This is a genomic window from Pantoea sp. Seng, assembly GCF_009829935.1.
Classification (GTDB): domain Bacteria; phylum Pseudomonadota; class Gammaproteobacteria; order Enterobacterales; family Enterobacteriaceae; genus Pantoea; species Pantoea communis.
Map to the genome: position 1 here is coordinate 1 of NZ_SZZV01000009.1, position 57671 is coordinate 57671.

The following is a 57671-nucleotide window of genomic DNA, read 5'->3' on the forward strand; positions in this document are numbered from 1 at the left end:
GATCAAACTCTTCAATTTAAAGTTTGATTTGCTGCAACAAGTGCAGCGATGCTCATCTGTAAAACGTCATAATGAATTTCATTATGTGTTCACTCGTGAGACTTGATATTTTTTACGTCCGGAGACGCTGATATCAATCCTGCGAGTGCCCACACAGATTGTCTGATAAATTGTTAAAGAGCGGTGCAATCAGCGCCTTAAGCTGCTGTTGCGAGGTGGCGTATATTACGCTTTCCTCCTTCAGAGTCAAACACTTTTTTCAGCGTTTTTCTCCGGCGGGATGAATTTCTTCACTCCCTGCTGAGCCGCCTGCGTTGCCGCTTTGCCGTCTCAGTGGTGGCGCATTATAGGCAGGTTCTGAGGAAGCGCAAGGGCAATTTTCAAGTTTTTATTCGTTCGCTTGAAAATTGCACAAAACCGCCTAAATCAGCCCTTTTTAATGCGTCCAGGCAGCTCTGACAGGCTGTTAAGCACCCAATCTGCTGCATTTTCGCCTTCAGCGGTGACCGGCTTACCAGTACGCACCAGCACTTTCGTGCCCACACCTGCTGCTGCAGCTGCCTGCATATCTTCTATTTTGTCACCTACCATATAAGAAGCAGTCATATCGATGTTCAGATGCTTCTGCGCAGAGAGCAGCATACCCGGCTGCGGCTTACGGCAATCACATACCTGGCGATACTCTTCTACAGTTGCATCTGGCAGATGAGGACAGAAATAGATGCCATCAAGATCGACATCACGATCCGCCAGCGACCAATCCATCCATTCGGTGAGCTGCATAAACTGGTCTTCGGTAAACATGCCGCGCGCAATACCGGACTGGTTGGTCACCAGTACCAGCGCGAAGCCCATCTTCTTTAGCACCTGTAACGCTTCAATGGTGCCATCGATGAATTCAAAATTATCGATTTCGTGAACATAACCATGATCGACATTCAGGGTGCCATCACGATCCAGGAAAATAGCGGGGACTTTATTCGACACGTAGAAACTCCTGCTGCAAATAATGCCGCACAGTATCGCATGATTGCATATATAGAGAGAATGGCAGATTGAATGACTTCGATTGATTTAGCCGTCTGGATGCCTTAACATCCATCCAAATTTCACGCAGCGCAATCGCGTGAAACCCGATACACCACGGACAACGCAACACGATAACTATTAAACTAATGATTAAACTCGAAAACATTACCAAAGTGTTCCAGCAAGGTTCACGCACCATTCAGGCGCTTTCCAACGTCAGCCTGCATGTGCCTGCTGGACAGATTTATGGCGTCATCGGTTCTTCCGGTGCCGGTAAAAGTACGCTGATCCGCTGCGTTAACTTGCTTGAGCGTCCAACATCAGGACGCGTTCTGGTTGATGGTCAGGATTTGACTGCCCTCTCCTCCTCAAAACTGACGCTGACACGCCGTCAGATTGGCATGATTTTCCAGCACTTCAATCTAATGAACTCACGTACCGTAGCCGGTAACGTTGCGCTGCCGCTTGAATTGGGCGACCTGTCACGTGAGCAGATTAAAAACCGCGTAACTGAACTGCTGGAGTTAGTTGGACTGGCGGACAAGCACGACAGCTGGCCTGCGAATCTTTCGGGTGGACAAAAACAGCGTGTGGCGATTGCGCGTGCGCTGGCCACGAATCCAAAAGTTTTGCTGTGCGACGAAGCCACCAGCGCCCTCGACCCAGCAACCACGCGTTCCATCTTAGAGTTACTGAAAGACATCAACCGCCGTCTGGGGATCACTATTCTGCTGATCACTCATGAGATGGATGTGGTGAAACGCATCTGCGATCAGGTTGCTGTTATCAGTAATGGCGAACTGATTGAGAAAGACAGCGTCAGTGAAGTGTTCTCACATCCTAAAACGCCACTGGCTCAGCAATTCATTCAATCGACGCTGCATCTGGATATCCCAGACGATTACCAGCAACGTATGACACCGCAAGCCACAGCTGAAAGCGTCCCGCTGTTGCGTCTGGAGTTCACCGGCAAATCAGTAGATGCGCCGCTGCTGTCAGAAGCTGCTCGTCGCTTCAATGTGAATAACAACATCATCAGTGCCCAGATGGATTATGCCGGCGGCGTGAAGTTCGGCATCATGCTGGCCGAGATGGATGGCAGTGAAACAGACACACAGGCAGCGATTGCCTGGCTGAAAGAAAATCATGTGAAAGTAGAGGTACTGGGTTATGTCTGAAGCGATGCTGTGGTTACTGACGCGTGGCGTCTGGGAAACGCTGATGATGACCTTCGTCTCTGGTTTCTTTGGTTTTGTACTCGGCCTGCCCGTCGGCGTGCTGCTGTATGTCACTCGCCCAGGGCAAATTCTGGCCAATGGCACACTCTATCGCGTGCTCTCAGCGGTGGTGAATATCTTCCGTTCAATCCCCTTCATTATATTACTGGTGTGGATGATTCCTTTCACGCGCATGATTGTCGGCACCTCCATTGGTTTGCAGGCTGCAATCGTGCCACTGACAGTCGGCGCCGCACCTTTCATTGCGCGCATGGTCGAGAATGCGCTGTTAGAGTTGCCAACCGGTTTAATCGAAGCCTCACGCGCGATGGGCGCGACTCCCCTGCAGATCGTACGTAAAGTGCTGCTGCCAGAAGCCCTGCCTGGTCTGGTGAATGCCGCTACAATTACTCTGATTACGCTGGTCGGCTATTCCGCCATGGGTGGCGCGGTCGGCGCAGGTGGCTTGGGTCAGATTGGCTATCAGTATGGTTACATTGGTTATAACGCCACTGTGATGAATACTGTGCTGATTTTGCTGGTTGTTCTGGTGTATCTCATTCAATTCTGTGGCGACCGCATTGTCCGTGCTGTGTCACATAAATAAGTAAACAACATCAATAGTCCTCTATTAAGGAAGGGATATGTCTTTCACATTTAAAAAGATTGCCGCTGTGGGTGCTCTGATTGGCGTAATTGCGCTGGCAGGATGCGATCAGAAAGCTAAAGACCCAAACCACATCAAAGTGGGTGTGATTGTCGGTGCTGAGCAGCAGGTTGCTGAAACCGCAGTGAAGGTCGCTAAAGAGAAATACGGTCTGGATGTTGAGCTGGTGACCTTTAACGATTACGTGCTGCCGAACGAAGCATTAAGCAAAGGCGATATCGATGTTAACGCCTTCCAGCATAAGCCTTATCTGGATCAGCAGATCAAAGACCGTGGCTATAAGCTTGTGCCAGTGGGTAACACCTTCGTTTATCCGATTGCTGGCTATTCAAAGAAAATCAAATCACTGGATGAACTGCAAAACGGTGCACAGGTTGCGATTCCTAACGATCCAACCAACCTCGGTCGTTCACTGCTGCTGCTGCAGAAAGTCGGCCTGATCAAACTGAAAGATGGCGTGGGCCTGCTGCCAACCTCTCTGGATATTGTTGAGAACCCTAAAAACCTGAAGATTGTTGAGCTGGAAGCGCCACAGCTTCCACGTTCACTGGACGATCAGCAGATTGCGCTGGCGGTGATTAACACCACTTACGCCAGCCAGATTGGCCTGACACCTGCGAAAGATGGCATCTTTGTCGAAGATAAAGATTCTCCTTACGTGAACCTGATCGTTAGCCGTGAAGATAATAAAGATGCGGAAAACGTGAAGAAATTTGTTCAGGCATATCAGTCTGATGAAGTTTCTGAAGCCGCGAACAAAATCTTCAACGGTGGTGCAGTTAAAGGCTGGTAATTTTCGCCTTTGATGCCATCCAGGGCGGCTTCGGCCGCCCTTTCTTTTTGCTGACTTGTTATTTAATCCCGTCCTTGTTTCAATAACGCCACTTTTTACTACTGAGGATGTTGCCATGCGTTTTTTACCGCTCTGCTTGTTAGCATTGATGCTAACCGGGTGTGTCCGTGAATATCACCCAATAAGCAGTGCTCCCGCCCGCCCGCAACCATCATCCAGCGAACCAGAACGTAAGCCTGCTCCACGTCCTGCACCGGTAAAAATTTATACCGATGCCACCGATCTGGTCAGTAATCCGTTCCGCGATCTGGGCGAAGTCTCTGCCGATGATTGCCAAAGCAGCAGCCAGGATTCGCCACCGAATATCAATACCGCGCGTAAGCGCCTGCAGATTAAAGCAGCCGGGATGAAAGCGAACGCGATATTGCTGCATAAATGCGAAATCGTCACCAGCACGCCGGGCTGTTATCGTCAGGCGATTTGCCAGGGCTCAGCACTGAAAGTTTCCAATCAATGAGTGATTTTGCCTTTGCGCAAATCGGCGTCATTCGTTCGCCGTGGAAAGAAAAATTTGCCGTACCGCGCCAGCCTGGGCTAGTTCAGGATGGCGGCGGCGAGTTGCATCTCCTGCCGCCTTATAATCAGCCAGAAGCGGTGCGCGGGCTTGAAGCCTTCAGCCATCTTTGGGTGCTGTTTGTTTTCCATCAGACCATGGAAGGCGGTTGGCGCCCAACCGTGCGCCCTCCTCGCTTAGGCGGCAACGCACGCATGGGAGTCTTCGCCACCCGATCCACCTTTCGCCCTAACCCCATCGGCATGTCGCTGGTCGAATTGAAAGGCATTCGATGTGAAAAGCAGCAGGTGATTCTGCAACTCGGTAGTCTGGATTTAGTCGATGGCACACCGGTAGTCGATATCAAACCCTACCTGCCGTTTGCTGAAGCCCTGCCCGATGCCCGCGCCGGCTTCGCGCAGAGCGCACCGGATGCCACCATGCCCGTGCGTTTCTCCGCTCTGGCGCAAAACCAAATCCAGCAGCAGAACAACTATCCCCATCTGGCACGTTTTATCGCTGACGTTTTAGCGCAGGATCCTCGCCCCGCTTACCGTAAAGGTGAAGCGGAAGATCGTGAGTATGCTGCCTGGCTACTCGACTTTAACGTGCGCTGGCGTATCGATGAGATCGGCACAGAAGTGATCGCTCTCGATCCACGCTAAAACAAGCTTTTGAGTGAATGATCTCGCTGGTACACTAGCCGCCAGAAAATTTTTTGTCCGTGTCCTTCCGTACAACTGGAATCGTAATCAATGCGTACTACTCAATATCTGCTCTCTACTCTGAAAGAGACGCCATCCGATGCGGAAGTGATCAGCCACCAGCTGATGCTGCGCGCCGGTATGATCCGTAAACTGGCTTCTGGTCTTTATACCTGGCTGCCGACCGGTGTTCGCGTGCTGCGAAAAGTTGAAAACATCGTACGCGAAGAGATGAACAACGCGGGTGCGATTGAGATCTCCATGCCGGTGGTTCAGCCTGCCGATTTATGGGAAGAGAGCGGCCGTTGGGAGCAGTACGGCCCAGAACTGCTGCGCATTAAAGATCGCCACGAGCGTCCGTTCGTGTTGGGTCCAACTCACGAAGAAGTGGTCACCGATTTGATCCGCAACGAGCTGAGCTCGTACAAGCAACTGCCGCTGAATCTGTATCAAATCCAGACCAAATTCCGTGACGAAGTGCGCCCTCGTTTTGGTGTGATGCGCTCACGTGAGTTCATCATGAAAGATGCATACTCCTTCCACACCTCACAGGAATCCTTACAGGAAACCTATGATGCGATGTATCGCGCTTACAGCCAGAGCTTCAGCCGTATGGGGCTGGATTTCCGTGCGGTGCAAGCGGATACCGGTTCGATTGGCGGTAGCGGCTCTCACGAATTCCAGGTGCTGGCGCAGAGCGGTGAAGATGATGTGATCTTCTCCAGCGAATCCGATTACGCCGCTAACATCGAAAAAGCCGAAGCACTGGCGCCAGCGGGCGAACGTCCGGCTGCGACTCAGGCGATGACGCAGTTCGCGACGCCAAATGCCAAAACGATTGCCGAATTGGTTGAGCAACATCAGATCCCGGTAGAAAAAACCGTGAAAACGCTGATTGTGAAAGGTGCGGAAGAGAGCGGCCATGCGCTGGTTGCCTTGTTGGTTCGCGGCGATCATGAACTCAACGAAATCAAAGCCGAGCATCTGGATATCGTTGCCTCTCCGCTGGAGATGGGCAGTGAAGAAGCGATTCGCGCCGCCGTTGGCGCAGGTTTTGGTTCTATCGGCCCGGTTGGTCTAAGCATGCCTGTGATTGCTGACCGCACCGTTGCCAAGATGAGCGATTTCTCTGCAGGCGCCAACATTGATGGTCAGCACTTTGCCGGCATCAACTGGCTGCGCGATCTGCCAGAAGCGCGCGTAGAAGATATCCGTAACGTGGTTGAAGGCGATCCAAGCCCGGATGGCAAAGGCACGCTGCAAATCAAACGTGGTATCGAAGTCGGTCACATCTTCCAGCTGGGTACCAAGTACTCTGACGCAATGAAAGCGGCAGTACAGGGTGAAGAGGGCCGCAACCAGATCATGACCATGGGTTGCTACGGCATTGGTATCACCCGTGTTGTCGCCGCGGCCATTGAGCAGAACCATGACGAACGCGGCATCATCTGGCCAGCCGCGCTGGCACCGTTCGAAGTGGCGATTTTGCCAATGAACATGCAGAAATCGTTCCGTGTGAAAGAGTTGGCTGAAGAGCTTTACAGCCAGCTGCGTGCCAAAGGCATTGATGTGATTCTGGATGACCGCAAAGAGCGCCCAGGCGTGATGTTCGCTGATATGGAACTGATTGGCGTGCCACATACTATCGTCATCGGTGACCGTAACCTCGATAACGAAGAGATCGAGTACAAGTCGCGTTCATCCAGCGAGAAGCAAATGATCAAACAACACGATATTGTCGAGTTCCTGGCAAAAGCGCTGAACAAGTAAGACTAAAACGCCTCCAGCTGGAGGCGTTTTTCATTGCACTTTTCCCCGCATCGCTTTCACATTACTGCGCCGTGATTTCCCCTCGAGCCGCCGCTCTTTAGATGCACGCGTGGGTCGTGTCGCCCGCCGGGTTTTTTCCACCGTGGTTAACTCACGAATCAGATTGATCAGCCGCTGCAGGGCCGCCTCGCGATTCATTTCCTGGCTGCGATACTCCTGAGATTTGATGATAACCACGCCTTCTGCCGTAATCAAATGGTGGCTCGCAGCCAATAGGCGTTCCTTGTAGAACGGTGGCAGCGAAGAGGCATGGATATCAAAACGCAGATGGATAGCAGTAGACGTTTTATTCACATGCTGCCCGCCCGCACCTTGTGCACGAATGGCACTGAGCTCGACCTCGTTGTCTGCAAGTGAAACTGAACGCGACAGCACGATCATCTGTCACCTGCCTTTAAGAACGATGTTGTGTCGCGGAATAACCTGTTCATCAACTTAACCTTTTGTGCGCCACCTTCCTGCTTAAGGCCAGCGCTGTGTGTCACTTTTACACTTTTCTTTGTACAGATCGCGGCTTCCCCTGGCTGATTTCCATGAAAATCCTGTGATATAGTCGCTTATCAACCAGAGTATTTAAGCTCTGCTGAGGAGGTGTATGTGCAAAAGTATTGTGAGTTAGTTCGCCAGAAGTATGCCGAAATCGGCAGTGGCGACCTGGGGTATGTGCCAGACGCGATAGGTTGCGCGCTAAACGCACTCAACGATATTGCCGCTAATTCTGCGCTAAACTCTTCTGTCAGGGAACAAGCAGCTTATGCTGCTGCTAACTTATTGGTGAGCGACTATGTTGACGAATGAAGCCTACAAACCCATCAACTGCGATGACTACGATAGCCTCGAGCTCGCCTGCACCAAACACTGGACGCTGTCTTTGGAGTTAAAAAACGGCGATCAGCTTAAGGCGAAAGCCGTTGACATGGTCTCACGTAAAAACGTGGAGTACCTGACGGTCGATCTCTCCGGTGAAACCCGCGAACTGCGTCTTGACCATATCGCCAGCTTCAGTCATCCCGAGCTGGGCACCGTCATCGTTAGCGAAGACGAATAACTACCACATTCGGGCGGGAATGCTATCCCGCCCCCCTCGCTTACGGCTTCAGCGAACTGTAATACGCCGATAAATCTTCCATATCCTGATCGCTCAATCCTGCCACAAACGCTTTCATCACTTCTGCCTGACCACCGCTACGCTCCCCTTTTTTATATGCCTGCAAGGAGTGCAGCAGGTAAGGCGCATGTTGCCCGGCAAGATTGGGATAAAGCGGCACAGCACTTTTCCCTTCCGCACCATGACACGCCAGGCAGGTTGCTGCTTTTTGCGCGCCTGCATTCACATCGCCGTCGGCAAAAGCCGGCAACGCTGCGGCCAGCAATGCTGCCGCCATCCAGTGTTTCATCATTGCTCTCCATCTTATTGTTGTTGTAACCAGATCGCTTGCCAGCCTTGCTCATGACTGACCGCACCTTCGTGGGTGACAAAGATTCCCGGTGCACAGATCAGCGTCTGGTTGTAGTAAATCAAGGGGATACGCTCCCGCTGCCAGGGTGGCACACCTAATTCCTGCCACAATTTTTTTATCTCGCGGCCTCCGGCGCGGCCCAGCAGATGATAATAGCCGCTGGCCTGAAAACGAACGTTGATCGATTCGTCCTCGGTGGGATGACGCAAGGTGGCGATCGCCGGGTTTGCCTGTAATACGCCTAAATTCTCGGGCAGCCGCAGCAGCTGTTCACGATCATGCCAGGTTAGCGAGTGCTGACTCAGCGATGCATGCGCGTTAAGCCAATACAGCCGCTGTCGATACCGGCGGAGTGTAAAGGCAGCAAAACTCAGGCTGGGATTGGCATCTTCACGGCTACACATCACTTCATCGGTGATACGTTTTAAGGCATCACGTGAAGGCATCGCGCCGCCCTGCTGTGCAATCCAGCGACGCAAAAGCGCATGGCGCCGCGCTTCGCTCATCGTCAGTAATGGCGGAAAATGCAGTGCGCCCTGTTCATCAGTGAGCTGGGCCAACTGTTCTGCCAGCAGTTCATCCAGCAATTGTTCCTGCTCACCACACAACGCGGCACTGCGGGCGCTGGCGGCGCTAAAATGTGGCCAGCGCGTCTGCAGCAACGGCAGAATGTCCTGACGAAGAAAATTACGGTCATAGCGGCTGTCGGCGTTACTTTCATCCTCGATCCAGCGTAAGCGGTGCTCCGTCGCATAGGTTTCGAGTTGCTGACGACTGATATCCAGCAACGGGCGCAGGTGCGAATGTTTTCTTACCTGACGCTGGATGGGCATCGCCGCCAATCCTGCTGGACCACTGCCCCTTTTTAACGCCAACAACAGCGTTTCACACTGATCGTCAAGGTGCTGAGCCGTAAGTAAGTGCTCACCGGGTTGCAGCTGTTGAAACAGCGCCTGATAGCGTGCTTCACGGGCCGCCGCCTCAATGCCCTTTACACGACCATCCACCTGAACGCGCAACACTTCGCAGGGAATCTGCCACTGCTGACAGATTTGCAGGCAATGTGACGCCCAGCGCTCCGCATTTGGGCTTAATCCATGATGGACGTGCAACGCGCGCACCTGCAGCTGTGGCATCAGGCGTTGCCAGCTCACCAGCTGATGCAGCAGTACGGTGGAATCCAACCCGCCACTGAACGCCAGCACACAGCGGGCGTCGGGTTTCAGTAACGAAGCAAGATGGGAAAAGGACATAGCGTAATCCGTCAACGCGAACCGCCTGATTGCGGCCCGCAGCGGTGGCTAGTTTACGCTTGATACAGCTCCAGCGGCAAACCGTCTGGATCCGGAAAGAAAGTGCACGCTTTGCCAGTCAGGGCATCAATGCGGATGGGTTCGCACACCACGCCTTTCGCAGCCAACGCGGCAATCGACTGTTCAACATCATCAACACAAAACGCCAGATGACGCAGACCGCAGGCTTCCGGCCCACTGACGCGTGGCGGCGGCGAGGGGAACGAGAACAGTTCGATGGTATAAACCCCGTTCAGTCCCAGATCGCCTTTCCACGAATCACGCTCGGCGCGGTAATACTCACCCAGCAAATCAAAACCTAACACGTCACAGTAAAACGCCTTACTGCGCTGATAATCGGTGGCAATAATGGCAATGTGGTGGATCTGTTTTATCTGCAGCATAGCGGCTCCTAAAGAATCAGCCGCTAAGCCTACGTGCTCGGTAGCGCGCTGAAAAGAGGCAATTGTCCGAAGTTAACGGCTGTTTTCCTCACAGAGCACGCGCACCAGATAGCGCCCATCATCGGTGAGCATTGCACCATGGATATCGGTTTCAAATCCAGGATAGTGCCGTCCAATCGTGCAGAGCATCAGCAGAAAATCGAGCACCGCGCGACTCTCCTCCGTGATCATCTCGCCCGGCATCACCAACGGCACGCCCGGTGGATAAGGCAGAATCATGTTGGCAGAGACCCGGCCCACTAACTCACGGATATCGACGGTTTCGACTTGCCCCAGTACCTGGCGCTGGAAGGCCTGATGCGGCGTCATTTTTGATTCAGGTAAAACGTCGAAAGCCTTAAGCATCAGGCGTGGCAGATCGTGTTGTCGAATCAGATTATGAATGCCCTGCGCCAATGTCTGGATACGCATATTGCGATAGAAGTCGGGGTCTTCGGCATAGAGATCCGGCAGCATGTTTTTCACCCGCAAATTAAGATCGTAGGCGCGTTTGAATTCAGTCAGACCACGCAACACGCTCATGGCTTTGGTTTTATCGATGCCGATGCTGAACAGGAACAGCAAATTGTACGGCCCGGTCTTCTCTACCACCACGCCGCGCTGATCGAGGAACTTCGCCACCAGCGCCGCCGGAATGCCTTCATCCGCCATTTTCCCCAATTCACTCATTCCGGGTGTCAGGATGGTGACTTTGATCGGATCGAGGTACATGTGATCACGATCGGCATGGGTGAATCCATGCCAGTCCTCTTCGCCTGGCTGGATCGGCCAGCACTCAGCTTCATCGATCTGCTCAGGCTGCCAGATGTCGAAGAACCAGCCATCGCACTCTTCACGCAGTCGCTGAATCTCACGACGGAAGTGCAAAGCGCGCTCAACTGAGCGATTGATTAATCGCTTTCCCGGATTACCGCGCAGCATCGCCGCCGCCGTTTCAATCGATGAGACAATCGCGTAACTCGGCGATGTGGTGGTGTGCATCATGTAGGCTTCATTAAAGGTGTCGTGGTCGTAATCACCTTTGATGTGAATCAGCGAGGCCTGCGAAAACGCCGCCAGCAGTTTGTGCGTCGACTGCGTTTCATAAATCACTTTGCCGGGAATACGCTCCCCGCTCATACCACTTTTGCCGCTGTAGATGGGATGAAAGTTGGTATAAGGCACCCAAGCCGAATCGAAATGAATCGACGGCACATCCAGCGTCTCTTTGATGTACTGGGTGTTATACAACAGGCCATCGTAAGTGGAGTTGGTGATGACGGCATGCACCGGCCAACTGGCGCGTGGTGTCTGATTAACTTTCTGCTGAATGCTGTCGCGTGTGAATTCCCGCTGCGGGATCCCCCCTAAAATGCCCAGCGCATTACGCGTCGGCTTGAGCCAAATCGGGATGATGTCGCTCATCATCAGCAGATGGGTGAGTGATTTGTGGCAGTTACGATCGATCAATACCGTGCTACCTGCCGGCGCGGCATACATCCCAACAATTTTGTTCGAGGTTGAGGTGCCATTGGTCACCATATAGCTTTGTTCAGCGCCAAAAGTACGTGCCACATACTCTTCTGCTTCGAGGTGCGGGCCGGTGTGATCGAGCAGAGACCCCAGTTCGGTGACGGAGATGGAGACATCCGCCTTGAGCGTGTTTGCACCGAAGAAGTCATAGAACAGGCTGCCCACCGGGCTTTTCTGGAAGGCGGTGCCGCCCATGTGGCCTGGCGTACAGAAGGTGTATTTGCCCTCTTTCACATAGGTGAACAGCGCCTTGGTGAGCGGCGGCATGATTTTATCGATGTACTCATCGGTGTACTGCCGAATGTGCAATGCGATGTCGTCAGCGGCATTGAGCGCGTACTCAAAGAATTGCAGCGCCATGCGCATTTCGTTAATGCTGACATCCATCTGCGAATGGGTGTTAATAAAGGCATACAGCGGCAGATATTCGTTGAGCTGGTTGATGTCGCTACACAGCGCCAGACTGTAATCGTCCCAGTCAAAAACCACGCCGCAGATACGCGGGTTGTGTTCTATCAGTTTCAGCAGGTCGCTGGCATTGTTGGGATAGACGGTCTGGAACCCTTGCAGCTTGAGGGCTGCGTCCAGTTCACGAATCGGTTCATCTTTGTAGAACGCGCCGTGCGGTCCCATGATCGCGATAATATTCAATGCTCACCTCCTGTGGTGTTATGGCACTGAATAAGGATAGCGAAAAGTGAGAGGTGAATGTTCTGGAATGCGTTGTTAATGGGAGTCTTGTTGTTTAGGGGGGATTGCTGTCAATTGGGTGCCAGGGCCAGAAAAGGCCAGCCCGATCGCAAAGGAATAACGCATCCATGCAGATCGGCCGGGCCATTCGTGGCTCGGACCCTTTGCTCTTCGGGCTAGCCTTCTCTGGCCGGTTAGAGCTTCATGGCTGCCCAATTCATCGTCGTCTGTTTGATCCCACTCAATATTCAGGTGAGTTCATGATTGAATGGGCACCTTGATAATAAAAAGGTTTTTTTGGCTGATTAGATTCTCTTTACTGCCCAATGCATAGCCGTCTGAACGATCTCGCTCGGTAATCAGCGGGCATAAAAAAAGCGGACCGGAGTCCGCTTCTCTTCATGCACAGGCTGGCTTACGCGTAGCCATAGCTCATCAGGCGCTGATAACGACGGTTAAGCAGCTCTTCCGTGCTCAACACGTCGAGATCGGCCAGATCCGCCAGCAGTTGCTTTTTCAAGCTTGCCGCCATATCCACTGGTTGACGATGCGCGCCGCCCAATGGTTCAGGGATGATCGAGTCGATCAGCTTCAGCTCTTTCAGGCGATCGGCGGTGATGCCCATCGCTTCCGCAGCCAATGGCGCTTTATCAGCGCTTTTCCACAGAATAGAAGCACAGCCTTCCGGTGAAATCACCGAGTAGGTGCTGTACTGCAGCATGTTCACTTTGTCGCCCACGCCAATTGCCAGCGCACCACCGGAACCGCCTTCGCCAATCACGGTACAAATGACCGGAATTTTCAGACCTGACATTTCACGCAGGTTGCGTGCGATGGCTTCTGATTGTCCACGCTCTTCGGCGCCCACACCAGGGTATGCACCCGGGGTGTCGATGAAGGTGATCAGTGGCATTTTGAAGCGTTCAGCCATTTCCATCAGTCGCAGCGCTTTACGATAGCCTTCTGGTGCTGGCATACCGAAGTTACGACGGATTTTCTCTTTGGTTTCACGGCCTTTCTGATGGCCAATGACCATCACCGGACGACCATCAAGACGGGCAATACCGCCGACAATCGCTTTGTCATCGGCATAAGCGCGGTCGCCAGCCAACTCATCGAAATCATCAAACGCGTTGCGGACATAGTCCAGCGTGTAAGGGCGCAGCGGGTGACGCGCGAGCTGCGCAACCTGCCATGCACCTAAATCGGAGAAGATTTTACGGGTCAGCTCAACGCTTTTTTCGCGCAGACGCTGCACTTCTTCATCCAGATTAATATCGTGTTTCTCATCCGAACGGCCAATTGACTTCAGCGAGTCGATTTTCGCTTCCAGTTCTGCGATTGGCTGTTCAAAATCCAGGTAATTAAGACTCATAATGTTCCTGTTTTAGTCAAACTCCAGTTCCACCTGCTCCGATCCTACTAACGACCGCAAATCGTTGAGTAAACGATCGCTGGGCGAAATACGCCACGCTGCACCAAAGCGCAGCTTCGCCCGCGCATCTGCTCTCTGATAATAGAGATGCACCGGAATGGTCCCGGAGCGATGAGGCTCCAGAGACTGGCGGAGACGGTTTAAAAGCTGGTCATCAATTTGCCTGTCCGTCAGCGAGATAGCAAGTCCGCGCGCGTATTTTTCCCGCGCTTCGTCGATGTCCATCACTTCTCGAGCGGTCATTTTAAGGCCACCGCTAAAGTCATCAAAGCTGACCTGTCCACTGACGATCAGGATACGGTCTTTCTCCAGCAACTGCTGGTATTTATCTAACGCATCGGTAAATAACATCACTTCCAGACGACCAGAGCGATCGTCGAGAGTACAAATACCAATTCGGTTGCCGCGTTTCGTGACCATCACGCGAGCGGCAATCACCAGCCCCGCCGCGATGGTTACTTTACCACGATCCGTCGGATGCATGTCCTTCAGGCGCATACCGCCAACGTAGCGATCAATTTCTTTAAGATACTGATTAATTGGGTGGCCGGTGAGATACAAACCCAGCGTCTCACGCTCACCGTCCAGTTGAATCTGTTCCGGCCATGGCGTGATGTTGGTGTATGACTTCTCCACCTGTTCAGGCTCTTCGGCCAGCACGCCAAACATATCTGCTTGTCCGGTCGCTTCCGCTTTTGCGTGCTGATCCGCAGCTTTCAATGCATCGCTGAGCGCGCTCATCAAGGCTGCACGATGCGGACCGAGGCGATCAAAAGCTCCCGACATGATCAGTTTTTCCATCACACGACGGTTAATCTTTTTCGTGTCGGTGCGAGCGCAGAGATCAAACAGCTCTTTGAAGTAGCCGCCTTCGTTACGTGCTTCGATGATGGCTTCAATCGGCCCTTCACCCACGCCTTTAATGGCGCCGATACCATAGACGATTTCGCCTTCATCATTCACATGGAACGGATACAAGCCGGAGTTGATATCGGGCGGCAGCACTTTCAGGCCCATGCGCCAGCACTCATCCACCAGGCCAACGACCTTCTCGGTGTTGTCCATATCGGCGGTCATTACTGCTGCCATAAATTCTGCCGGGTAGTGCGCTTTCAGCCACAGCGTCTGGTAAGACACTAAAGCATAGGCTGCCGAGTGCGACTTGTTAAAGCCATAACCCGCAAACTTCTCTACCAGATCGAAGATCTTCATCGAGAGTTCACCGTCAACACCCATTCTTTCTGCACCGTCCTGGAACACCGAACGTTGTTTGGCCATCTCTTCGGGTTTCTTTTTACCCATTGCACGGCGCAGCATATCCGCGCCACCCAGGGTATAACCCGACAGCACCTGAGCGATCTGCATCACCTGTTCCTGATACAGGATGATGCCGTAGGTGGGTTCCAGTACCGGCTTCAGGGTTTCGTGCTGCCACTGAATATCCGGGTACGAAATTTCTTCACGGCCGTGCTTACGGTCAATGAAGTTATCAACCATGCCCGATTGCAGCGGTCCCGGGCGGAACAGTGCCACCAGTGCAATCATATCTTCAAAGCAGTCCGGCTTCAGACGCTTGATCAGATCTTTCATGCCGCGTGATTCAAGCTGGAAAACCGCTGTGGTTTCCGAGCGTTGCAGCATATCGAAGCTTTTCTTGTCATCCAGCGGGATGGCGGCGATATCAATCGGCTCCAACCCTTCTTTGGCGCGGCGCGGGTTAATCATCTTCAGCGCCCAGTCAATGATGGTCAGCGTGCGCAAGCCGAGGAAGTCAAACTTCACCAGGCCGGCGTATTCCACATCATTTTTATCAAACTGGGTTACCGGGAATTGGCCATTCTCATCACAGTAAAGCGGCGCAAAATCAGTGATTTTGGTCGGTGCGATAACCACCCCACCGGCGTGTTTACCGGCGTTACGTGTGACACCTTCCAGCTTGCGCGCCATATCGATTAGCGCTTTGACCTCTTCATCTGCCTCGTAGATTTCCGGCAGCTGCGGTTCGGCTTCAAAGGCTTTTTCCAGCGTCATGCCGGGATCCGGCGGGATCAATTTGGAGATGCGATCCACAAAGCCATACGGATGACCCAGCACACGTCCTACGTCGCGGATAACCGCTTTCGCCGCCATGGTACCGAAGGTGATGATTTGCGAAACCGCTTCGCGCCCATACATCTCGGCAACGTGATCGATCACCTGATCGCGCTTCTCCATGCAGAAATCGACGTCGAAGTCAGGCATTGAGACACGTTCCGGGTTGAGGAAGCGTTCGAACAGCAGATCAAATTCCAGCGGGTCGAGGTCAGTGATTTTCAGCGCATACGCGACCAGAGAGCCTGCACCCGAACCACGGCCCGGCCCAACCGGGATACCGTTATCCTTCGACCACTGGATAAACTCCATCACGATCAGGAAGTAGCCAGGGAAGCCCATCTGGTTGATAACGTTGAGTTCAATCTCAAGACGTTCATCATATTCTGGCCGCTTCTCTGCACGCACCTTGTCATCCGGGAACAGGAATTCCAGACGCTCTTCCAGCCCTTCACGAGACTTCATGACGAGGAAATCTTCAGTCGTCATTTCCCCGGTGGGGAATTGCGGCAGGAAGTATTCACCCAGGCGTACCGTGACGTTACAACGCTTAGCAATCTCTACGCTGTTTTCCAGCGCTTCCGGGATGTCCGAGAACAGCTCGCACATCTCCTCTTCGCTGCGCATATATTGCTGAGGACTGTAATGACGTGGGCGTTTTGGATCGTCCAGCGTGAAGCCATCATGAATCGCCACGCGAATTTCATGGGCGTCAAAATCTTCTTCGTTGAGGAAACAGACTTCGTTGGTGGCCACCACCGGCACACCTTCGGCAATCGCTAACTCAACGGCAGCATGCAGGTAAGCCTCTTCATCGGCGCGTCCGGTACGCGTCAGCTCGAGGTAATAACGATTGGGGAAATGTTCCTGATAGAAACTGAGGCACTGCGACACCAGCGCACTGTTGCCGCGCAGTAGACTGCGGCCAACATCGCCCTTGCGTCCACCGGAGAGCAGAATGATGCCTTCACCCAGTTCGACCAGCCAGTCACGGTCAATAATCGGTCCGGCAATGCCATATCCACGCTGATAAGCACGCGAAATTAACAACGTAAGGTTCTGATAACCGGTGTTGTTGGCGGCAAGGACCGTGAGTTGTGTCAGCTCATCGCCCATCAACTCGCTGGCGACGTGGAAATCCGCACCAATAATCGGTTTGATGCCTGCATCGTGCGCACTGCCGTAAAAACGCACCAACCCGCAAAGGTTGATGTAATCGGTAATCGCAATCGCCGGCATACCCAGCGCAGCCGCCTTCTTGACCAATGGCTTAGTTTTCGCCAGGCCATCGACCATCGAATAGTCGCTGTGTACGCGCAGATGTATAAAACGAGGTTCAGCCATATCAGTTTCCGATTAAAACAGCGTCAGGCTATTAAAGCGCAGTCGGCTGACGCGCGGCCAGCACATCAGCATCAATCAGGGCATTTCGCACCGGGGCAAAGCTGCGGCGATGATGTGGCGTGGCACCAAACTGCGTCAATTTTTCCATATGCAACGCAGTTGGGTAGCCTTTGTGCTGGGCAAATCCATATTCCGGGAACAACAGATCCAGCTCGGCCATTTCACGATCGCGCGTGACTTTCGCGATGATCGAGGCTGCACTGATCTCTTGTACCAGGCTATCGCCCTTCACCACCGCCTGCGATGGCATGGGCAATGCCGGACAACGGTTGCCATCGATCAACACAAAATCAGGCGTAACAGGCAGACCCGCTACCGCACGCTGCATCGCCAGCATAGTGGCGTGCAGAATGTTGAGTTGGTCAATCTCTTCAGGCTCCGCCCGGCCGAGGCTCCAGGCTAGCGCTTTCTCTTTGATCTCGTCATACAGCGCCAGCCGACGCTTTTCGGAAAGCTTCTTTGAGTCGGCCAGCCCTTTAATCGGATTCGCGGGGTCGAGGATGACTGCTGCGGTGACAACGGCGCCTACCAGCGGACCTCGCCCCACTTCATCCACGCCAGCAATGCGCTGTGCGTTTGGGTAGATAAACTCAGTCATTGGCAATCTCCAGTACGGCGTCCGCGGCTTGCTCATCAGCATTCCAGCGAATCTGTTGATGCAACTCGTTGAAGGTGTTCAGCAGGTCATCGCGCTCTGGTCCGGCATGCAACAGAGGTTCCAGCGCAGCCGCCAGTGCCTCTGGCTGGCACTCTTCCTGCAACAGCTCTTTGACCAACTCCCGACCCGCCAGCAGATTGGGCAGTGAAACGTAAGGCGTTTTCACCAAACGCTTCGCCAGCCAGAAGGTAAAGGGTTTCATGCGGTAACCGACCACCATCGGACACTTCGCCAGCATGCACTCCAGCGCAGCAGTGCCGGATGCGAGAATCGCCGCATCGCTGGCGATCATCGCCTGACGGCCTTTGCCATCCAGCAAATGCATCGGTAGCTCGGGCGCCACTTCAGCTTTAATCTGTTCAAACTGTTCGCGGCGTTTGGCATTGACCAGCGGCACCACGATTTCCAGCGCGGGATAACGCTGACGCAATAACTGCGCCGCACGCAAGAAATCCGCACTCAGCATTTCCACTTCTGCACCACGGCTACCCGGCAGCAAGCCCAGACAGATCGCATCCTCCGCGATGCCTAACTCACGTCGCGCCGCAGATTTGTCTGGCTGCAGCGGCATGGCATCTGCCATGGTGTGGCCGATAAAGCGGCAAGGTACGTTGAATCGATCGTAAAACGCTTTTTCAAACGGCAGAAACGCCAATACCAGGTTGGTGTTGCGGCCAATTTTGAACACGCGTTTTTGTCGCCACGCCCAGACGGAAGGACTGACGTAATGAATGGTGCGAATTCCTGCGCGCTTCAGGCTGCCTTCCAATGTGATATTGAAATCTGGCGCATCAATGCCGACGAAGACATCAGGCTTGAGTTCGGTGAAGCGCTGCGTTAAATCCTTGCGAATTTTCAGCAAGCGGCGCAAGCGGCCGAGCACTTCAACAATGCCCATCACCGCCAGCTCTTCCATCTCATACCAGACTTCACAGCCTTCGGCCTGCATCAGCGGACCGGCAACGCCGACAAAGCGGGCATCAGGATGACGCGCTTTGAGCGCACGGATAAGACCTGCACCAAGAATATCGCCGGAGGTTTCTCCGGCGACCAGGGCAATCGTTAAGGGACGCACTGACATGGATTAACGAATCAATCCACGCGTCGAACGGGCAAAGAAGTCATAGAAAGGCTGCACTTCGCTGTGTTGTTTTGCCAGCTCTTCAATCTCTGGTTTCACTTCATCCAGCGTTTTACCACTGCGATACAGCAGTTTGTACGCATTGCGAATCGCGTGCAGTGCTTCTTTGCTAAAGCCACGGCGTTTGAGGCCTTCGATGTTGATACCGAACGGGGTCGCGTGGTTACCCTGCGCAATAACGTACGGTGGGACATCCTGCGCGACGCCTGAACAACCGCCAACCATCACGTGTGCACCAATGGTGCACCACTGGTGGACTGCCGTCATCCCGCCGATAATCGCGAAATCATCCACGGTGACATGGCCACCCAGCGTGGCGTTGTTGGCAAAGATGCAACGGTTACCAATGACGCAATCATGCGCGATATGCGCATTGACCATCAGCAGGTTATCACTGCCGACTTTAGTGAGGTTGCCACCCTGCGTAGTACCACGGTGAATAGTCACACTCTCGCGGATGCGGTTGCGATCGCCGATTTCAACACGGGTCGGTTCACCGGCATATTTCAGGTCCTGGTTCACTTCACCAATCGAAGCAAACTGATAGATCTGATTGTCTTTGCCGATACGCGTGTGGCCGTTCACCACCACGTGCGATTTGAGCACCGTACCTTCACCAATTTCCACGTTAGCGCCGACAAAGCAGAACGGGCCGATGTGAACATTGGCGCCGATGACGGCACCTTCTTCAATAACGGAACTGGGATGAATATTGGCGGTTGAATCAATCACTAATTATGCCTCCCGGCTACGGGCACACATCATGGTCGCTTCACAGACAATCTTGCCGTCTACAGTTGCCACGCCTTTGAAGCGCGTCAGACCACGACGAGTTTTCTCGAAGGTCACTTCCATGATCATCTGATCGCCCGGTACCACTGGACGTTTGAAGCGGGCTTCGTCGATACCGGCGAAGTAGTACAGCTCGCCGGGTTCCAGTTTTCCAACGCTTTTGAACGCCAGAATACCGGTTGCCTGCGCCATTGCTTCCAGAATCAGAACGCCTGGGAAAATCGGCTTACCAGGGAAGTGTCCCTGGAAAAACGGTTCATTAACAGAAACGTTCTTCACCGCACGCAGATATTTATGCTCTTCAAATTCCAGCACGCGGTCAACCAGCAAGAACGGATAGCGGTGCGGCAGCAGTTCTAAAATCTCTTCGATTTTCAGAGTATGCGTTTCAGTTGTCAAAATACTCTTCCTGTCCTAAAAAATCTGATGGCAATAATAACACGGCCTGCACAGATCAAAATGATCCTCCGCAGGCCGCAAATCAGTTCGGTGGCGTAACGCTTTCCTGAGAGACCTCCTCACACGCATTCGGGGTAAGCCGAAGTCGCAAGAAGGCACGCTGCTTTATTATGAAAGCGGGTCGCGAGCGATGCGTTTAGTCGTCTTTGCCGACCTTACGTTCGATGGCTTTTAAGCGTTTGCTTATTTCATCGATATTCATCACCAGCGCTGCCGTTTTACGCCAGGTTTTATTGGGTTGCAGTGGGATACCCGATGAGTATACCCCAGGCTCTGTGATCGGGCGCATTACCATGCCCATGCCCGTTACGGTCACTTTGTCACAGATTTCCATATGGCCGTTAATGACGCTGGCGCCGCCAATCATACAATAACGTCCAATCTTCAGACTACCCGCCATGATCACACCGCCCGCAACGGCCGTGTTATCTCCAATCACAACGTTGTGCGCAATCTGACACTGGTTGTCTATGATAACACCATTGCCGATCAGAGTGTTATCCAGTGCACCGCGATCGATGGTGGTACAAGCACCAATTTCAACGCGATCACCAATTACCACGGTTCCCAGCTGTGGAATTTTCACCCAATTGCCACGGTCGTTAGCATACCCGAAACCATCGGCACCGATCACGGTACCCGACTGAATCAGACAATCCTGACCAATCTCGATCTCATGGTAAATCGTCACGTTAGCCCACAAACGTGAGCCGCGACCGATACGCGTCTGCTTACCGACAAAACATCCTGCGCCAATCACGACGTCGTCGCCCAGCTCAACGCCAGACTCGATCACCGCATTCGCGCCCACCGAAACGTTCTTACCCAGCGTCGCTGTCGGATCGATCACCGCACTGGGCGCGATATTCTGCGCGGGCTGCGGCGTTGTGTCCAGCAGTTGTGCCATGCGAGCGTACGTTAAGTAAGGATTTTTCACCACCAGGGCAGCGGTTTTACACCACTCCAGATCCGCTTCCGTCAGCACCACGGCTGAAGCCTGGATATGAGCGAGCTGCTCGCGGTAGCGGCTGTTTGCAAGAAAAGTGATTTGACCAGTGGTGGCGGATTGCATAGAAGCAATGCCGGAGATGGCGATATCGCCATCTCCGTGCAATTCTGCATCCAACTGCTGGGCTAAATCAGCCAGTCGAATTGATGACATCGATTATTTAACCTGTTTTACAACGTCAGCAGTAATGTCTTTAGCATCAGCAGAAGAGTATAGAACGGCCTGAGAATCCAGCACCAGATCGTAACCATCGCTTTTCGCTACAGACTGAACAGCGGTCTGGATTTTAGCCAGCAGCTTGTTACGCTCCTGCATCTGACGAGTCTGGTTGTCTTTGTCGAAAGCCTGCGCTTTCTGTTCAAAAGCAGCACGCTCAGAAGCAATCTGCTTCTCTTTCTTGGTACGGTCGCTGGCCTTCATGGTTGACGCATTGCGCTGCAGATCCTGGATTTCACCCTGGATTTTCTGCTGCTGCGCCTGGAGGTCAGAAGCACGGCTTGAGAACTCGCCCTCAAGCTGTTTAGCAACAGCGGCACGCTGCGGAGACTGCTGGAATACCTGGCTCAGGTTCACGACGGCGATTTTATCGGCCGCCTGGGCACCCGCAGAAGCAGCTAAAGCAACACCCAGAGCAGCAGCACAGAACAACTTTTTCACTATAAACTCCTTACCTCGACGTGTGTGTTTGCAGCGTGTCACGACAGAGCGCGACACGGATGCAAGACGGTATTTTCACTTCCTTGTTCAGAGCCTTACCAGGTTTTACCAATGTTAAACTGGAACTGCTCTGACTTGTCTCCCTCGACTTTCTTCATCGGCTGAGCATATGAGAATACCAGCGGACCTAATGGCGACATCCATTGCAGGGCGACACCCGCAGAGACACGAATGTTATTCGGATCGCTGTAGTCCGGAATGCCCGCCGCACGGGTTTCTGCAGTGTTCTGCCATTTGGTATCCCAGACGGTACCGGCATCCATAAACACCGAAGTACGGACTGAGTTAGCGTATTTCTCGCTCAGGAACGGCGTTGGCGTGATCAGCTCAAGGCTGGCAATAGCCATCGCGTTACCACCCACCGCATCATCTGACTTACAGACGCCATTGGCATCCGTCAGGTTACAGGTGGAGGAGTGATCGTTCAGATAAGCCGCTTTCGGACCAATGGTATTGGACTGGAAGCCACGAACCGTACTTGAACCACCGCCGTAGAAGTTCTCATAGAACGGCATCTCTTTTCCACCGAGCCCGTCACCATATCCGACACGGCCACGTCCCAGCACCACCCAGGTGCCATCACGGTTCAGTGGCACGTACTGCTGGCTATCCAACGTCGCTTTGTAGAAGGCGTTGTCGGAACCCGGAATGGTCACTTTGCCGTTCAGGTTGGTACGGTTACCCTTGGTTGGGAAGAATCCACGGTCCAGCGTGTTATACGTCCAACCGTAGTTGAAGGTGAAGTCATCTGCAGAGAAATCACCATCATCATTCAGACCCTGATGGCGTCCAACCGAGTCCAGATAACGCCACATCGCAACCTGCGGCTGCATGTTGGACAGATCGTTATGTACATAACCCAGGCCGACACGCAATGTGTTGTTTTCATTAACCGGGAAGCCCAAAGTGCCATCCACACCATAACTTCTGTTGGTGTAGTCAGACAGGTCAGCATCATCCGCTTTGAAGTCGTTATAGAAGACACGACCACCCAGGCTCACACCGTCGACCGTGAAATACGGATCGGTCAGTGAGAATTCAGCATAGGTCTGGTAATCGTTTTTGGTACCGCTGATGCCAACGGTATTACCGGTGCCGAGCCAGTTTTCCTGGGTCACACCTACCTGGAAGCTGACGCCACTTTCAGTACCGTAACCCACACCAAAGTTGAAGGTACCGGTGTTACGTTCTTTAACCTTATAAACTACATCCACCTGGTCCGGAGAACCTGGCACACGCTGCGTGTCCACATCGACGGTTTCAAAGTAACCGGTACGGTTCAGACGCTCTTTACCCTGGTCAACCAGGTCGCTGCCCAACCATGCGCCTTCCATCTGACGCATCTCACGGCGCAGTACGGAATCTTTTGACGTATCATTACCTTCGAAGCGCACTTTGCGCACGTAATAACGGTTACCGGCATCCACATTGATATGCAGTTTAACGGTTTTGTCTGCATCGTTAATTTCCGGCTGTGTCACCACACGCGGATAGGCATAGCCATAACGACCCAGCAGTTTTTTGATGTCGTCTTCCATCTGGGTAACTTTGGTGCCGTTGTACAGCTCACCCGATGGAATACGCGTCATCTTTTCGATTTCCGCAGAGTGGCCCGCCATGCTGCCGTTCACGATCACGCCGGCAATCTTATACTGATCGCCTTCGTTGATGTTCACAGTGATGTAGATGCCTTTTTTATCTGGCGTCAGGCTCACCTGAGTGGAATCGATGTTGAAGCGCGCATAACCGCGATCCAGATAGAAGCTACGCAGGGTCTCAAGATCCCCGGCCAGCTTTTGTTTCTGGTATTTACGATCGCCAACCACGTTCCACCATGGCACTTCATCACGCAGTGAGAAGCGCGAGATCAATTCGTCAGAGCTAAAGGCTTTGTTGCCAACGATGTTGATCTGCTGAATCTGAGCAGACACGCCTTCCTGGAAGACGAATTTCAGATCCACGCGGTTACGGGGCAGCGGTGTCGCAATCGCTTTCACGCTGGCGGTGTATTTACCGACGCTGTAGTAGAAGTCTTCCAGGCCCTTCTCAATCGAAGAAAGTGTGGTGCGGTCGAGTGCTTCACCGACGCGCACACCAGAAGCTTCAAGGTTCTGCTTCAGCTGATCTTCTTTCACCGCTTTGTTGCCGGAGAAAGTGATGCTGGCAATGGTCGGACGCTCTTTCACCTGAACAATCAGGGTTGTTCCATCACGCAGAACCTGAACATCTTCAAAGTTGCCGGTGGCGAACAGAGAGCGAATGGTGTTTCTGACGTCATCGTCAGAAATGGTATCACCGACACGTACGGGCATGCTGAGCAGAGCCGCGCCGACGGCGACTCGCTGGAGACCTTCGAAATGAATGTCCTTCACTACGAAATCGTCTGCACCGTAAACGGTGGCGCTGCTAAACAGCAGCGACGCTATGAGCAACTTTTTCATCGCCATCGTTGTTATGCGTTTTCCTAACACATCCCGCGCCTGTCCGCAGTCCAGCTATTACAGACGTGAGAAATCATTGAAAAGTGCAAGCCCCATTAATAACACCAGCAGAATTGAGCCAATGCGATAACTGAAGTCCTGAACTCGCTCGGACACCGGTCCACCTTTGATCTTTTCGATCGCCAGAAAGAGCAGATGTCCACCATCTAATACCGGCAGAGGGAACAGGTTGATGATCCCCAGATTGACGCTGATCAGCGCCAGGAACATCAGATAATAAATCACCCCGTATTCCGCTGATAACCCTGCACCTTGCGCAATCGAAATTGGCCCGCTCAGATTATTCAGCTTCACATCCCCGGTAATCAACTTGCCCAGCATTGAGACCGTTAACTTCATCAGTTGCCAGGTTTTGACACTGGCTTCACCGATAGCGGCAAAGGGCCCATACTGCCTAACCGTTTTATACTCATCCGGCAGCGGAATGACGCGCGGAATCACTCCCGCAAAGCCTTCCGCTTCATTGCCCGGTTTCGCTTCTGGCGTTAACGTCAACGCCACGAGTTCGCCGTTACGTTCCACATCCAGCGCCATGTTTTTGCGCGGATTATCGCGCACCTGCGCCGCAAAAGCCTGCCATTGTGTTAACGGCTGACCATCGACTTTAACGATCCTGTCGCCTGCTTGCAAACCGGCAGCGCTGGCCGGCGAATTTGCCTGCACTTCAGCTAAGGTCGTTTCGATTTGTGGCCCACGAGGACGAATCCCTAATGCCACAACCGGGTCCTGTTTATCCGGTTCGAACTGCCATTCGCGCAAATCGACCTGCTTCTGCTGCGTGGCATCTTCACCGAATTGCGAGACGGTAAGCGTGGTACTGCTGTCGCCGATTTTTCCGATCAGCGCCATGCGCACTGCATCCCAATCAGGCGTTTCGATACCATCTACCGCTTTAAGTTCCATACCGGAGGTAATTTGCGCTTCAGCCGCGACGGAACCGTTCAGAATTTCGCCAACAACCGGACGCACACCGGGAACGCCGTGGATAAAGACGACCCAATAAGCGAAGACGGCAAAGATGAAGTTAGCAATGGGGCCGGCCGCAATGATCGAAGCACGCTGCAGCACAGTTTTATTGTTGAAGGCCTGATGGCGGAGTTCAGCGGGAACGCTCTCTACGCGTTCGTCGAGCATTTTGACGTAGCCGCCGAGCGGGATCAGGGCAATGACGTATTCCGTGCCCTGACGATCGCTACGACGCCACAACGCTTTGCCAAAGCCAATCGAGAAACGTTCGACTTTAACACCGCAGCGGCGGGCGACCCAAAAGTGGCCGAATTCGTGCACGGTGATCAGTACGCCAAGTGCCACGATAAAGGCGACAAAACTCCAGAGTATGCTCAACATTGTCGCTAATCCTCAGAGGGTGCGGAACACCAGCAGCAGCAGGCAGGCAAAAACCGGCACCGCAGCGGTCAGGCTGTCGATACGATCGAGGATACCACCGTGACCCGGAATCAAGTTACCGCTGTCTTTGATGCCCGCTTCACGTTTGAACATGCTCTCGGTCAGATCCCCCAGAACCGAAGCCAGCGTAGCAATAACGGCACAGATAATCAGCGTACCCGGCGCCACAGAAAGCGGAGCCAGCAGCGCAAACAGCCAGGCGATAATCGCGGATGACAGCAGGCCGCCAAAGAAGCCTTCCCAGGTTTTACCCGGTGACACTTTTGGCGCCAGCTTATGTTTACCAAACAAACGGCCAAACATGTAAGCGCCAGAATCTGCGCCCCAGACCAGCAGCATCACAAACAGCAACCACCATGCTCCCGCAAAGTGATCGGTATCGTAATGATACTGGCGCAGCGCCATCATGCCCCAGAAGAAGGGAATCACGGTCAGGATGCCGAATAACACGCGGAGTGGGCGCGAAGTGCGCCACAACGCCGCAGAGGCAGGATAAAACAGCACGAGAAACAGGGCGACAATCCACCATCCCAGCGCGGCCCAAAGTGAGCCCTCCATCTGGAACTGGTGCAGATTGCGTTGATAGGGTTGCAGGGTGAACAGCATCACTGAGAGCAATAAACCGCATAACACGGCGAGCCAGATACGCTGCTGACGTGTCTTCATACCCGCCAGCTGCCCCCATTCCCAGGCGGCAAGCATACAGATGATGATAGTGGTAATCGCAAATCCGGACAGCGGTAACCAAAACAGAGCAGCGATCACCAGCGGAATCAGAATAAACGCGGTGATCAGACGAGACTTCAGCAAAGGTTACCCCCAGATTGCTCAGGCGCCGCCTGGTGCCGCGCCGCCAAAGCGTCGCTCCCGCGAAGAGAATGCATTCAGTGCACCTTCAAAAACGTGTTCATCAAAATCAGGCCAAAGAACATCGGTAAACCAAAACTCAGCATAGGCGATCTGCCACAGCAGGAAGTTGCTAATCCGATGCTCTCCCCCGGTCCTTATCACTAAATCCACCGGCGCCAGCTCCTGCATACACAGATAGGGAGCCAGACTTTCTTCGGTTATCTGGTCAGGACGTAATAAACCTTCCTGAACCTGTTCAGCCAGTTTTCTGGCACCCTGGATAATATCCCAACGGCCACCATAGTTGGCAGCAATGTTGAGGGTGAGTCCATTATTTTGCTGAGTCAGTTCCTCGGCGCGACGAATGCGTTCCTGAATACGATTATTGAAACGACTGATATCGCCAATCACGCGCAGACGCACGTTATGCTTGTGCAGGCTTTTGACTTCGCTGTCGAGCGCCCAGACAAACAATTCCATTAAGGCCGTCACTTCCTGTACCGGTCGGCTCCAGTTTTCACTGCTGAACGCATAGAGCGTGAGCGCTTCCAGTTTATGGCTGACCGCAAAGCTGACGGCCCGGCGTACTGATTTTACCCCGGCTTTGTGGCCTGAAATACGCAGTTTGCCCTGATTTTTTGCCCAGCGACCATTACCATCCATAATGATGGCCACGTGACGTGGCGTGCAGTACGACTCGTCATCGATTGTGTTGTGATTGTTGGACGACATAACGCGTAATAATTCCTTTCATCAGAAATGCTGTGGTTTCTGAATACATTGCGCCTGCGGCGAACCCCGGCATCGCTACCAGATGACATCGAAACAATGTCGGGCCGAAAAACGCGAGCGAGCGACTATACCATTTTCACCCTGAGCGAACAAATAGCGGGAAGTATCAACCTGCTAAACGAAAGCGTGGTAGCAATTCTGTGGCACAGATACGCGCTAACCGATCGATCTCCATCACATCCTCAATGCTGCCCGGCTCCTGGCATATCAGGGACGTCAGCACTTCGCTGTTGATGGCGGCGATGTCGGTAAAGCGAATCTGATGCTGCAGAAATGCCGCAACGGCCACTTCGTTTGCCGCATTCAGCGTGGTGGTGGCGGCCTGCCCTGTTGAGCAAGCATCGATTGCCAGCTTCAGGCAGGGATAGCGCTCATAGTCCGGCTCAGCAAACGTCAGTGACTTCATTCGCGTGAAATCGAGTGGCGTTACGCCGGCCGAAATACGTGCTGGCCATGCCATGCTGTGCGCGATAGGGGTTCGCATATCAGGCGACCCTAGCTGCGCCAGCACACTGCCATCGCAGTAACGCACCATGGAGTGAATCACCGACTGCGGATGCAGGATGACTTCCATCTGTGCGTCAGTGGCATTAAATAGCCAGCGGGCTTCAATGTATTCAAGACCTTTATTCATCATGGTGGCCGAATCAACGGAGATTTTACGCCCCATTGACCAGTTCGGATGTGCGCACGCTTGATCTGGCGACATAGCGGCCAAATCCGCTAATGGCGTGTCACGAAAAGGACCACCCGATCCCGTAAGGAGAATAGAATCAATGCCATTCTCTCGCAGATCAGCGTACCCCAACTGATGCTGTATGGAAGCGGGTAAACTCTGAAAAATGGCGTTGTGCTCGCTGTCGACCGGCAACAGCTGTGCCTTGTGATGACGCACAGCCTCCATAAACAGGCGGCCGCACGTGACAAGTGACTCTTTGTTCGCGAGTAAAACGGTTTTGCCAGCACGAATTGCGGCAAGTGTGGGTTGCAGCCCGGAGGCGCCAACAATAGCCGCCATCACCTGATCCACTTCATCGAGTGCCGCCAGCTCGCAAGCCGCCTGAACGCCGGAGAGCACTTCGGTAGGAAGATTCAATGCTCTCAGTCGCTCACGCAGCGCTTGTGCGGAGGCTTCATCAGACATCGCCGCATAGCGTGGGGTAAATTGCTGACACTGTTCAGCCATCAGCACTACGTTTTGACCCGCCACCAACGCGGTGACCTGGTACAAGTCTGGATTGGCTGCGATGACTGCCAGTGTGCTGGTACCAATCGAGCCGGTGGAACCCAGCAGAGTTAATCGCTTCATCATGCTATCCCTGTGACGTCGTGGATCGTGCCTGCAACAGCGCCAGGCACAATGTAAAACGCCGCCAGAGTCGCACAACGTCTCTGAACGGCGTTTTTAAAGGCAGTAGATGGAATTAGAAATCCATCAGTTCCTTTTCTTTTTCGGCCAATGCGACATCAACATTTTTGATATAGCCATCGGTCATTTTCTGGATCTCATCCTGCGAGCGACGTTCGTCGTCTTCGCTGATCTCTTTGTCTTTCAGCAGCGCTTTGATCTTGTCGTTAGCATCGCGGCGCACGTTACGAACAGAAACACGCCCCTGCTCCGCTTCACCACGCACGACCTTGATCAGATCTTTACGACGCTCTTCGGTCAGCGCTGGCAGTGGCACACGAATATCGGTACCTGCTGAGCTTGGGTTCAGACCCAGGTCAGATGCCATAATCGCTTTTTCAACGGCCGGGCTCAGTGAGCGGTCAAACACGTTGATTTTCAGCGTACGAGAATCTTCTACCGTGACGCTAGCCAGCTGACGCAATGGCGTAGGTGTACCGTAGTAAGGCACCATAATGCCGTCGAGCAGTGAAGGCGAAGCACGACCGGTGCGCACTTTGCTGATTTGGTTTTTGAATGCTTCCACGCATTTTTCCATGCGCGTGTCGGCATCTTTTTTAATGTCGTTAATCACGTTAAAACCCTTGGATTCGGTTTGACCTGGCCATCTCCGGGCAGCCCGGAAGTGGTATCGATAAACATCGATCATCCTGAAAGCTGCGCGATGCCACTGCATCGCGCCAACAGAATATACCTTATTTTATCTTGCGTCGGGTATTAATGCGTAATCAGAGTGCCTTCTTTTTCACCCATCACTACGCGACGCAGTGCGCCAGGCTTGTTCATGTTGAAGACGCGGATCGGCAGTTGATGGTCGCGAGCCAATGTAAAGGCCGCCAGATCCATCACTTTCAGCTCTTTATCCAGTACTTCGCCATAGGTCAGCTGTTCATACAGCGTCGCGTCCGGGTTTTTCACCGGATCATCTGAATAAACACCGTCAACTTTGGTGGCTTTCAATACCACATCGGCTTCGATTTCGATGCCACGCAGACAAGCGGCGGAGTCAGTGGTAAAGAACGGGTTGCCAGTACCGGCGGCGAAAATCACCACGCGGTTATTGCGCAGCAGGCTGATCGCTTCTGCCCAGCTGTAGTTATCACACACGCCATTCAGCGGAATCGCGGACATCAGACGCGCGTTAACATACGCACGGTGCAATGCGTCTCGCATTGCCAGACCGTTCATCACGGTTGCCAGCATACCCATGTGATCGCCGACCACACGGTTCATGCCTGCCTGTGCCAGGCCAGCGCCACGGAACAGGTTACCGCCACCAATAACCACACCCACCTGGATGCCCAGCTCAACCAGCTCTTTCACCTCTTGCGCCATACGGTCAAGCACGCTCGCGTCAATACCAAAACCTTCGGCACCTTGCAGTGCTTCGCCACTCAGTTTTAGCAGGATACGTTGATATACAGGTTTTGCGTTGGTCGCCATGGTCAATTCTTCCTGGAAGATATGATGAATGAGAAGTTAAATCTGATCGATCATCCGCTTAGCGAACGAAAAAAGCTATTGGGATGAGACTGAAAAGTGGTCCACGCAAAACGCAGACAAAAAAGAACCGCCTTCCGGCGGTTCTTTCGGAGCATTAAGACTGTTTGGACATTGCAGCAACTTCTGCTGCGAAGTCAGCTTCAACTTTCTCGATGCCTTCGCCCACTTCGAAGCGGATGAAGTTAATCACGTCTGCGCCTTTCTCTTTCAGAGCCTGGCCAACAGTTTTGCTTGGATCGATAACGAAAGCCTGACCGGTCAGAGAAACTTCGCCGGTGAATTTCTTCATGCGGCCTTCAACCATTTTCTCTGCGATTTCTTTAGGCTTGCCAGACTGCATGGCGATGTCCAGCTGAACCTGGTACTCTTTCTCAACCACATCAGCAGACACGTCTTCTGGCTTAACGAATTCTGGCTTGCTTGCCGCAACGTGCATCGCAACTTGCTTGCTCAGCTCTTCATCAGCACCGGTGGTAGAAACCACTACGCCGATACGTGCGCCGTGCTGGTAGCTGTTCAGCTGAGCACCTTCCAGGATAGCAACACGACGGATGTTGATGTTCTCACCGATTTTAGCAACCAGCGCTACGCGTTCTTCTTCGAACTGCGCTTTCAGAGCTTCAACATCAGTCACTTTACCAGCAACAGCTGCATCCAGCACTTTGTCAGCGAAAGCCTGGAATCCAGCATCTTTAGCAACGAAGTCAGTCTGGCAGTTAACTTCCAGAATCACTGCGAAACCATCAGCGATTTTGGTTTTGATCACGCCGTCAGCAGCAACGTTGCCTGCTTTCTTAGCGGCTTTGATCGCGCCAGATTTACGCATGTTCTCAATCGCCAGCTCGATGTCGCCGTTCGCTTCGGTCAGCGCTTTTTTGCAATCCATCATGCCTGCGCCAGTACGCTCACGCAGTTCTTTTACCAATGCAGCGGTAATTTCAGCCATTCCAGAATCCTCGATTCGTCTCTGTGTGCGTTAACACTGTCAGAAACTTGTTGCGGAAAATTTACTCTGCCCCGCTTACCCGAAAGAAGCGTGACAAACTTAGATAAATAAAAGGGGCCTGTGCGGCCCCCTTAACAGATAACATCTGATGTCTAAGGGCTCTTAGAAAGAGCGAACCTTATTAAGCTTCAGCTGCTTCTTCAGCCTGCTCAGCCAGATCCTGTGAACGGCCTTCGCGCACGGTGGTCGCAACAGCAGTCAGGTACAGGCTTACAGCACGGATCGCATCGTCGTTACCTGGGATAACGAAATCAACGCCATCTGGATCAGAGTTGGTATCAACGATAGCAAATACTGGGATACCCAGGTTGTTTGCTTCTTTGATTGCGATGTGTTCGTGGTCAGCGTCAACAACGAACAGTGCATCCGGCAGACCGCCCATATCTTTGATACCGCCCAGGCTGTTTTCCAGCTTGGCCAGTTCACGAGCACGCATCAGTGCTTCTTTTTTGGTCAGTTTGTCGAAAGTACCGTCCTGAGACTGAGTTTCCAGATCTTTCAGACGCTTGATTGACTGACGAACAGTTTTCCAGTTGGTCAGCATACCACCCAACCAGCGGTGGTTAACGAAGAACTGGTCGCAGCTCAGAGCTGACTCTTTTACCGCTTCGGCAGCAGCGCGCTTAGTACCAACGAAAAGGATTTTGCCTTTACGTGAAGAGATCTTCTGCAACTCAGCCAGAGCTTCGTTGAACATTGGTACAGTTTTCTCAAGGTTGATGATGTGAACCTTGTTACGAGCACCGAAGATGAATGGCTTCATTTTCGGGTTCCAGTAACGGGTCTGGTGACCAAAGTGAACACCAGCCTTGAGCATGTCGCGCATTGAAACAGTTGCCATGATTACCTCTAAAGTATGATTGGGGTTGGGCCTCCATGTATCCCATACAACCGACCTCTTTCAAGGCACCCCGGCGTATGTGTCGATACATGTGTGTTTTAGTACACATAATGAGTTTTATGCGTTTCCTGCCAGCCAACGAAACGAAGGTGACAGAGAATCGTCGGCGCGCTTTATACCATAACGCGCAGGAATACGCCAACAGTTGTTAGCAGCGTGAGCGAGGAGTCATCCCGATTTGGCAGCCTAATGACTGACTGCTAACATGACTGCCACAGAACTCATTATTGTCGAAAATGTCGGCAATTGCGGATTATTTAATGGCCATTTCAATCAAAACCCCTGAAGAAATCGAAAAAATGCGCGTGGCGGGCCGTCTGGCTGCTGAAGTGCTGGAAATGATCGCCCCGCACGTGGTGCCGGGTGTGACCACAGGTGAACTCGACCGCCTCTGCCACGATCACATCACGAATAAGCAGCAGGCTATCTCAGCCTGCCTTGGCTATCACGGCTTCCCGAAATCGGTGTGTATTTCGGTTAATGAAGTGGTGTGCCACGGCATCCCGAGCGATGACCGCGTTTTAAAAGATGGCGATGTGGTCAACGTTGACGTCACGGTGATCAAAGACGAGTATCACGGCGATACCTCGAAGATGTTCATCGTCGGCAAACCGACTATTCAAGGCGAGCGCTTGTGCCGTGTCACCCAGGAAAGCCTCTACATTGCACTGCGTCTGGTTAAACCGGGCATCCGCCTGCGCGAGCTGGGCCGTGCGATTCAGCAATATGTTGAAGCACAGGATTTCTCTGTGGTACGTGAATACTGCGGCCACGGCATCGGCAAAGGTTTCCACGAAGAACCACAAGTGTTGCACTATGATGCCGATGACGGCGGCGTGGTGTTGCAGGCGGGGATGACCTTTACCGTAGAGCCGATGGTCAATGCCGGTGATTATCGTATCCGCACCATGAAGGATGGCTGGACCGTAAAAACCAAAGATCGCAGCTTGTCCGCGCAGTATGAGCATACTATTGTGGTGACAGAAAACGGCTGTGAGATTCTTACGCTGCGTGAAGATGACACCATTGCTGCGGTGCTCGAAAACAACGCGTAACGTTCTTCAAGACAGTACCAGGCCGGCATAATGCCGGCCTTTTTTATGGCGCTTACGAGGCATGTCGATGAGTGGTAGCGTGACCGAAGCAGTACACAAAGGCCTGACTGATTCCCCCGCCAGCTGGCCCGATGAAGCCCTGACGCGTGACAAATTAAAACTCTATCTGGAGCAATTCCAGCAGCATCTCGGTATGGCCTTTGATGCCGGTACTGACGTTGAATCACTGATTGATGCCCGCACGCTATTTATCGATCGTCTGTTGCGCCGACTGTGGCGCTTCTACGGCTTCGATAAAATGAAAGAGATTGCGTTGGTTGCGGTGGGCGGCTATGGCCGTGGTGAACTGCATCCGCTCTCCGATATCGATGTCTTGATACTCAGCCGCCAGCCACTGGATGATGCGGCCGCGCAACGCACCAGCGAACTCCTGACGCTGATGTGGGATTTAAAACTCGAAGTTGGCCACAGTGTGCGCACGCTGGAAGAGTGCTTACTGGAGGGGTTGTCCGATCTTACCGTCGCGACCAACCTGATCGAATCCCGCATGCTGACAGGCGATGTCGCCCTGTTCCTTGAGTTGCAGAAGAACATTTTCAGCGATGGCTTCTGGCCGTCCTCTCGCTTTTTCGCGGCCAAGATTGAAGAGCAGCAGGAACGTCATCAGCGCTACCACGGCACCAGCTACAATCTCGAACCCGATATTAAAAGCAGCCCGGGCGGCCTGCGCGACATCCACACCTTACAGTGGGTGGCGCGCCGCCATTTCGGTGCCACCACCATGGATGAAATGGTCGGTTTTGGCTTTATCACGGAAGCCGAACGTAATGAGATCAATGAATGCCAGGAGTTCCTCTGGCGAATTCGCTTCGCGCTGCACTTAACGCTCACACGCTACGACAATCGATTGTTGTTTGATCGGCAGCTCACTGTGGCACAGCGGCTCAACTATCTCGGCGAAGGCAATGAGCCGGTTGAACGCATGATGAAAGATTTTTACCGGGTGACGCGCCGCATTGGTGAGCTCAATCAGATGCTGCTGCAGCTGTTTGATGAAGCGATCCTCGCGCTCTCCACCACCGAGAAACCGCGCAGCATTGATGATGATTTCCAACTGCGCGGCAATTTGATTGATCTGCGTGACCCCACGTTGTTCGAACGTGAACCGCAGGCCATTCTGCGCATGTTCTATGTGATGGTACGTAATGAGAACATCACCGGCATTTACTCCACCACGCTACGTCATTTACGCCATGCGCGTCGTCATCTGAAGCAGCCGCTGTGCCAGATTGCCGAAGCGCGTGACACCTTTATGGCGATTCTGCGCCATCCGGGCGCGGTGAAGCGGGCGCTGGTGCCGATGCATCGCCACAGTGTCCTTTGGGCGTATACGCCGCTGTGGGGCAATATTGTCGGCCAGATGCAGTTTGACCTGTTCCATGCTTACACGGTGGATGAGCACACCATTCGCGTCCTGCAAAAGCTGGAAAGTTTCGCCAACGAAGTCACGCGTCCGATGCACCCATTGTGTGTAGAACTCTGGCCGCGTTTGCCACAGATCGAACTGCTGCTGATGGCAGCCTTATTGCACGATATTGCCAAAGGGCGCGGCGGTGACCACTCGATTCTGGGGGCGCAGGACGCGCTTGATTTTGCCGAATTGCACGGGCTCAACTCGCGGGAAACGCAGTTGGTGGCCTGGCTGGTGCGCCATCATCTGTTGATGTCGGTCACCGCCCAGCGCCGTGATATTCAGGACCCGACGGTGATTCAGCAATTCGCTGAAGTCATGCAGAATGAAAACCGCCTGCGTTATCTGGTGTGTCTCACCGTGGCCGACATCTGCGCCACTAACGAAAGTCTGTGGAACAGCTGGAAGCAGAGCCTGCTGCGTGAATTGTTCTTCGCGACCGAAAAACAGCTGCGTCGCGGTATGGAAAACAGCCCGGACTTGCGCGAACGCGTGCGTCATCATCGCTTACAGGCTCTCGCGCTGTTACGGATGGAAAACCTTAACGAAGAGCGCCTGCACCATATCTGGAGCCGCTGCCGTGCTGACTATTTCCTGCGTCACACGCCGAATCAACTGGCATGGCACGCGCGTCATCTGATCGACCATGACCTTACAAAGCCGCTGGTGCTGGTCAGCCCGCAGGCCACTCGCGGCGGGACTGAAATCTTTATCTGGAGCCCGGACCGCCCTCACCTGTTTGCCGCAGTAGCCGGCGAACTCGACCGCAGAAACCTGAGTGTGCACGATGCTCAGATCTTTACCAGCCGCGACGGCATGGCGATGGATACCTTTATTGTGCTGGAACCGGATGGCAGTCCGCTGGCCGCCGATCGTCATCCGATGATTATGCAGGCACTGGAGCAAGCGATTACCCAAACCGAATGGGTGCCGCCGCGAACACGTCGCCAGTCTGCTCGCCTCAAGCACTTCAGTGTCGATACCGAAGTGAATTTCCTGCCGACGCACACCGATCGTCGTAGCTATCTGGAACTGGTCGCGCTGGATCAACCAGGCTTGCTGGCGCGTGTAGGGGAAGTGTTTGCCGACCTCGGCGTTTCTCTGCACGGCGCGCGCATCAGTACGATTGGCGAACGAGTTGAGGATCTTTTCATCCTGGCGGACAGCGAACGGCGCGCACTTGATGTCGAAATGCGCAATGTGCTGCAACAACGGTTGACAGAGGCCCTCAATCCAAACGATAAAGTGTGACCGCAATCGATTTATCGACTTAATTCTCTGTGTCAGCGCGACGCTGGCACCCGTATGACAGACTCAGGAAATTATTATGCAACAGTTACAGAGCGTTATTGAATCTGCCTTTGAGCGCCGCGCCGATATCACGCCAGCCAGCGTGGACAGCGTGACCCGTGAAGCCATCGAACAGGTTATTGGCCTGCTGGATAGCGGCGAACTGCGCGTGTCTGAAAAGATCAATGGAGAGTGGGTAACGCATCAGTGGCTGAAGAAAGCAGTGCTGCTGTCGTTCCGCATCAATGACAACCAGGTGATGGAAGGCGCAGAAACCCGTTTCTACGACAAAGTCCCAATGAAGTTCGCGAACTGGGATGAAGCACGCTTCAAAAATGCGGGCTTCCGCGTTGTCCCCCCTGCTGCCGTGCGTCAGGGCGCGTTCATTGCACGTAACACCGTGCTGATGCCTTCTTACGTCAACATCGGCGCTTACGTTGATGAAGGCACCATGGTTGACACCTGGGCCACCGTGGGTTCTTGTGCGCAGATCGGCAAAAACGTTCACCTGTCTGGCGGCGTCGGCATCGGCGGTGTTCTGGAGCCACTGCAGGCTAACCCAACCATCATCGAAGACAACTGCTTCATCGGCGCACGTTCTGAAATCGTTGAAGGCGTGATCGTGGAAGAAGGTTCAGTGATCTCCATGGGCGTTTACATCGGTCAGAGCACCAAAATCTACGATCGTGAAACTGGCGAAGTGCATTACGGCCGCGTGCCAGCGGGTTCAGTGGTGGTATCGGGCAACCTGCCGTCTAAAGATGGTAGCTACAGCCTGTACTGCGCCGTAATTGTGAAGAAAGTGGACGCTAAAACGCTGGCGAAAACCGGCATCAACGAACTGCTGCGTACCATCGACTAAGTCGGAAATTAGTCCGGTTACCCTGCCAACGGGCCTGTATTCGGGCCCGTAATTTTTTCTTTACACTCTCACCCAAACAACCTGCTTCGCGCCGCGAATTAACTGGTGCGTTTATTTTTCAAACAGTTCATAATCCGCGCCAGTTAACTCCGGTCGCGCACTGTTCATCCCGGTTTTTGTGTCTACAGTTGATTAAGTATGCCGTAAGCGTTCCGGTTGCTGCGTATCTGCCGCATCCCGAATGATGATGATAGTCCTGCGCGCTCACCCACTCTTAGATGGAATATAAACGCTATGTACGACAACCTGAAAAGCTTAGGTATCAGCTCTCCTGAAGACATCGACCGTTACAGCCTGCGTCAGGAAGCCAGCAACGACATTCTGAAAATCTACTTCCGTAAAGACAAAGGTGAATTCTTCGCCAAAAGCGTGAAATTCAAATACCCGCGTCAGCGCAAAACTGTCGTCGCCGATCACACCAGCCAGGGCTATAAAGAAGTACAGGAAATCAGCCCGAACCTGCGTTACGTGATCGACGAACTGGACCAGATTTGCCAGCGCGATCAGGTTGAAGTCGATCTGAAACGCAAAATCCTTGCTGATCTGCGTCATCTGGAAAACGTGGTATCCAATAAGATCGCTGAAATTGAATCCGATCTGGATCAACTGACCCGCAACGGTCGTTAATTTCCTCCCCCGCATTCCCAGGGCCAGCTTATGCTGGCCTTTTTTTTGCCTTAATTCCGTTTTATCTGGGCCTGTTTCACCTATCTGAATTCATAATCCCTGGCTAGTATCGGGTTATGTCTGACTTCAGGTATCACAAAAACCATGCAATTTGCAGCCATCACCTCAGGACAGCGCGGTCTGGATGTTCATATCGCCGGTGACCTCGCGCAAAAAATTCTCTCTGGAACGCTAAAGGCTGGTGATGTTCTGCCCAGCGAAGTCGAGCTATGTAGCCACTTTGGCGTCAGTAGAACTGCCGTGCGTGAAGCGCTCAAACTGTTATCTTCAAAGGGATTATTAGAATCGCGGCCTAAACTCGGCACGCACGTGCGCGACCGCACTTACTGGAATTTGCTTGATGTGCACTGCTGGAATGGATGCAGAGCATTGAATCAACGGCGGAGATGTACCAATAGTTTCTGGCCTTCCGTGAGGCCATAGAACCGCAGGCCGCCCGACTGGCTGCGCTACACGCTACGCAGGCACAACGCACCGAACTTTCTCTGTTATTTCGTGAAATGATCGCTGTTTGCGCTGCGAGTAAATTCGATCTTGCTCGCTGGCTGGAGGCAGACAGTGCCTTTCATCGCCTGATCTTTCACTCTACCGACAACTGTTTTTACATCCCGTTCGGTAATTTGCTGGAAACCATTTTTAAATGCTTTTTTACCTGGCCTTCCAGCGCGCAGGATATTTTTTTGGACGAACACCGCAAGATTTATGAAGCGATCATGATCGGCGATGCCGATGCGGCGCACAGGGCGTCGATGAATCTAATGCTTAACAGCACACAGCCTCGGCTATAACTTTCCCCTCACCGATACGTGGGTGGGCGCGATAACAACCACAGATCACGCAGCGCTTCTCTTTCCGAACCGCGCGCTGCTGGGCTGATAGGGGCCGTCGATTGCGTTTCGATCGCGCGATGAATCCAGGGCTGAAAACGGTCGCTGTTCAGGCTGCGATCCGTGAGCGAGAGCAGTGGAATCAAGCGCAGACTGACACGATCGCGATTTTTCCATGGCCAGGTTTTGCTGTCATCACTAAACGGTGCCATATAATTCAGCGCACTCAACAATGAACCGCTCTGCTGTTGATAGTGCCAAAGATCGCCCGCGCCGCTTCGCTGTGCCAGTTGCGCGAGGCTGGTCAGAGCCTGCAAATTGAAATAGCTATAGTGGAACGAGCGTGTGCGTGCCAGTTCCATTGGCTGCGTTCCGTCCGTACGAATTTGCCCGGCGATTTTATCCTGAGCTAAAACCACCATCTGCTTAATCACCTGAGGTTGATGCAAATACCACGCGATGCCCGCCACCTGTGCGGCATACCAACTGCCATGGTTATTAGGTGCATCACGCTCGCCTTGTGCCAACTGACTGTGCAATAGCCAGCCGAGATAATCGCTAAACCATGCATGTATCGCAGCCTGATCCTGCGGGTGCCAGCCGGGCGAATCGTGCAGTAGCTGCAGTGCATCCACTATGCGCGTGGCAAAGTAACGCCCATCCAGCACACCGGTGTGTCGGCCCTCAGCCTTACCCGGCACACCCTGAGCATAATTAAGATTGGGATTCATGCGGGTGGTGGGATCGATGAACCAGCTGCGAATCATCGATTGGGCTTTGGCTGCATAACGGGTTTCGCCGGAGAAATACCAGGCAAGCGCCAATACCTGCACGTCTGCGGTGAAACGAGCCAGACGCACACCATCGCTTTGGTCGTTTTTACTCGCCGGATTGACCGCACCATCACGGCGTTCCCATGGCAAGCCATTGGGCTTGTCGGGATTCGGCCACCAGTAGGCACTCAGGCTGAGATAATCATGGCGGGAACCGCTGGGAGGTAACATCCCTTTCTGCGTCACGCTGGGATTGGGCTGATTAAGCGCGCGATCGGCAGCCTGCTTGAGTTGCTGCCACGCCTGCTCAGTCTGTGGCGCAGCCTGATGATTTTGCAGCGCAGTTCGCGTCTGTTGCATCTCTTCGCCAGATAAAAAGGCCAGCGAAACAGCTTTGGCATGACAGGTCGCGGTCATCAGCAAGCCGGCCAACAGCCAGATCAGGCGCACATTCAAACGGGGCATCTTCCTCTCCTGGCCCTGCTAAGGATTAGCTCTGTTCATCCAGTTGCAGCGCCACATACAGCAGCAATCGATCGTCAAAATTGCCGAGGTTTAATCCGGTCAGCTCGGAGATGCGGTTCAGGCGATACTCGAGCGTATTACGATGGATAAATAGTGCGCGTGCCGTGGCGCTTGGCTGCACGTTATGACTGAACCACGCCACCAGCGTACGTCGCAATAATCCATTATTATCATTGGCTTTGAGTTTCGCCAACGGGCGCGCCAGTTCATTCGCTTGCCAGCCACCGCGCAGGCTATCCAGCAGTACGGGCAGCACCAAATCCTGATAGAAGAAGCTGCGCTGTTCCGGCATGCGCTGTTTACCCACCATCATGGTGGTGCGCGCCGTACGGTAGGAACGCGCAATACTGCCGGGACCGGTAAAGAAATTACCCAGCGCGATGCGCATTCGCACCTGCCCACTCTCTTTCATACGCTGTAATAACTGATCCACGCGACGGCGGTGATCGTCTTGATCGTAACGGCCGTGGGCGTTGAGCGCCGGCTTCAACACCACCATTTCAGTGAGTGAAACGATAGCAATCAGGTTGTCACGATCCGGCGTTGTCAGCAGAGTTTGTAAATGCTGCAATTCCGACATCGCACTGTCAACGCCAAGCTGGCCGCTGTCGACTTCCACCACCGCCACCACGCGCGGTTGATTGAGATCGATGCCCAGGCGCTGCGCCCACTCGCTCAACGCCGGTGAAAGCGTATCGCTACGAATCAGGTTCAGCACCAGCTCTTCGCGCAAACGGCTATCCTGCGCCAGCATGTGCAACAGCCGCGCTTGTTCCAGCATCATTTCGGCGGTCATACACACCAGTTCACCGTAGTGACGCAGCGCTGCCGGCTGGCCGGTCAGGCCAATTACACCGACAATCTCACCATCAATGCGCAACGGCAGGTTGATGCCAGGACGCACGCCGTGCAGATGTTTCGCCACGGCCTCATCAATGTCCACTACCCTTCCCTGCGATAACACCAGCAACGCACCTTCGTGCAATTCGCCAATACGCTCACGATCGCCGCTGCCAATAATGCGGCCGCGTGCATCCATCACGTTGACATTACTGTCAATAATTTGCATGGTGCGGGCAACAATATCCTGAGCCAGTCGCGCATCGAGATGATAGGTGGCCATCAATCACTCCAGAGAAAGGGAAGAATTGACAGAATACGCATCCCACGCACGGCTGGCATTGTGCAACTGCACATAGCCGGATAGAGAATACGGGAATTGCGGTAGGCGTCACATTGCGAAACGGACATCTGCACAATGTGGACCACACTAAAAAGGTGTTGATGCTAGCCAGGAGCGCAGCTGCGCCAGACAAAAACAAAAAAGGCGAGCCGAAGCTCGCCTGTACTCAATTATCTAAGACTTACTGCATCAGCAGATAGAGGCTGCTGTCGCCACGCTGCACATTCAGGGCCAGCACGGACGGTTTGGTGTCGAGGATTTTGCGCAGTTCACCAAGGTTGGCAATCGCCTGCTGGTTAACGCCCCTAATCACGTCACCTTTCTTCAGACCAATACGCGCTGCAGCACTGCCTGCCTTCACATTATCCACGCGCACGCCTTTCTGGCCGTTGCTGTCGATGTTGCTCAGGTCGGCACCTTCAATGCCGGTGTAGATCGTGGCGGACTGCACTTTTTCCTGCGAGCTCTGCTGCAGTTCAACCGTAATCGTCACCGGTTTACCGTCACGTAACAGACCCAGCTGCAGTTTAGTGCCTACCGGCAGTGAACCCACTTCTGCACGCAGCGCGGCAAAACTGGTCAGCGGTTTGCCATTCATCGACACCACGACATCGCCGGCTTTCACACCCGCTTTTGCCGCTGCCGAGTTAGGCAGGACCTGGCTCACAAAGGCACCGCGCTGGGCATCGACTTTCATCGCTTTCGCCAGCTCAGAGTTAAGCTCGGTACCCATAATGCCCAGCTCGCCACGCTTCACCTGACCATACTCGATCATCTGCGCCGTCAGGTTTTTCACCATCGCGCTTGGGATAGCAAAGCCGATACCGATATTGCCGCCGTCTGGCGCCAGAATCGCGGTGTTAATCCCGATCAGTTCACCGTTCAGGTTCACCAGCGCACCACCGGAGTTACCGCGGTTGATGGCAGCATCGGTCTGGATGAAGTTTTCGTAGTTCTCGACGTTCAAGCCGCTGCGGCCCAACGCTGAAACGATACCGGAGGTTACTGTTTCACCGAGTCCGTACGGGTTACCGATTGCGACAGTGTAATCACCGACGCGCAGGTCATCGGAGTCCGCGATCTTAATTGCCGTCAGGTTCTTGGCGTCCTGCAGTTGAATCAGAGCGATATCAGACTGTGGATCTTTGCCAATCACTTTGGCGTCATAGCGACGACCATCGCTCAGCTGCACCTGAATTTTGGTGGCGTTATCTACCACATGGTTGTTGGTGACGACATAGCCTTTATCGGCATTAATCACGACACCCGAACCGAGTGCACGGAATTTTTGCTGTTGAGTATTGGCGCCGCCGTTGTCACCGCCCTGGCTGCCATCACCGCCGCCCTGGCACATTGGCGAGCTTTGGAATGGCGAACCGTCCTGGCAGAATGGCGAGTTGTCACCAAAGAATTGCTGGAATTGCTGCGGCATGCGCGGGGTTTTCACCGTGGTGCTACCTTCAACGCTAATACTCACCACGGAAGGCATCACTTTTTCCAGCATCGGCGCCAGGCTTGGCAACTGTTGGTTCGAGGAGGAAGCACTTTCCGCCGCGAAACTGACAGGGCTCAATGCCATGCCCAGACTAAGCGCCAGCGCACTTAACATTAATGTGCTTTTTTTCATTCGTCTGTGTCTCTCTAAGATTTACGGCCAGACCATTGCTGTGGTCGTGATGATGAGATTAAGTTTTTAGCGCGAAGTTCCTAATAAAGTTTTGGGCAAAGGTAAAAATTTATTCTTCATCTTTACAAAACTCGGCTTATTCCACGGCCATCAAACGACGATACTCATCCCACGCATAATTGTCTGTCATTCCGCTGATATAGTCCTGAATCAAGCGCGAACGGTAATAACGTTCCCACAACAAACGTTGATATTTATGCTCGACAATCAGTGTACGCATCTGCTGCTGATAAGCTTTGCGATGTTTTCCTGAAAGCTTATGAAACAGTCGCGTTTCTATCGGATATTTCGGCAGAAAATCGTCGTTCATCAGCGTAGTAAATTGTTCATAATCCAGCAACATTAATGACTGATAGATTTCCAGCAAACCTTTTATTACCCGATAACCTTGTAATTCGAGTTGCTCAACTTCCGGATGATTAAATACCTGCTGGCGCGCCACGGTTTTAAATAATTTCAACAGACGGCCTTCATCACCGTCATCTTCCAGCAGCGCATGATTGAAGTTTCCTTCAAAAATAGCCGGGAGATTATCGACAAAACGGCGCACGGCATGGCTAACCAACACATTTTGCACGTTAACCCGTAATGACATGAAAAATTGATCGCTCAGGCTACGGCGTTTTTTCTGGTTGGCTTCTTTCCATGCCTCGCTCACTGTGCGACTGAACGCATCACCACTATTTACCGTCCCCCAGGCTTTGAGCAGAGACTTATACAAGGTCTCAACATCAAAAATGTCTTTTTCGACCGCATCATCTAAATCGGCAATACAGTATGAGATATCGTCAGCGGCTTCCATAATCCAGGTGAGTGGATAGCGATGATGCTCTTTAATATCGGTGGCTGCGCGTAAGTCAGCGACATATTCACGCTCGGACAAATAAAAGCCCGGCTTCTTCATCAGCACGCTAAATTCTGCCGGCTTATCGCCCTGCCACCATGCGGGGGCGGTATATTTTAAAATACAGGCCACCTGCGCATAGCTAAGATTAAGCTGCAGCAGCGTATGCACCAGGCGAATCGCCTGCGCATTGCCTTCGAAGTGGCACAAATCCTGACGAATCATTGCATTTAGCTGGTCAAAATCAGTGCGCTGATGCTCATCTGCCACGCCCGCCACCAGCGGGTCCACGAGTTCAAGAGGCAGATTGTCGTCAAACCAGTCATTGATCGCGGCTTCACCAAAGTGACCAAACGGCGGATTACCCACATCATGCAGCAGGCAGGCCATCTCAATCAGACTCTCAAACGCGCCTTCAAACTCCTCCAGCCCGTAATTTGCCAGTCCACCGCCCTGCGTTTTCAGGTATTGCAGGATCTCTTTGGTGATATAGCGCCCGGTTTGCTGCACTTCCAGCGAGTGGGTCAAACGTGAACGCACCGCTGCATTACGCTCCAGAGGAAAAACCTGAGTCTTTTGTTGCAGGCGGCGGATCGCGGCAGAATTGATGATGCGGCCACGGTCACTCTCAAAGTGCCGTGTAATAAAGTATTCGCCCTCTGGATCTTTGCGGCTGGTATAAGGGCGGGTGAAACTGATCTTATTTTTGAAATTGATCGTCGCCATCATTACCCCTTATTTTTTGGTGAATTCATCCTCTGCCAGCCATGGTAGACTATGCCTCACTTTTAAGCTTTACATCCATAACTACAGCGAGATTCTTTATGAAAGCAGGCATTATTGGCGCGATGGAGCAGGAAGTCACCCTGCTGCGTGACAAAATCGAAAACCGTCAGACGCTGACGCTGGCTGGTTGTGAAATTTATACCGGCACGCTGAACGGTGTTGAGGTTGCTCTGCTGAAATCAGGCATTGGTAAAACCGCGGCGGCGCTCGGCACGACCCTGTTGCTGGAGCTGTGCAAACCCGACCTAGTGATCAATACCGGCTCTGCGGGTGGTCTGGCCGCTTCACTGAAAGTGGGCGATATCGTGGTTTCCGATGAAGTGCGCTATCACGATGCCGACGTCACCGCTTTTGGTTACGAACCTGGCCAGATGGCCGGTTGCCCGGCAGCCTTTGTGGCGGATGAAAAACTGATCGCCGCTGCGGAGCAAGTGATTAAGCAGCTGGATCTCAACGCAGTGCGCGGTTTAGTGGTCAGCGGTGATGCCTTCATCAACGGTGCTGAACCTCTGGCACGCATTCGCACCACCTTCCCACAGGCGATCGCCGTGGAGATGGAAGCCACCGCCATCGGTCATGTTTGCCATCAGTTCAAAGTGCCGTTTGTGGTGGTGCGCGCGATTTCCGATGTCGCAGATAAAGAATCCCACCTGAGCTTTGATGAGTTCCTCGTCGTTGCCGCTAAACAATCGTCACTGATGGTTGAAAACCTGCTGGCACAGCTGGCGCGTGGCTAAATATCTGCTGCTGGGGCTATTGCTGATCGGCAATAGCCTGTTTGCTGCTGCCCCACGCGTTATCACGCTATCGCCCCATCTGACCGAACTGGCTTTTGCAGCGGGCATTACGCCGGTGGCGGTGAGTGCTTATTCGGATTTCCCGGCGCAGGCCAATCAGCTGGAGCAGGTGGCAAACTGGCAGGGCATCAAAGTCGAGCGCATCCTGCAACTGAAACCGGATGTGGTGCTGGCCTGGCGCGGTGGTAATCCACAGCGGCAGATCGACCAACTGCAACGTCTGGGCATTAAAGTCGAATGGATTGATCCGCAGACCATTGATCAGATGATTGATGCGTTAGCAGCGCTCAAACCGTGGAGTCCACAACCTCAGCAGGCGGCGGCTGCCGCACAGGCGCTGCGCCAGCAAGAGGATGATCTGCGTAAACAGTATCAACAACGCACGCCGATCCCTCTGTTTTTGCAGTTTGGTCAACAGCCGCTGTTTACTGCATCGCGTAATACGTTGCAAAACGAGGTAATCACCCTGTGCGGTGGCAAAAATATCTTTGCCGACAGCCGTGTCAGCTGGCCGCAGGTGAGTCGTGAGCAAGTATTAGCACGTCATCCTCAGGCGATTGTGATCGGCGGTGGCCCCGCGCAAGCCGCGAATATTGTGAAATTCTGGCAGCCACAACTGACGGTGCCGGTGATTGCCATTAACGATGACTGGCTGAGTCGACCGGGTCCACGTATCCTGCTGGCAGCCAAACAGCTGTGTGCAGATTTACATCCGGCGAAAAATAGCACCAAAAAAGATTAAAGATTCGGCAAAAATTGTCGAAAAACAAAATACAAGGCACTGCGGCCACGTATGCTCAGTGCCCTTTTTGCGCAACGCGCAACTTTTGACTTCACCAGGAATTATCAATGACCAGAGCACTGCTCCTGGCCATAGGGCTTGCGATGGCTGCGCCAATTGGCGCGGCGACCTCCACCGGCTCTATTGCCGTCACGTTGACCATATTTTCCCGCTGCGATATCTCACGGCAAAGCGAACAAACATTGCCATCGATTGATTGTGGACGTCACTTCAGTGCACAGCCGCGCGTGACCGAAAGCGTGTTAAAGCGCGATGCGAAGCGTCGTGAGTCGTCACGATTAGTGACCGTAGAGTGGTAACGTTCTGACCGCCAGAACGGCGGTCAGAAAAGGGGATCAGATGCTGAAGGAAGAACCACAACCGCAAGTCGTTTTCGCGTTCGGGTTTGTCACGATAAAACGTGAACCCTCAAGACCTTCGGTATAATCAACCGAACCGCCCACCAGATACTGCAGGCTCATTGGATCAACCACCAGCGCCACGCCTTGCTTTTCAATGGTCATGTCGCCGTCATTCATTTGATCGTCAAAAGTAAAACCGTACTGGAAACCACTGCAACCGCCACCGGTGATGTACACGCGCAGTTTCAGCTCAGGATTCTCTTCATCCGCGATCAAATTTTTCACTTTTTTCGCTGCTGCTTCAGTGAATTGCAAAGGCAGCGCTGCTACGTCGTCACTCATGTTTTACTCCGGGTAAACGTCCAGGTCAGAAAACGACCTTAATTTCACTATTATCTGCCAGCCGCCCAGTGCAATCAAGTACTGCGCTTGACACTGTGTGCCGCCTGCGCTGCGCTAAAGTATAGCTTTAAAAGGCTTTCGCACCCGCTTGCCTTTCTAATCGGGCGACTCTTCCCTTAGAATGGCGCCAGAATTTTTTTCCAGAACAGCAGGAGCCGAGCAATGAGTAAGTCTGAAAACCTGTATGCCGAAGCGCAACGCCTGATCCCTGGCGGTGTGAACTCCCCGGTACGTGCTTTTACCGGTGTGGGCGGCGTGCCGCTGTTCATCGAACGCGCCGACGGCGCTTATCTGTATGACGCCGATGGCAAAGCCTACATCGACTATGTCGGTTCATGGGGCCCAATGGTGCTGGGGCATAACAACGCCAATATCCGCAATGCGGTGATTGAAGCGGCATCTCGTGGTTTGAGTTTCGGTGCCCCAACCGAAATGGAAGTGAAAATGGCCGAGCTGGTGTGTGAGCTGGTGCCAAGTATGGATATGGTGCGCATGGTGAACTCCGGCACCGAAGCCACCATGAGCGCGATTCGTCTGGCTCGTGGCTTTACCCATCGTGACAAGATCGTCAAATTTGAAGGCTGCTACCACGGCCACGCCGACTGTCTGCTGGTGAAAGCGGGTTCCGGCGCATTGACCCTGGGCCAACCGAACTCGCCGGGTGTTCCGGCTGATTTCGCTAAACACACCCTGACCTGCACTTACAACGATCTGGCGTCAGTACGCGAAGCCTTCGAGCAATATCCAGAAGATATCGCCTGTATCATCGTTGAACCCGTTGCGGGCAATATGAACTGCATCCCACCGCAACCGGACTTCCTGCCGGGCCTGCGTGCACTCTGTGATGAGTTTGGTGCGCTGCTGATCATCGATGAAGTGATGACCGGCTTCCGTGTGGCGCTGGGCGGTGCTCAGGCTTATTACGATGTCACGCCGGATCTGACCTGTCTCGGCAAAATCATCGGTGGCGGCATGCCGGTGGGCGCATTTGGTGGTCGTCGTGATGTGATGGCTGCACTGGCACCAACGGGTCCGGTTTACCAGGCGGGCACGCTTTCCGGTAACCCGATTGCCATGGCGGCCGGTTTTGCTTGCCTGACGCAGATTGCTCAACCGGGCACGCACAGCACTCTGACCGACCTCACCACCCAACTGTCTGAAGGCTTGCTGGCAGCGGCAAAAGCAGAAAACATTCCGCTGGTGATCAACCACGTTGGCGGCATGTTCGGTATCTTCTTTACCGATGCCGAAAGCGTAACCTGCTATGCCGACGTGACAAAATGCGACGTTGAGCGCTTTAAGCGCTTCTTCCACCTGATGCTGGAAGAAGGTGTTTACCTCGCACCTTCTGCTTTTGAAGCGGGCTTTATGTCGCTGGCACACAGCCAGGAAGATATTCAGCGCACCATTGATGCGGCACGCCGCAGCTTTGCGAAGCTGTAAGCCATTAGCGGGTGCCAGGAATGGCGCCCCTACATTAATGTGCCCGGCTGTCCCTTGAGGCACAACCTCCCCTAAAGACACCCTTGCCGTTCGTTCGCATCGTTATGCTCAGCTACACGCATACACCCATTTCCGTTAGGTTGCACAATTATGCGCAGCTGCCCTGTAAGCACCGATTGACGTAGGCTGCGCGTTTATGCGCGACGCAACAGCCAGATAAAATACGGCGCGCCGAAGAAGGTCGCCATTAAACCTGCAGGGATCTGATCCGGGAAGGCCAGCATCCTGCCGCACCAGTCTGCAAACACCATCAATCCGCCGCCTAATAATCCCGCCATCAACACCTGCGGTAATGCGCGCCTGAAGCCCAGCATGCGCACGATATGCGGCGCCATCAAACCGACAAAACTCAACGGGCCGATGGTCAAGGTCGCCGTAGCCGTTAACGCCGCCGCCAGCAGCAGCAGGGCCAGACGCGAACCTGTTAATGCCATCCCCGCTGAACGTGCCGTCGCACTACCCAGCGGCAGCAGTGTGAGCCAGCGGCTCGCCAGTGGCGCGAGCGCAATAAATACGATACCCACCACGGCGCTTTGCACTGCCTGCGGCATATTGATGTTGTACGTCGAACCGGAAATCCAGCTTAGCAGGCCGCCCATGCGCGGATCGCCACTCGCCATTAACACCATCAGTAAGGTGACAAACGCACTGTTAAGCGCCATGCCCGCCAGCAACATACGCTCCGGTGAGAAACCTCCGCGACTGGCGACCAGCATAATGACCAGCAGCGTCAGCGCCGCGCCTAATGCGCCAGCGGGCAGCAACCACGCCACGGCGTCACCCGGCACAAAGAACATCATCACAACCACACCACAGGCCGCGCCGGAACTGATGCCTAACACTTCCGGACTGGCCATCGGGTTGCCAGTGAGGCGCTGAATCAACGCACCTGCAACACCCAGCATCATCCCCACGACTAACGCCGCCAGCACGCGAGGTGCACGCCACGGCAGCAGTTGATGCAGCATCTCACCACTCACCCACGTCCAGCTGTGTGCATCACGACCAAAGGAGATGCCGATAACGCTCAGCAGCGCCAGCACCCCAAGGCCAATGCCACACCACAGCACCACCTTCTGGCGCTCTGCCGGCACCTTGTCGCCCATATTCATCGCCGGTGGAACCGAGCCGGTACGTAAACGCGGCAACAGCCACAGCAGAATCGGTACGCCAATTAACGCGGTCGCTGTGCCGGTGGAAACCTCGCGCCAGTGGCTGGTCAGCCACAATACGCACTGATCGGCCAGCCACAGCAGTAAGGCACCAATCAGCGGAGCCAGCAGCATACGGCTGAGTAAGCGACGCCCCCCGAGCATTTTCGCCAGCAGTGGTGCAAACAGCCCGATAAAACCGATAATCCCGGCGACGTTCACCAATTGCGCACTTAACAGAATCGCCAGAGCGAGTGCGCCGACACGCGCAGCAGACAGTGCCAGACCGAGATTTTTTGCTACGCCGTCATCAAGCCCCATGAGCGTCAAGGGGCGCAGCAATGCCAGCGCCACGACAAAAGCCAACAGCAGACGCGGCCACAGCATGGCGACGTTGTGCCCATCCATCTGATTCAGTGTGCCGGTGCTCCACAAGAACATATTCAGCAGCTGATCATGATTGAAGATGGCAAAGATTTGATTCACCGAACCGGCATACAGGCTCAGGACCAGCCCGGCGAGGATCAGTGTCACGGGTGACAGCCGTTTGCCCCAGGCCACGCCAAATACCAGGATGCCCACCAGCACTGCGCCCGCCATCGCAGCAAATTGCTGTGTCAGCTCACCACCCGGTAAATGCCAGAGCGTGGCGACCGTAATACCGAGCTGTGCACCGGATGACACACCCAACGTGGTCGGTTCCGCCAGCGGATTACGCAGCACCTGCTGAAACAGTAAACCGGCCAATCCGAGACCCGCCCCCACCAACAGCGCCAGCGCCAGACGCGATAACAGGCTGTGATGGAACACCACCTGTTGGATACTGTTGATGTCCGGCGCAAAGAAGGCTTGTGACCACTGCGCCGTTGGCAGCGCGTCACGCAGATTGATAAAGGTCAGCGCCAGCGCCAGTAAAAACATGCTGCTTAGCAGCATCACAGGAAAGAGACGATGGCGCATCAGTGCGACTCCAGCGCGTGTTCCAGCACGCGCACAAATTTCAGCGCTGAATAGGTCGCGCCGTAATACCAGACGGCAGGCACACGCTTGAAGCGGCCCGCGCGGATAAACGGCAGCGCCTGCCACAGCGCAGTTTTCATCACCTGCTGCATGTCACGATCGTTATCGTGATCAAAACAGATCACCTGCACATCGCCGACATCGGCTAACCGCTCAAGCCCAACCACGGCACTGCCCCAGAAATTGGTTTCACCCTGCCAGGCGTTACTCAGGCCAAGGATTTCCATCACTTCGAGGAACAGACTGTTGGTGCCAAACGTGATGGCGTGACGGCTGTCCATCAATGACATCAGCAGCACCGGACGATCTGCCCAGGGTTTGAGACGTTCGCGCGCTGCCGCTAGCTGCTCATCCAGGAATTGCAGATGCTGTACCGCCTGCGCTTCCCGGCACAGCCGGGCACCGAGCGCATGCAGTGATTTACGGGCAGTACTTAACGGTTTACCGTCCCCGCTATTCAGATCAAAGCCCATGGTCGGCGCGATGCGATCGAGTTTATCTAATCCCGGACCGTAGCCGTTGGAGTGCAGGATTAAGGAAGGTTCGAGCTGCGTCATCAGTTCCAGATTGGGTTCGGTGCGCAAGCCGAGATCGATGGTGCTGGCGGATAGCATCGGCTCGCCAACCCAGATGTTGTAGTTGCGCAAATCAGCCACACCGAGCGGCGATACACCGAGCGCCATCAGTAGCTCAACAGGTAGCCATTCCAGCGCCAGGATGCGCTGCAGATCGGGTGTTGCCGCACGCAATGGGGCAACGTTAATCAGTGGCGTCAGTGCCAGCGCCGTCAGCAAGCGACGGCGTGAAATGTCGAACATGGCGAGGCCTCAGTAAACAAAACTGACGGGAGCACCGCCTTGTGGATGGGGCAATATGCCCATCGGAATACCGTAGATATTGCCCAGCACATCGGCCTGCATGATGACATCAGGCCCGCCTTCCGCAATCATTTCTCCGCCGCGCAGCGCCACCAGACGGTCGCAATAACGTGCCGCCATGTTGATGTCATGCAGCACGGCAATCACCGTTAACCCGCGCTCACGGCTGAGTCGTTGAATCAGTGCCAGCACATCAACCTGATGCGCAATATCCAGCGCTGAAGTGGGTTCATCCAGCAACAGGCAGCGGCTATTTTGCGCCACCAGCATTGCCAACCACGCACGCTGGCGTTCGCCGCCTGACAGGCTATCCACCAGACGCCCGGCGAACGGTTTCAGGCCCACCAGCGTAATCGCTTCTTCCACGCGATCGCGATCTTCCTGGCCGTAGCGCCCAAGCGCACCGTGCCACGGATAACGACCAATCGCCACCAGCTCACGCACCGTCATCCCTTCTGCCGCCGGTAACTGCTGCGGCAAATACGCCACCTGGCGCGCAAAATCTTTGCTGCCCCAGTTCTCCACCGCATCGCGGTTCAACAGCACCTGACCTTCACTTGCCGCATGGTGACGCCCCAGCATTTTCAGCAAGGTGGATTTACCCGAGCCGTTGTGGCCAATCAACGCCGTCACTTTACCCGGCGCAAAGGTGAGTGAAAGTGGATGCAGCAACGTGCGTCCAGGTACGCGAAAGCTGACATTATCCAGCGTGAAGGTGGTTTCTTCGTGGTGCGGATGCTGCATGGTGATTCCTGGTTAATTAGCACAAAACCGATCTGATTCTGAAGGGGGCGGCCCTGAGGCCGCCCAAAATCACAACATATTCGCCCTGACGAATCAGAAGCGGAAGGTGGCGGTACCAACGATTTGACGTTCAGCGCCCCAGTAGCAAGCGTAATCACGGTAGCAGCTGGCAACGTATTCACGATCGAACAGGTTGTTGATATTAACACCCACAGAAGAGCCCGGCAGACCGAAACGGCCGAGGTCATATTTCAGCGCTGCGTCGACGGTGGTGTAACCCGCTACGTCGAAGTTTTGGTTTGAGTTACTGCCATTCTGCATATTCTCTGCATATAACCCTTTGCTTTCACCTACATAACGCACACCCGCACCCAGTGTCACACCTGACAACGCAGTTTCATTGAAGGTGTAATCCCCCCACAGCGATGCCATATGCTTCGGCACCTGCACCGGCGTTTTGCCCTTCAGCGCAGTGTCTTCGGTATATTCCGCATCGGTATAGGTGTAAGACGCCGTCATGTTGATGTTGGCGCTCAGAGCCGCCTTGGCTTCCAATTCAACACCGCGAGAACGGATTTCACCGCTCTGTACGCTGAAGTTAAGGTTGTTTGGATCGGCGGTAAGGTTTTTGGTTTTGGTCAGCTCATACACCGCAGCAGTTACGACAACCGGACGATCTTTAGGAACATACTTCACACCGGCTTCATACTGCTTAGCACGCGATGGATCAAACGGCTGGCCCGAGGCGGTAGTCCCAGAATTCGGAATAAAGGACTCACTGTAGCTAAAGTACGGCGCAATGCCGTTATCAAACACATAGTTCAGACCACCACGCCAGGTGAAGGCCTGATCGTGATTTTTCACTTCGGTATTGCCGTTACGATTCAGTGCTGAAGTCATCGCATAATCGTAACGTCCACCTAAGGTCAGCACCCAACGGTTCCATTCCATCTGATCTTGAGAGTACAGACCGGTTTGCTCTTGGCGATTCAGATATTGGTAAGGGAACGCAGCACCATCTAGCGCATCGTTACCATACTGAGGATTGAACGCACTAATTGGGAATGCTGATCCAAACGCCGCATCAATATCATTACGGGTGCGCTGGTAATCCACACCCATCAGCAAAGTATGATCCACTGCGCCAGTGCCAAATTTGGCCTGTGCCTGCGTATCTACCGCAAACTGATTTAACTTCTCATCGGAAACCGCCGAACCACGGGTAATTTCATTGGTGGCAGCGTTGAAGCCATTACCATAAATACTGCGGTAATTGGTTCTCAAATCCGCATAACGCAGATTCTGGCGCACCGTCCAGGTATCGTTAAAGCTGTGCTCGAAGTTGTAACCCACCATCTTGGTGTTGCGCGAGATCTTGTTGCTGTCTTCGCCTTCATCAAAGTTGGTTGGCAGTTTATAGCTGCTACCGTCCGGGCGGGTAATGCCTACCACGGTGCCCTGACGCGGCAACCAGCCGTAATAACCGGTTTCCGGTTCATTCTGGAAATAGGTCAGCAGGTCAAAGCGGGTATTGGCATCAGGACGCCAGCTGAACGAAGGCGCGATGGTGTAGCGCTTCTCTTTGTTCATCTCCTGCTGCGCGTCGGCGCTGCGAGCCAGACCCGTCAGGCGATAGCTATATACACCGTCATCATCCAGCGAACCGCCAAAATCGAAGCCCGTTGAGTACAGGTTATCGGTGCCCATCTGGAACTGCACTTCACGCAGTGTTTCCTGCGTCGGGCGCTTGCTCACCAGTGACACCACGCCGCCTGGGTTGCTTTTGCCGTACAGCACGGAAACCGGGCCACGCAGCAGTTCCGCACGCTCAAGGAAGTAAGGATCAATAGCGAACTCGGAGTAGTTATCCCCCTGCAGCTTCAGGCCATCAAGATATTGGTTAGTGTTGGTTTCGCTAAAGCCACGAATTGAAAGCGCATCGATTACGCTTGAGCTGCCGCGGTTACCCGTCAGCACGCCAGCCGTGTAGTTAAACGCACCTTTTACGCTGGTTACAGCGTGCATCGCCATCTCTTCCTGCGTCACCACCGAAACCGACTGTGGGTTTTTCTCAATCGGCGTATCGGTTTTGGTGCCGGTAGCACTGTGTTTCGCGGCAATGGTAGGAGCCGGACCCCATGCGCTTTCCTGCGCGACGGTGTTGCCGCCATTGGCGGTCACCACCACGGTATCTTCTGCCAGCGCCTGTGCGCTGAGCGTACCCAGTGTTAAAGAAATCATTAAAGCGAGCGGACGGCGGGAAGTCGCAGCACGGGCAGAACAAGGATTTGAAATTCGCGTATTCATAAAAGGATCTCTCGAAAAGAAAACGACGCAGGTGAATACAAACGAGAATGATTATTAGACGCACGGATTTTAGGCGAAGTTTGGCGAGATCCGCAAGATGTAATGCCTGATGGCGGTGCGTTTGCGACCAGATCGTGCATGTCCATGATCGCGATTAACAAATCACAGGCACGAAAAAGGGCGCCGAAGCGCCCTGTGTTTTCTGCAGCTAACTATTTGCTGCCAAACATATCCTTAATCCAGCCTGCTACGCCGTCAGCATCTTTCTGCTCACCCTGCTGCTGCTGAGGTGACTGCTGCTGAGGTTGCGACTCTTGCTGCTGTTGGATCTGCTGCTGTTGCTGGATCTGTTGCTGCTGTTGCTGGCACAGCGCGTTAGGATCCAACGTCCACACCGGCAGTGAACGCCAGGTGCTGCTACCAGAACCACACACGAAGTTACCGGCAGAGTCGACGTTCATCTGCGTGATATCTTCTGGCGGTGTCAGCACCAGCGGCATCGGCGCCTGGTTGTCGAGATAACGGCGATAAATCTGCATCGCACCGCTCGCACCGTACAGCTTCGACGTCTGGTTGTTGTCGCGGCCAACCCAGGTGATCGCGACCTCTTTGCCATCAATACCCGCAAACCAGCTATCGATCAGATCATTGGTGGTACCGGTTTTACCCGCCAGATGGGCATTCGGGTAACGCGCGCCCAGCGCACGGGCGGTGCCGTGATCGGCAACTTGCTGCATGGTGTACAAGGTCATATAAGCAGCCTGCGCCGGTTCAACGCGTTGCGCCTGCGGGAAGCTCTGGTACAACACCGTGCCATCTTCAGCAATCACCGAACGTACCGCCGACAGGTCGGCGCGGTTACCGCCGCTGGCGATCGACTGGAACGCCTGTGCCGCTTCGATCGGTGTCAGGTTAAGTGCTCCCAGTAACATCGCTGGCACCGGATTCAGCTGATCTTTCGGCACGCCCAGCTTCGTCCAGGTATCCACCACCGAAGGCAGACCCAATGTCATCCCCAGATTTACGGTAGGTACGTTCATGGAGTTGGTTAAGGCATCCACCAGCATCACTTTGCCGCTGAAACGCTTGTCGTCGTTCATCGGTTTCCAGATGGAACCGTTCGGCTGTTTCAGCGCAATCGGCTCATCCGCCAGCCAGGTGTTCAGCCGATAGGTATTCGGCTGGCTCAATGCGGTGAGATAGGTCGCCGGTTTAGCCAGTGAACCGATAGAACGACGCGCCTGCAGCGCACGGTTATAGCCCGCGAACTGCGGATCGGCACCGCCCACCATGGCACGCACTTCACCACTGAAGCGATCCACCACCACCATCGCGGTTTCCAGATCCTTCAAGCCACGCTGTTTTTTCAGCGCCGGGATGCCATCTTCGACCGCTTTTTCCGCCGCATCCTGAGAGATAGGATCGAGCGTGGTGAAGATCTTCACGCCAGACAGATCTTTAATCTTGTCGCCCAGTTTGGCCTGCAACTCGTTACGTACCATCTGCATAAAGGCAGGCTGCGGCGTGATCACGCCCCCTTTCGGCTGCACACCCAGCGGACGCGCCGAGAGCATATCGTACAGCTCCTGATCGATGACGTTCTGCTGTTGCAGCAAACGCAGCACCAGGTTGCGGCGCTCGAGGGCCAGTTTCGGGTTGCGCCACGGGTTATACAGCGAAGCACCTTTCACCATACCGACCAGCATCGCCTGCTGATCGAGGCTCAGCTCATCGACGGGACGACCGAAGTAATACAAACTCGCCAGCGGGAAGCCACGGATCTGATCGTTGCCCGCCTGACCGAGGTAAACCTCGTTGAGGTACAGCTCAAGGATGCGATCTTTGCTGTAACGCGCATCCATGATCACTGCCATGTAAGCTTCACGCGCTTTGCGCCACAGTGAACGCTCGTTGGTCAGGAACAGGTTTTTCACCAGCTGCTGCGTCAAGGTACTGCCGCCCTGTACCGCTTTACCTGCCGTGATATTGGCAAGGAATGCACGGCCAATCGAATACGGGCTAATACCATCATGCTCATAGAAGTGACGGTCTTCGGTCGCGATCAGCGTACTGACCAGCAGATCCGGGAAGCCCGCACGCGGCACGAACAGACGCTGCTCACCGTTCGGCGATTGCAGCATGGTGATCAAACGTGGATCAAGGCGGAAGAAGCCAAAATCACGTCCGGTATCGAGGTTTTTAATCTCGCTCAGTTCGTTGTTGCTGAACGTCAGACGGGCGTTGATCTGCCCCTCTTTGCTGTCCGGGAAGTCAAACGGACGACGCAGCAGATCGATGGTGTTGCCTTTGACGCTAAATTCGCCCGGACGGGTAATGCGCGACACTTCGCGATACTGCGTGCCTTCCAGCAGCGCAATCATCTCTTTTTTGTCGTACGACATCCCCGGCTCAAGGCTCACCATGCGGCCGTAGACAGCAGCAGGCAACTGCCACACTTTACCGTCGATGCGGCTGCGGATTTCAGAGTCGAGATAGATGCCCCAGGCCACCATCACGACCACAAAGACCAGGAAAAGCTTAATTAACCAGCCTAACCAACGACGTTTGCCGCGTGGCGGACGTTTTCCTTTCCCTTTACCTTTTGGTGGCACCGGTGTGCTCTCCTCATCGTCTTCGTCAAAATCGTCCTGATCGATATCATCATCAAGCTCCCTGCGGCGACCCCGGCGCGCAGTGCTGCGCGGCGGCTTTGGCGCTTTTCCTTTACGCCCAATAGGTTCGCGATCGTTCCCAGACATGCTTTTATTCTCCAGGCATAGCTACGGCTACGGCCGTTACTCTAACTGCTTTCTCGTGCTGCGCATGGCAGAACCCTCTGAATTCGATCCACAGAGTGTCACGATGAAAATTTCTTGGTGCGCCTTGTCGGTAAGGCGTTTGCCGGATCGTCGGGCCAGGGATGTTTGGGATAGCGCCCTTTCATCTCTTTCTGCACTTCAGGATAGGCTCCGCGCCAGAACGCAGCGAGATCACGGGTGATCTGCAACGGACGCTGCGCCGGTGAGAGCAACTCCAGCACCAGCGGAATGCGGCCTTCGGCCACCGCGGGATTTTGCGCTTCCCCAAACATCTCCTGCATACGCACTGCCAACGCCGGAGGCTTTTCAGCATCGTAACGAATAGGCAGGCGACTTCCGGTCGGCACAGTGTAATGAGTTGGCAGCACAGTATCCAGCCGCTGACGTTGTGACCATGTCAGCAAATGTAATAATGCGCTGACAAGATTGACGGCCTGCAGGCTCTTGAGATCGCGCACGGAACCCATCTCGGGTAACAGCCAACGCTCCAGCGAGTCGAGCAGGCTCTCATCGTCCAATGGCGGCCACGCCTCTTCCGGCAGCCACTCGGCGGCACAATGCAAACGCAAACGC

52 protein-coding genes (1 of these 52 running past the window's edge) are annotated in these 57671 nt (G+C 53.8%); 18 read left to right on the plus strand and 34 right to left on the minus strand.

Features of this window, described 5'->3' with window-relative positions; all coding sequences use genetic code 11:
* Window positions 1–426: 426 nt before the first annotated feature.
* Window positions 427–987, minus strand: coding sequence for a D-glycero-beta-D-manno-heptose 1,7-bisphosphate 7-phosphatase (gene gmhB, locus FD737_RS10980; RefSeq protein ID WP_097118398.1), 561 nt, complete (start codon window positions 985–987; stop codon window positions 427–429).
* A 188-nt stretch (window positions 988–1175) separates the two neighbouring features.
* Between gmhB and metN the strand changes: the two genes are divergently transcribed.
* From metN to proS, 6 genes are all read left to right on the plus strand, one after another.
* A complete protein-coding gene (gene metN, locus FD737_RS10985; RefSeq protein WP_097118397.1) occupies window positions 1176–2207 on the plus strand; it encodes a methionine ABC transporter ATP-binding protein MetN in 1032 nt (343 codons plus the stop codon).
* On the plus strand, window positions 2200–2853 hold the full coding sequence (locus tag FD737_RS10990) for a methionine ABC transporter permease MetI (protein ID WP_034829428.1): 654 nt from the start codon (window positions 2200–2202) through the stop codon (window positions 2851–2853). The genes metN and FD737_RS10990 overlap by 8 nt, the downstream gene beginning before the upstream one ends.
* A 37-nt stretch (window positions 2854–2890) precedes the next feature.
* Window positions 2891–3706 carry a MetQ/NlpA family lipoprotein gene (locus tag FD737_RS10995; RefSeq protein ID WP_160833506.1) on the plus strand — a complete coding sequence of 272 codons (816 nt, stop codon included), beginning with the start codon at window positions 2891–2893 and terminating at the stop codon, window positions 3704–3706.
* 115 nt (window positions 3707–3821) lie between these two features.
* Window positions 3822–4223 (plus strand): Rcs stress response system protein RcsF, encoded by a 402-nt coding sequence (gene rcsF / locus FD737_RS11000; RefSeq protein WP_058962053.1) that lies wholly within the window; start codon window positions 3822–3824, stop codon window positions 4221–4223.
* Entirely contained in the window at window positions 4220–4924 is a 705-nt protein-coding gene (gene tsaA / locus FD737_RS11005; protein WP_097118396.1) for a tRNA (N6-threonylcarbamoyladenosine(37)-N6)-methyltransferase TrmO, read from the plus strand. The genes rcsF and tsaA overlap by 4 nt, the downstream gene beginning before the upstream one ends.
* A 90-nt stretch (window positions 4925–5014) precedes the next feature.
* A complete protein-coding gene (proS, locus tag FD737_RS11010) occupies window positions 5015–6733 on the plus strand; it encodes a proline--tRNA ligase (RefSeq protein ID WP_097118395.1) in 1719 nt (572 codons plus the stop codon).
* Window positions 6734–6763: 30 nt separating this feature from the next.
* Here proS and arfB read toward each other — a convergent pair whose 3' ends face one another.
* Window positions 6764–7174, minus strand: a complete 411-nt coding sequence (gene arfB / locus FD737_RS11015; RefSeq protein WP_038648886.1) for an alternative ribosome rescue aminoacyl-tRNA hydrolase ArfB — start codon at window positions 7172–7174, stop codon at window positions 6764–6766.
* Between the two features lie 216 nt (window positions 7175–7390).
* Between arfB and FD737_RS11020 the strand changes: the two genes are divergently transcribed.
* Together FD737_RS11020 and rof are read left to right on the plus strand one after the other, a co-directional pair.
* Window positions 7391–7591, plus strand: coding sequence for a YaeP family protein (locus FD737_RS11020; protein WP_013507964.1), 201 nt, complete (start codon window positions 7391–7393; stop codon window positions 7589–7591).
* Window positions 7578–7841 carry a Rho-binding antiterminator gene (gene rof / locus FD737_RS11025; RefSeq protein ID WP_038648888.1) on the plus strand — a complete coding sequence of 88 codons (264 nt, stop codon included), beginning with the start codon at window positions 7578–7580 and terminating at the stop codon, window positions 7839–7841. Before FD737_RS11020 ends, rof begins: the two co-directional genes overlap by 14 nt.
* 40 nt (window positions 7842–7881) lie before the next feature.
* Here the strand turns inward: rof and FD737_RS11030 are convergent, their stop codons facing one another.
* From FD737_RS11030 to rpsB, 21 genes are all read right to left on the minus strand, one after another.
* Window positions 7882–8190: a cytochrome c gene (locus FD737_RS11030; protein ID WP_034829444.1), complete on the minus strand. Its 309-nt coding sequence runs from the start codon at window positions 8188–8190 to the stop codon at window positions 7882–7884.
* Window positions 8191–8204: 14 nt separating this feature from the next.
* A complete protein-coding gene (gene tilS, locus FD737_RS11035; protein WP_160833507.1) occupies window positions 8205–9506 on the minus strand; it encodes a tRNA lysidine(34) synthetase TilS in 1302 nt (433 codons plus the stop codon).
* A 53-nt stretch (window positions 9507–9559) separates the two neighbouring features.
* Entirely contained in the window at window positions 9560–9949 is a 390-nt protein-coding gene (locus tag FD737_RS11040) for a VOC family protein (protein WP_058962058.1), read from the minus strand.
* A 72-nt stretch (window positions 9950–10021) separates the two neighbouring features.
* Complete coding sequence (locus FD737_RS11045) at window positions 10022–12172, minus strand: lysine decarboxylase LdcC (protein WP_160833508.1); 2151 nt, start codon at window positions 12170–12172, stop codon at window positions 10022–10024.
* 454 nt (window positions 12173–12626) lie between these two features.
* Window positions 12627–13586 carry an acetyl-CoA carboxylase carboxyl transferase subunit alpha gene (accA, locus tag FD737_RS11050; protein ID WP_034829454.1) on the minus strand — a complete coding sequence of 320 codons (960 nt, stop codon included), beginning with the start codon at window positions 13584–13586 and terminating at the stop codon, window positions 12627–12629.
* Between the two features lie 12 nt (window positions 13587–13598).
* Window positions 13599–17081, minus strand: a complete 3483-nt coding sequence (gene dnaE, locus FD737_RS11055; protein ID WP_097118391.1) for a DNA polymerase III subunit alpha — start codon at window positions 17079–17081, stop codon at window positions 13599–13601.
* A 31-nt stretch (window positions 17082–17112) separates the two neighbouring features.
* Entirely contained in the window at window positions 17113–17739 is a 627-nt protein-coding gene (rnhB, locus tag FD737_RS11060) for a ribonuclease HII (protein ID WP_034829460.1), read from the minus strand.
* A complete protein-coding gene (gene lpxB / locus FD737_RS11065) occupies window positions 17732–18880 on the minus strand; it encodes a lipid-A-disaccharide synthase (RefSeq protein WP_058962062.1) in 1149 nt (382 codons plus the stop codon). Before lpxB ends, rnhB begins: the two co-directional genes overlap by 8 nt.
* A gap of 3 nt (window positions 18881–18883) precedes the next feature.
* Complete coding sequence (gene lpxA / locus FD737_RS11070; protein ID WP_034829465.1) at window positions 18884–19672, minus strand: acyl-ACP--UDP-N-acetylglucosamine O-acyltransferase; 789 nt, start codon at window positions 19670–19672, stop codon at window positions 18884–18886.
* A gap of 3 nt (window positions 19673–19675) precedes the next feature.
* Window positions 19676–20131 carry a 3-hydroxyacyl-ACP dehydratase FabZ gene (gene fabZ / locus FD737_RS11075; RefSeq protein ID WP_013507953.1) on the minus strand — a complete coding sequence of 152 codons (456 nt, stop codon included), beginning with the start codon at window positions 20129–20131 and terminating at the stop codon, window positions 19676–19678.
* A gap of 196 nt (window positions 20132–20327) precedes the next feature.
* A complete protein-coding gene (gene lpxD / locus FD737_RS11080; RefSeq protein ID WP_045813806.1) occupies window positions 20328–21353 on the minus strand; it encodes a UDP-3-O-(3-hydroxymyristoyl)glucosamine N-acyltransferase in 1026 nt (341 codons plus the stop codon).
* Between the two features lie 3 nt (window positions 21354–21356).
* Window positions 21357–21857 carry an OmpH family outer membrane protein gene (locus tag FD737_RS11085; protein ID WP_034829472.1) on the minus strand — a complete coding sequence of 167 codons (501 nt, stop codon included), beginning with the start codon at window positions 21855–21857 and terminating at the stop codon, window positions 21357–21359.
* 95 nt (window positions 21858–21952) lie between these two features.
* The gene (bamA, locus tag FD737_RS11090; protein WP_058962063.1) at window positions 21953–24364 is read right to left on the minus strand and encodes an outer membrane protein assembly factor BamA; all 2412 of its coding nucleotides are present in this window, start codon (window positions 24362–24364) and stop codon (window positions 21953–21955) included.
* A 51-nt stretch (window positions 24365–24415) separates the two neighbouring features.
* A complete protein-coding gene (rseP, locus tag FD737_RS11095; protein WP_038648921.1) occupies window positions 24416–25765 on the minus strand; it encodes a sigma E protease regulator RseP in 1350 nt (449 codons plus the stop codon).
* A 12-nt stretch (window positions 25766–25777) separates the two neighbouring features.
* On the minus strand, window positions 25778–26635 hold the full coding sequence (gene cdsA, locus FD737_RS11100) for a phosphatidate cytidylyltransferase (RefSeq protein ID WP_034829478.1): 858 nt from the start codon (window positions 26633–26635) through the stop codon (window positions 25778–25780).
* A gap of 18 nt (window positions 26636–26653) precedes the next feature.
* Complete coding sequence (gene ispU, locus FD737_RS11105; protein WP_034829480.1) at window positions 26654–27406, minus strand: (2E,6E)-farnesyl-diphosphate-specific ditrans,polycis-undecaprenyl-diphosphate synthase; 753 nt, start codon at window positions 27404–27406, stop codon at window positions 26654–26656.
* 166 nt (window positions 27407–27572) lie between these two features.
* Window positions 27573–28775 (minus strand): 1-deoxy-D-xylulose-5-phosphate reductoisomerase, encoded by a 1203-nt coding sequence (gene ispC, locus FD737_RS11110; protein ID WP_202404528.1) that lies wholly within the window; start codon window positions 28773–28775, stop codon window positions 27573–27575.
* A gap of 115 nt (window positions 28776–28890) precedes the next feature.
* On the minus strand, window positions 28891–29448 hold the full coding sequence (gene frr / locus FD737_RS11115) for a ribosome recycling factor (RefSeq protein ID WP_034829486.1): 558 nt from the start codon (window positions 29446–29448) through the stop codon (window positions 28891–28893).
* A gap of 143 nt (window positions 29449–29591) precedes the next feature.
* On the minus strand, window positions 29592–30317 hold the full coding sequence (gene pyrH / locus FD737_RS11120) for a UMP kinase (RefSeq protein WP_034829488.1): 726 nt from the start codon (window positions 30315–30317) through the stop codon (window positions 29592–29594).
* Window positions 30318–30471: 154 nt separating this feature from the next.
* The gene (gene tsf, locus FD737_RS11125) at window positions 30472–31323 is read right to left on the minus strand and encodes a translation elongation factor Ts (RefSeq protein WP_034829489.1); all 852 of its coding nucleotides are present in this window, start codon (window positions 31321–31323) and stop codon (window positions 30472–30474) included.
* 181 nt (window positions 31324–31504) lie between these two features.
* Window positions 31505–32224 (minus strand): 30S ribosomal protein S2, encoded by a 720-nt coding sequence (rpsB, locus tag FD737_RS11130; protein ID WP_034829491.1) that lies wholly within the window; start codon window positions 32222–32224, stop codon window positions 31505–31507.
* 320 nt (window positions 32225–32544) lie between these two features.
* Between rpsB and map the strand changes: the two genes are divergently transcribed.
* From map to FD737_RS23890, 6 genes are all read left to right on the plus strand, one after another.
* The gene (gene map / locus FD737_RS11135; RefSeq protein ID WP_034829494.1) at window positions 32545–33339 is read left to right on the plus strand and encodes a type I methionyl aminopeptidase; all 795 of its coding nucleotides are present in this window, start codon (window positions 32545–32547) and stop codon (window positions 33337–33339) included.
* 67 nt (window positions 33340–33406) lie between these two features.
* On the plus strand, window positions 33407–36061 hold the full coding sequence (glnD, locus tag FD737_RS11140; protein ID WP_160833510.1) for a bifunctional uridylyltransferase/uridylyl-removing protein GlnD: 2655 nt from the start codon (window positions 33407–33409) through the stop codon (window positions 36059–36061).
* Window positions 36062–36137: 76 nt separating this feature from the next.
* Complete coding sequence (gene dapD / locus FD737_RS11145) at window positions 36138–36962, plus strand: 2,3,4,5-tetrahydropyridine-2,6-dicarboxylate N-succinyltransferase (RefSeq protein WP_038648942.1); 825 nt, start codon at window positions 36138–36140, stop codon at window positions 36960–36962.
* A gap of 294 nt (window positions 36963–37256) precedes the next feature.
* Window positions 37257–37649, plus strand: a complete 393-nt coding sequence (locus FD737_RS11150) for a DUF3461 family protein (RefSeq protein WP_034829501.1) — start codon at window positions 37257–37259, stop codon at window positions 37647–37649.
* Between the two features lie 144 nt (window positions 37650–37793).
* Complete coding sequence (locus tag FD737_RS23885; protein WP_237448786.1) at window positions 37794–38132, plus strand: FadR/GntR family transcriptional regulator; 339 nt, start codon at window positions 37794–37796, stop codon at window positions 38130–38132.
* A gap of 17 nt (window positions 38133–38149) precedes the next feature.
* Window positions 38150–38497, plus strand: coding sequence for a FadR/GntR family transcriptional regulator (locus tag FD737_RS23890; RefSeq protein WP_237448789.1), 348 nt, complete (start codon window positions 38150–38152; stop codon window positions 38495–38497).
* Between the two features lie 8 nt (window positions 38498–38505).
* Here the strand turns inward: FD737_RS23890 and FD737_RS11160 are convergent, their stop codons facing one another.
* The 4 genes from FD737_RS11160 to dgt form a co-directional block, all read right to left on the minus strand.
* Complete coding sequence (locus FD737_RS11160; protein WP_202404529.1) at window positions 38506–39774, minus strand: alginate lyase family protein; 1269 nt, start codon at window positions 39772–39774, stop codon at window positions 38506–38508.
* 25 nt (window positions 39775–39799) lie between these two features.
* The gene (locus FD737_RS11165) at window positions 39800–40957 is read right to left on the minus strand and encodes a CdaR family transcriptional regulator (protein WP_034829508.1); all 1158 of its coding nucleotides are present in this window, start codon (window positions 40955–40957) and stop codon (window positions 39800–39802) included.
* A 241-nt stretch (window positions 40958–41198) separates the two neighbouring features.
* Window positions 41199–42644: a serine endoprotease DegP gene (gene degP / locus FD737_RS11170; protein ID WP_034829511.1), complete on the minus strand. Its 1446-nt coding sequence runs from the start codon at window positions 42642–42644 to the stop codon at window positions 41199–41201.
* Window positions 42645–42780: 136 nt separating this feature from the next.
* Complete coding sequence (dgt, locus tag FD737_RS11175; protein WP_160833511.1) at window positions 42781–44274, minus strand: dGTPase; 1494 nt, start codon at window positions 44272–44274, stop codon at window positions 42781–42783.
* A gap of 98 nt (window positions 44275–44372) precedes the next feature.
* On the opposite strand from dgt, the gene mtnN reads away from it, so the two are divergent.
* From mtnN to FD737_RS11190, 3 genes are all read left to right on the plus strand, one after another.
* Window positions 44373–45071 (plus strand): 5'-methylthioadenosine/S-adenosylhomocysteine nucleosidase, encoded by a 699-nt coding sequence (gene mtnN / locus FD737_RS11180; protein ID WP_045813812.1) that lies wholly within the window; start codon window positions 44373–44375, stop codon window positions 45069–45071.
* Window positions 45064–45873 carry a vitamin B12 ABC transporter substrate-binding protein BtuF gene (gene btuF / locus FD737_RS11185; protein ID WP_097118385.1) on the plus strand — a complete coding sequence of 270 codons (810 nt, stop codon included), beginning with the start codon at window positions 45064–45066 and terminating at the stop codon, window positions 45871–45873. The genes mtnN and btuF overlap by 8 nt, the downstream gene beginning before the upstream one ends.
* 107 nt (window positions 45874–45980) lie before the next feature.
* Entirely contained in the window at window positions 45981–46232 is a 252-nt protein-coding gene (locus FD737_RS11190; protein WP_034829521.1) for a hypothetical protein, read from the plus strand.
* Window positions 46233–46268: 36 nt separating this feature from the next.
* Here FD737_RS11190 and erpA read toward each other — a convergent pair whose 3' ends face one another.
* Window positions 46269–46616, minus strand: a complete 348-nt coding sequence (erpA, locus tag FD737_RS11195; protein WP_034829523.1) for an iron-sulfur cluster insertion protein ErpA — start codon at window positions 46614–46616, stop codon at window positions 46269–46271.
* Between the two features lie 222 nt (window positions 46617–46838).
* Here erpA and hemL point away from each other — a divergent pair, with 222 nt between their 5' ends.
* Window positions 46839–48119, plus strand: a complete 1281-nt coding sequence (gene hemL / locus FD737_RS11200; RefSeq protein ID WP_097118383.1) for a glutamate-1-semialdehyde 2,1-aminomutase — start codon at window positions 46839–46841, stop codon at window positions 48117–48119.
* Between the two features lie 194 nt (window positions 48120–48313).
* Here hemL and fhuB read toward each other — a convergent pair whose 3' ends face one another.
* From fhuB to hrpB, 6 genes are all read right to left on the minus strand, one after another.
* Window positions 48314–50290 carry a Fe(3+)-hydroxamate ABC transporter permease FhuB gene (fhuB, locus tag FD737_RS11205; protein WP_160833512.1) on the minus strand — a complete coding sequence of 659 codons (1977 nt, stop codon included), beginning with the start codon at window positions 50288–50290 and terminating at the stop codon, window positions 48314–48316.
* Window positions 50290–51168 (minus strand): Fe(3+)-hydroxamate ABC transporter substrate-binding protein FhuD, encoded by an 879-nt coding sequence (gene fhuD / locus FD737_RS11210; protein WP_160833513.1) that lies wholly within the window; start codon window positions 51166–51168, stop codon window positions 50290–50292. The genes fhuB and fhuD overlap by 1 nt, the downstream gene beginning before the upstream one ends.
* A 9-nt stretch (window positions 51169–51177) precedes the next feature.
* On the minus strand, window positions 51178–51972 hold the full coding sequence (fhuC, locus tag FD737_RS11215) for a Fe3+-hydroxamate ABC transporter ATP-binding protein FhuC (RefSeq protein ID WP_038648971.1): 795 nt from the start codon (window positions 51970–51972) through the stop codon (window positions 51178–51180).
* 93 nt (window positions 51973–52065) lie between these two features.
* Window positions 52066–54279, minus strand: a complete 2214-nt coding sequence (fhuA, locus tag FD737_RS11220) for a ferrichrome porin FhuA (RefSeq protein ID WP_160833514.1) — start codon at window positions 54277–54279, stop codon at window positions 52066–52068.
* A gap of 212 nt (window positions 54280–54491) precedes the next feature.
* On the minus strand, window positions 54492–57038 hold the full coding sequence (gene mrcB / locus FD737_RS11225; RefSeq protein ID WP_058960863.1) for a bifunctional glycosyl transferase/transpeptidase: 2547 nt from the start codon (window positions 57036–57038) through the stop codon (window positions 54492–54494).
* A gap of 98 nt (window positions 57039–57136) precedes the next feature.
* Window positions 57137–57671, minus strand: partial view of an ATP-dependent helicase HrpB gene (gene hrpB / locus FD737_RS11230; RefSeq protein ID WP_160833515.1) — the final stretch only. It continues 1937 nt past the right edge of the window; the window shows 535 of its 2472 coding nt (coding positions 1938–2472); the start codon falls outside the window, past its right edge; its stop codon occupies window positions 57137–57139.

What these genes read in the sequence shown, in the direction of transcription:
- dgt (WP_160833511.1), bottom strand. Translation starts at nt 44,274, where the DNA reads ATGGCGACGATCAATTTCAAAAATAAGATCAGTTTCACCCGCCCTTAT.
- FD737_RS11040 (WP_058962058.1), bottom strand. Translation starts at nt 9,949, where the DNA reads ATGCTGCAGATAAAACAGATCCACCACATTGCCATTATTGCCACCGAT.
- hemL (WP_097118383.1), top strand. Translation starts at nt 46,839, where the DNA reads ATGAGTAAGTCTGAAAACCTGTATGCCGAAGCGCAACGCCTGATCCCT.
- bamA (WP_058962063.1), bottom strand. Translation starts at nt 24,364, where the DNA reads ATGGCGATGAAAAAGTTGCTCATAGCGTCGCTGCTGTTTAGCAGCGCC.
- glnD (WP_160833510.1), top strand. Translation starts at nt 33,407, where the DNA reads ATGAGTGGTAGCGTGACCGAAGCAGTACACAAAGGCCTGACTGATTCC.
- dapD (WP_038648942.1), top strand. Translation starts at nt 36,138, where the DNA reads ATGCAACAGTTACAGAGCGTTATTGAATCTGCCTTTGAGCGCCGCGCC.
- pyrH (WP_034829488.1), bottom strand. Translation starts at nt 30,317, where the DNA reads ATGGCGACCAACGCAAAACCTGTATATCAACGTATCCTGCTAAAACTG.
- FD737_RS10995 (WP_160833506.1), top strand. Translation starts at nt 2,891, where the DNA reads ATGTCTTTCACATTTAAAAAGATTGCCGCTGTGGGTGCTCTGATTGGC.
- mrcB (WP_058960863.1), bottom strand. Translation starts at nt 57,038, where the DNA reads ATGTCTGGGAACGATCGCGAACCTATTGGGCGTAAAGGAAAAGCGCCA.
- FD737_RS11190 (WP_034829521.1), top strand. Translation starts at nt 45,981, where the DNA reads ATGACCAGAGCACTGCTCCTGGCCATAGGGCTTGCGATGGCTGCGCCA.
- erpA (WP_034829523.1), bottom strand. Translation starts at nt 46,616, where the DNA reads ATGAGTGACGACGTAGCAGCGCTGCCTTTGCAATTCACTGAAGCAGCA.
- fhuC (WP_038648971.1), bottom strand. Translation starts at nt 51,972, where the DNA reads ATGCAGCATCCGCACCACGAAGAAACCACCTTCACGCTGGATAATGTC.
- dnaE (WP_097118391.1), bottom strand. Translation starts at nt 17,081, where the DNA reads ATGGCTGAACCTCGTTTTATACATCTGCGCGTACACAGCGACTATTCG.
- fhuD (WP_160833513.1), bottom strand. Translation starts at nt 51,168, where the DNA reads ATGTTCGACATTTCACGCCGTCGCTTGCTGACGGCGCTGGCACTGACG.
- tilS (WP_160833507.1), bottom strand. Translation starts at nt 9,506, where the DNA reads ATGTCCTTTTCCCATCTTGCTTCGTTACTGAAACCCGACGCCCGCTGT.
- lpxD (WP_045813806.1), bottom strand. Translation starts at nt 21,353, where the DNA reads ATGTCATCAATTCGACTGGCTGATTTAGCCCAGCAGTTGGATGCAGAA.
- accA (WP_034829454.1), bottom strand. Translation starts at nt 13,586, where the DNA reads ATGAGTCTTAATTACCTGGATTTTGAACAGCCAATCGCAGAACTGGAA.
- rseP (WP_038648921.1), bottom strand. Translation starts at nt 25,765, where the DNA reads ATGTTGAGCATACTCTGGAGTTTTGTCGCCTTTATCGTGGCACTTGGC.
- mtnN (WP_045813812.1), top strand. Translation starts at nt 44,373, where the DNA reads ATGAAAGCAGGCATTATTGGCGCGATGGAGCAGGAAGTCACCCTGCTG.
- fhuB (WP_160833512.1), bottom strand. Translation starts at nt 50,290, where the DNA reads ATGCGCCATCGTCTCTTTCCTGTGATGCTGCTAAGCAGCATGTTTTTA.
- FD737_RS11150 (WP_034829501.1), top strand. Translation starts at nt 37,257, where the DNA reads ATGTACGACAACCTGAAAAGCTTAGGTATCAGCTCTCCTGAAGACATC.
- ispU (WP_034829480.1), bottom strand. Translation starts at nt 27,406, where the DNA reads ATGTCGTCCAACAATCACAACACAATCGATGACGAGTCGTACTGCACG.
- FD737_RS11030 (WP_034829444.1), bottom strand. Translation starts at nt 8,190, where the DNA reads ATGAAACACTGGATGGCGGCAGCATTGCTGGCCGCAGCGTTGCCGGCT.
- rpsB (WP_034829491.1), bottom strand. Translation starts at nt 32,224, where the DNA reads ATGGCAACTGTTTCAATGCGCGACATGCTCAAGGCTGGTGTTCACTTT.
- FD737_RS11165 (WP_034829508.1), bottom strand. Translation starts at nt 40,957, where the DNA reads ATGGCCACCTATCATCTCGATGCGCGACTGGCTCAGGATATTGTTGCC.
- ispC (WP_202404528.1), bottom strand. Translation starts at nt 28,775, where the DNA reads ATGAAGCGATTAACTCTGCTGGGTTCCACCGGCTCGATTGGTACCAGC.
- fhuA (WP_160833514.1), bottom strand. Translation starts at nt 54,279, where the DNA reads ATGAATACGCGAATTTCAAATCCTTGTTCTGCCCGTGCTGCGACTTCC.
- metN (WP_097118397.1), top strand. Translation starts at nt 1,176, where the DNA reads ATGATTAAACTCGAAAACATTACCAAAGTGTTCCAGCAAGGTTCACGC.
- tsaA (WP_097118396.1), top strand. Translation starts at nt 4,220, where the DNA reads ATGAGTGATTTTGCCTTTGCGCAAATCGGCGTCATTCGTTCGCCGTGG.
- FD737_RS11160 (WP_202404529.1), bottom strand. Translation starts at nt 39,774, where the DNA reads ATGCCCCGTTTGAATGTGCGCCTGATCTGGCTGTTGGCCGGCTTGCTG.
- arfB (WP_038648886.1), bottom strand. Translation starts at nt 7,174, where the DNA reads ATGATCGTGCTGTCGCGTTCAGTTTCACTTGCAGACAACGAGGTCGAG.
- tsf (WP_034829489.1), bottom strand. Translation starts at nt 31,323, where the DNA reads ATGGCTGAAATTACCGCTGCATTGGTAAAAGAACTGCGTGAGCGTACT.
- rcsF (WP_058962053.1), top strand. Translation starts at nt 3,822, where the DNA reads ATGCGTTTTTTACCGCTCTGCTTGTTAGCATTGATGCTAACCGGGTGT.
- proS (WP_097118395.1), top strand. Translation starts at nt 5,015, where the DNA reads ATGCGTACTACTCAATATCTGCTCTCTACTCTGAAAGAGACGCCATCC.
- FD737_RS10990 (WP_034829428.1), top strand. Translation starts at nt 2,200, where the DNA reads ATGTCTGAAGCGATGCTGTGGTTACTGACGCGTGGCGTCTGGGAAACG.
- lpxB (WP_058962062.1), bottom strand. Translation starts at nt 18,880, where the DNA reads ATGTCAGTGCGTCCCTTAACGATTGCCCTGGTCGCCGGAGAAACCTCC.
- FD737_RS23885 (WP_237448786.1), top strand. Translation starts at nt 37,794, where the DNA reads ATGCAATTTGCAGCCATCACCTCAGGACAGCGCGGTCTGGATGTTCAT.
- rof (WP_038648888.1), top strand. Translation starts at nt 7,578, where the DNA reads ATGTTGACGAATGAAGCCTACAAACCCATCAACTGCGATGACTACGAT.
- map (WP_034829494.1), top strand. Translation starts at nt 32,545, where the DNA reads ATGGCCATTTCAATCAAAACCCCTGAAGAAATCGAAAAAATGCGCGTG.
- rnhB (WP_034829460.1), bottom strand. Translation starts at nt 17,739, where the DNA reads ATGACTGAGTTTATCTACCCAAACGCACAGCGCATTGCTGGCGTGGAT.
- degP (WP_034829511.1), bottom strand. Translation starts at nt 42,644, where the DNA reads ATGAAAAAAAGCACATTAATGTTAAGTGCGCTGGCGCTTAGTCTGGGC.